Genomic DNA, 57,671 nt, shown 5'->3' with positions numbered 1-57,671 from the left:
CATCAAAGCCACATGTAAAGCATGTAGTGCCAATTGATGCATATTAATGAGGTGAGTCATACGTTGATAACAAGGTAAGTGACTAAATAAATGGCTTTTATCTTCCTTCAGCCATGTGAAAAAGGCTTTGAAATTATTGAAATGAGAACATTTGTACCAAATAGCAATAAAGCAGATTTCTGAGATCGACAGATGAGCAGGTCTGATTCTTACAGAATGATGGCATTGTTTGAGAAATTTCCAATAAGTTGCTTCAAATTTAAGAAAGAAATCATCAATGATGCAGAATAATTCGGTACTATTGAACATGAGGACTAGAGTTGTGAGTTTGGTGTGGTAACTCAACTGATGGCTCTAGTCTTCTTATTTTTCAAGTCAATTTCTTATCCGCGATTCGGGTTAAATAGGATAGCTCGCACTTTGGTGATTTAAAACTTACAAAGTAGAGGTGGCGAGTTTAAGACCAAAACCACAAAATAAAATACCCACAGCAGCTACACAGGATGCGGTCACTTTATAGCGCTGGGTAAAATAAGTTGCCAGTTTGGCGCCTGAAAAAATCAGCACAGTTAAATAACTCATACTAATAATTTGTAATACCAGTGCAAGTGCGGTAAAGGTAATTGCAGGATAGGGATAAGCAGGATCTACAAATTGTACAAAGAAGGACAAATAAAACAGAATCGCTTTAGGATTTAAAATACTAATGGTGAGTGCAGTTTTAAAGGGTTGCAGTTGCTCAATATTTTTTTCAACTGTTGCAATTTCTCTTTGTGAATGTGCTGAATTCCAAGTGTGATAAGCCGCAATCAGCAATTTTATCCCTAAATAACTTAAGTAAAGTGCACCAATAATTTTCAGTAAAATAAATAACCAGGGAAAAGCATGCAGTAATGAAGCAGCACCCAAAGCGGTGAGTAAAATCAAAACAATGTCACCGGTATAAACACCGAATGCACTTTTATACCCGGCTTTAATGCCAAAACGTGAAGCAATGGACATCACGTATAAAGAATTGGGTCCCGGCAACAGCACAATTAAGGTTGTACCAATAATATAGGTGGTGAGATCGGTGATGCCGAACACAATAAATACACTCTCAAACAATCAAAAAAGCCGACTTGTTTACTATAACAAAATCGGCTTTTTGATGGTGCAATAATGGTATTTTAAGCTTGTATTTCAGCATCTAAGCCAAAAGACTGGCGAAGTAATGTACTTAATTGATCACGGGCTTTAATAAAGCCGTCAATTCCACTCTGTAAAAGTTGTGAAGACATCAAGTCATGTTCAATTTGCTGCTTAAAGGTTTCTTTGGTTAAAGGCGTAACAATGTGCTGACAATGTGCTTGTGCATGATTGGTTGAAAGCTGGGGAACGACTTCACGTTGATCCTGTTCAAGCTCTGCCAAAAGGTTTGGTGAAACTGTAAGCAGGTCACAGCCCGCCAATCCGAGGACTTGATCGATGCTGCGAAAACTGGCACCCATAATTTCTGTTTTAATACAGTGCTGTTTATAGAAATGGTAAATCTGCTTCACTGAAAGCACACCTGGATCTTTATCAATCGGGTAATGATCTACATTTTCTGCTTTCTTGTACCAATCTAGAATACGACCGACAAAAGGCGAAATCAGCGTCACATTGGCTTCTGCACAGGCTTGAGCTTGATGTAAACCAAACAATAGAGTGAGATTACAGTGAATACCTTCGGCTTCTAAAATTTTAGCCGCCTGAATACCTTCCCAAGTCGAAGCGATTTTTATCAAGATACGGTTTTGGTCAATCCCATAGGCTTTATACAGCGCCAGCAGTTCCTTGGCTTTAGCAACTGTTTCATCAGTATCATAAGACAAAGATGCGTCAACTTCGGTTGAGACACGACCTTCAATCAGCTTAAGAATTTCAGCCCCAAACTTGACCGTGAGTATATCAATCGTACGCTCAACCAAAAGATCACTGCTATAACCTTCAGATCTTGCCTGTTCAAATGCAGCTTCAATCAGTTCTTTATTTTCAGGTTGATTTGCTGCAGCCGTGATCAGTGAAGGATTGGTTGTTGCGTCCAGTGGACGGAATTTTTCAATAGCGGAAAGGTCGCTACTATCGGCAACAAGGGTGGTTAAGCTTTTTAATTGGTTTAAGGCAGATTGAGTCATTAGTCTAGTTCTTAAAGTTATTTCCCGTATATTTGTTATATCACAATCTGCTTTTAACCCAAGTAAAAAGCATGTATAAGCCCTGTCTATTTTATGTTTTTGCGCGAATTTCGGATGTGATTAATCAAAAAATGAGCAGCTGCGCCGAGTTGGCTTTCCCGGCTCCAGACCAAATCGACAAAATATTCAAACTTGGGACTGAAATCTAAAAAGTTAAGAATTTTAAGCTGCTGCTTGATGTGTGGATTTTGATTGAGCATTTCCAAAGGTAATACGCCCCAGCCCAAACCCTGCATAATCATGGAACAGGCGGAATGATGGTTGTCCGTGCGCCAATATTTTTTAGAAAATAACAATTCAGGCTTAATGGTCCGGTCACGACTGGCCACTACGATTTGTCGGCTTTGCAAAATTTGCTCATAGCTGACCTGTTCAAATGCAGCGATAGGGGAACCAATTGCGGCTACTGGCACCAACGCTTCACGTTTAAGTTCGACAAACTGCTCACGACTTTCCAACTGTTCACGCTCAAACATCAGTGCCAGTTGAGCCGTCTGATTGAGCAGCATTTTTAAAGCATCTTCTTGCGGTGCTGAAAAAATATTGATTTGTAGTTCCGGAAATTGCTTTTCGATCAGTGAAATATAGTCCGTCCAATGTGTGTGTAACAGTTCGGAGACCACCACAATATTGAGAGCAGATTCCAAGCCTTCACTTAAAGCAAAAGCATGTTGTTTCCACTGATTGATTTCAATTAACAGTTGTTCGGTTTTTTCATATAAGGTCAGCGCCTGTGGTGTAGGAACAGGCTCACGTCCAACACGCTGGAATAGTGATAAATTCAGATCTATTTCTAGATTGGCAATCGACATGCTGACTGCGGAAGGGACTTTTCCCAACTTTCTTGCGGCAGCAGAAAATGAACCGCTTTCAATCACAGTCTTAAAAATAATCAGTTGTTCTTGGTTAATATTCATCTATCAAAACTTTTGAAAGAATCTAATTCGATTCATCAAGAATATCAAAATAAAATGCATCCACCCAAATGAATGAGAATTAAAATGTTGATTTCCAAAAGAAGGATTGTCCATGCGCTGAGCTATGAGATCATCCTGTTGGTCATCATTGCGATTGCTTTGAGCTTTATTTTTGATCTGCCGATGGAAGTCACTGGAACACTCGGTATTGTGATGGCGGTAACTTCAGTATTCTGGAATATGACCTTTAACCATTTCTTTGAAAAGTTTGAAGCCAAACGTCATTTAAAAAGAACGGTGGGTGTGCGTATTCTGCATGCGATCGGTTTTGAAGGTGGCCTGATGTTAGCCACAATTCCAATGGTGGCTTATGCGATGGATATGAGCATTGGGCAAGCCATTCTGCTCGATTTGAGTATGACCCTGTGCATTTTGGTATATACCTTTATTTTTCAATGGTGTTATGACGCTATTGAAGATCATTTAAGCATCAGTCCGGCTCATCAGCAATTAAAGGAAAATTAATTATTGCTATATAAGTAAATAATTTTGTTATTAACATACATTCAAAAAATAATTGTTGTCAGTCTGGGTGTGTATGGTGAAATCTTTTATATACATGTACATACCTTAACTTAAAACTGACAGTTTGAAGCATTTAAGCGATCTCATCTCCTCTATATTAAATCTTGCACTGCTTGAATATGAGAAAAGTGCATAATTTTTCTTAAAAGTTATTTTAAATCTAATTTTAAAAAGCATGATAAAAGGATAATACGAAAATGAATGATAATTTTGATCGTGACGTTGTAAAAGGCCTTCCTAAAGATGCTCGAGATGATTTGAATGCAGATCCTATTACAGGTGAGCCAGGCGCACATCCAGTTGGAACTGGCGTGGGTGCAGCCGGAGGTGCAGTAGCTGGAGCAGCAGTGGGAGCGATAGGTGGTCCAGTTGGCGCAATAGTCGGTGGCGCTGTAGGAGCAGTCGTGGGTGGTTTGGCAGGTAAAGGCGCCGCTGAAGCAGTCAATCCTACTGAAGAAGAAGCCTATTGGAGAGAGACGGCGCATACCACCCCATACTATACAGAAACGCTTACCACCTATTCGGACTTAGATTATGAGCGAGATTATGAAAATGCTTATCGCATTGGTTATGAAGCCCGTCCTCAATATGACTCAAGTACGCGTTTTGAAGATGTGGAAAGTGATTTGAAACTTAAATGGGATCATGCTAAAGGGTTGTCTCGTCTAACCTGGAATGAAGCAAGAATTGCAGTTAAGGAAGCTTGGGATCGTGCGACACGATAAGACTTCCGAAGTCTAGTAATCTTTAAAATTCAAAAGCCCTCGAAAGTTAAACTCTTGAGGGCTTTTTGTTTAGCAAGGCAAAGCAGCTGGATTATTTTTCAATAATTGCTGTTACACCTTGACCGCCAGCAGCACAGATTGAGACAAGCACTCGACCTGAACCTTTCTGATTGAGCAGTTTTGCTGCAGTGGCAATAATACGGCCACCTGTTGCTGCAAATGGATGACCTGCTGCTAAAGATGAACCTTTAACATTCAGTTTAGAGCGGTCAATCGAACCCAGTGGGGCATCTAGGCCTAAACGTTCTTTACAGAATTTTGGATCTTCCCAAGCCTTCAAGGTAGAAAGGACTTGTGATGCAAAAGCTTCATGAATTTCATAGTAGTCAAAGTCTTGTAAAGTGATACCGGCACGTTCAAGCATACGTGGAACGGCATAAGCAGGTGCCATCAATAGGCCTTCTTTTTTCTCGACAAAGTCTACTGCAGCAGTTTCCTGGAAGGTTAAGTAAGCCAGAACTTCATGACCATTGGCTTTCGCCCATTCTTCAGAAGCTAAAAGTACACATGATGCACCGTCAGTAAGCGGTGTTGAGTTACCTGCGGTCATGGTACGCGCATCGCCTTTACCAAATGCAGGCTTTAATTTTGCTAATTTTTCTGCAGTTGAATCAGGACGCAAGTTATTATCGCGCTCTAAACCCAGGAATGGGGTCATCAGGTCATCAAAGAAACCTTCTTCGTAGGCTGCTGCCATTTTTTGGTGTGAAGATGCAGCAAGTTCATCTTGCGCTTCACGAGAAATACCCCATTCAAGTGCGGTAATCGCTTGATGGTCACCCATAGAAAGACCTGTACGTGGTTCGCCGTTTTTAGGTGCATCCATTAAATCTTTTAGGTTGATTTTAGTTAAAGCTTTTAAACGGTCTTTAGCTGTTTTCGCAATGTTCAGTTCAAGTAACGCTTTACGTAAACCGTCACCGAATGCGATCGGCGCATCAGAAGTTGTATCTACACCACCAGCAACACCGACTTCAATTTGACCCAATGCAATTTTGTTGGCAACCAGGAAAGCTGCTTGCAGGCCTGTTCCACATGCTTGCTGAATATCGTAAGCAGGTGTTTCTGGAGCAAGTTCGGTGTTTAACACACATTCACGTGTCATGTTAAAGTCACGGCTGTGTTTTAAAACTGCGCCTGCAACTACTTCGCCTAAGCGTTGACCTTGCAGGTTAAAACGCTCAACCAGACCATTCAATACTGCGGTAAACATGTCTGAGTTGGAAGCTGTGAAATATGCGCCGTTTGAACGAGCGAACGGAATACGGTTACCACCGATAATAGCAACGCGGCGAACAGTGTTTTGACTCATGGATTTATCCTGTGGAACAGCGGTTTGAGTGGTAGATTCAGATTTTTCTGTAGTGGAAGCAGCACTTTTACTACGTGGTGACGTTGAACGAGTGCGAGTCGTTTTAGTCATATTGCTTGCTGACTTTGTGGCAGTGCCAGAACTTTTAGTTGTACGCGCGGTACTTTTTGATGTATTTGACACAGTTTCCGTAGCAGAATTTTCAACTGTTGGATTTTCTTGAGTTGTGTTGCTCATAAGGCTTTTCCAAGCATTTTACAGTATTCTTGGCGTGTACATTAACACAATCTAAAAACAGCTGAATTGACTACAATGACATTAGACAAAGCATTCAGGTCAAGACATCCATTGTTTAACTCAAGTATGATTCTATGGAAACTGATGGATGTATTGAAATATAAGACTCTAGACATCATATTGAAGTTAAAAGGATATCTTTAAATCCATCAAAAATTAATTTGTATGAGAGATAATAAACATGACTGACCAATACCAAACATTCGCAAAATCTCCTATTGGTAAATTTGTCATCAAAAATTTAGGTTTGCCATCACCGATTTCTTTAGATCGTTTTGAGTCGGCAACTCCGGTGGTGAAGGGGGCAGTTTTATTTGGTGCTGCAGCATCTTCAACTTTATCGGGTTCTATTGCGCAAGTTCTTGCAAACATTCATGCCAACAGCTATGCAGGTAACAATACTGAATTACAACAGGCCGCTGCTAAAACAGGTTTAAACCTGAGCGCATTCAATGAAGGCGACAAGGAATCTAAGTTTAAAGCCGTGATTTTTGATGCATCGGGTATTCAAAATTCTGAACAACTCAAAGAGCTATATAACTTCTTTAATCCGATTGCCCGTCAAATCCAGACTTCTGGTCGTGTTGTGGTGGTCGGTATTACACCTGAAACTGCGAAAACAGTAAAACAAGCTATTGCACAACGTGCACTTGAAGGTTTTGTGAAATCTGTTGCTAAAGAATTCAAGAAAGGTATTGCTGCTCAACTTGTCTATGTTGATGAAGGTGCTGAAGCAAACCTGGAATCTACAGTGCGTTTTGTATTGTCTCCACGTTCTGCTTATGTGTCAGGTCAGGTGATTCGTGTTTCTAAAGCTGAAACGGTAGATGTCGACTGGGCAAGACCACTGGCAGGGAAAACAGCTGTTGTTACAGGTGCGAGCCGTGGGATCGGTGAAGCAATTGCACATGTATTGTCACGTGATGGCGCGCATGTGATTTGCTTGGACGTTCCGCAACAACAGGCTGACCTTGACCGTGTTGCTGGTGAAATTGGTGGTTCGACCTTAGCGATTGACATTACCGCAAGCGACGCGGGTGAAAAAATCCAAGCTGCAGCAGCAGCTCAAGGCGGTCTGGATATTATCGTCCATAATGCCGGGATTACCCGTGACAAAACTTTGGCAAACATGAAGCCTGAGCTTTGGGATCTGGTAATTAACATTAACTTATCTGCAATTGAGCGTGTCAATGATTACCTTCTTGAAAATGATGGCTTCAATACAAATGGTCGTATTGTGTGTGTATCTTCTATCTCAGGTATCGCAGGTAATTTAGGTCAAACCAACTATGCAGCATCTAAAGCGGGTGTCATTGGGGTGGTTAAATTCACTGCGCCAATATTGAAAAACGGCGTAACCATTAACGCCGTTGCACCTGGTTTTATCGAAACGCAAATGACTGCTGCAATTCCATTCGCGATTCGTGAAGCAGGTCGCCGTATGAACTCGATGAGCCAAGGTGGTTTACCTGTCGATGTTGCTGAAACCATTGCATTATTTGCATCTTCTGCGTCTACAGGTTTAAATGGCAACGTGGTTCGTGTGTGTGGTCAAAGCTTGTTGGGTGCTTAATCCTCAAAATAATACTCCTTCTCCCTTTGGGAGAAGGTTGGGATGAGGGCTTAAAAAAGTTTTTTTATTTAATTAAAACCTCTCCCTTGCGAAGCAGTGCTTCTCATCTCCTAAGAAGAGAGGGAACTTCATAAAGATAAAACTTCCAAAGGTCCAGAATGAATACTCGCCATTTTAGTCAACTTCCAAAACCTTATTTAGCCTATCCAAAAGTGATTCAAGGCTTGATTTTTAAAAAGCCGAAGAGTGAAAAAGTGCTACCGCAAGTTGAATATGTGGTGGATTCATTCAAGGTCGATCAAAAACATTTGAAAGCTTATAACGAAATCTGCGGCTTTAAAAATAACGGTTATATTCCAGCTATTTATTTGGCGGTATTGTCTCAAAGCCTGCAAATGCACATGATGACACAAGAAGCGTTTCCATTTGCGATTTTAGGTTTGGTGCATATCCGTAACCAGATTAAGCAAACCCGTAAAGTTGGGGTAAATGAACAGCTGACGTTGTCGTGCAAGTTTGGCGAATTACAGCCACATGACAAAGGTGTTCAGTTTGACTTTGTTACCACTGCAAAAGTGGGTAATGACGTGGTGATGGAAGGGACAACAACTTATCTGGCGCGCCAGAAAACCAATGGCAAAGTTGCAGCTAAAGTGGTGGAATCAAAAGCACCTGCCTATGTCCTGCAAGCAGAGTGGAATGTATCGGAAAATACCGGTCGCCGTTATGCTTTAACTTCAGGGGACTTTAACCTGATTCACATTCATGCCATTACTGCAAAAGCCTTTGGATTTAAGCAAGCCATTGCCCATGGCATGTGGAGCAAAGCCAAAGCATTGGCAAGCTTAACGCTTCCAGACAGCTATGAAGCGGATGTATGGTTTAAGTTGCCGATGTACTTGCCATCTAAAGTGGAGTTTTTAACCGCAAATGAAGCGAAGGATATCGAATTCCTGATTCGAAATAGCAAGAATCAAAAACCGCATGTGTCGGGTAGTATTAAAGCGCTATAAGAGCAAAGCCTAAGTCACTTCTGATTTAGGCTTTTTTGTTTTAAGCTTGTGGTAAATAACGACTGGTTTAGGGAAAGCACAGTTTGATGAACAAAATAAAAGAATATATCTTCGCCAATCGCGATAATTATCAGGGACATGTCGATAAGCGTTTTAAAGACCTCGCCACACAATTTAGCCGTATGCAGGATGCACGTGCTGAACAAGGTGGGGCTGCCCTAGTTGTTTATTTCCAAGGACAAAAAGTCGTTGATATTTACACAGGTAAAAAATCAGAAACTGAAAACTGGCAATCCGATACTCTGTCCATGTGCTATTCCACCGGTAAAGGTGTACTTTCGACCCTGGCTCATATTTTAGTGAGTGAAGGTTTTTTGGATTACGACACGCCAGTTGCACAGTATTGGCCTGAATTTGCACAGCAGGGTAAAGCGCAAATCACTTTAAGGCATATACTCAGCCATCAAAGTGGCTTATATGACATTCGTAATCATATTGCTGATGCATCGGAGATGGCTGACTGGAATCATATGCTCGATGTCATTGCCAATGCCAAACCACGTTTTGAACTGGGCTTAGATGCAGCTTATCAGCCCTTAACTTTTGGCTGGCAAGTAGGTGGTGTGCTTGAAAAGGCAACCGGAAAATCTTTGTCCGCTTTAATGCAACAGTATTTAGTTGAACCTTTAGCCTTAGATGGTGCGTACTTTGGCATTGCTGAATTTGAGTTAGCTCGGGTTGCAATACCATTGGCAAAATCAAAAATAGATTCAAAGCCTTCATTACACACAAAACCGAAACCAAAGAAAGCTTCAGTCTTCGATAAGGCCGTTGCATGGTCAGGACAAAACCCTCAAGATTTCCAAGATGCCATGATTCCCAAAGGAATGAAAAAATTTAGTTTCTTTAGTGACGAAGGTTTAAAAGCAGTTATTCCTGCTGCAAATGGCGTTTTCACAGCACATAGTCTGGCGAAAATTTATGCCATGCTTGCCAATGCAGGAGAATGGAATGGTCAGCAATTGATTCGCCCGGATATTTTTAAAAATTTGAGTGCAGTTCAATATACCAGGCGTGACCGTATTATGCCCTTACCGATGCATTGGCGTTTGGGTTATCACCGGGTCTTAACTTTAGGGAAAAAATCAAAAGGGTTTGGACATATGGGTTTTAATGGCTCTGGCGCATGGTGTGACCCTGAGCGTCATTTAAGTTTCGCCTATACCCATAATTTTGCTACCGCTTCGATTACGGGTGATTATCGTCTATGGGGTTTAACCCAGGAAACCTTACGATGTGCAGATGCAGCATTACAAGGGTGGAAGGGCTGGTTTTAAACCATATATTATTTTAGAAATGTAAGCGCATATTCTGAAGGCGTAAATTGGGTAAAAGTGTGATATTTTTCTCACACCAAAATCTCTACATTGGGTTGTCCTGATGAAAAAGCCGCTCCTTATTCCCCTCATTGCTTCTTCTGTTTTGCTGGGTTGTCAGGATTCTAAGCAAACGAGTAGTGAAAGTAACCAGCAAGTCGATCAGGTTTCCGAGCAGAAAGTGACGGTTGCAAAATGGGTGGGTAAATATCAAGGAACGACATCATGCATGGGCTGTATTTCACGTTGTGAGGAATGTCCGGGCATGGCTGTAGATTTAGTGCTCGATCAGGACAAGACTTATACTTTAAAACGTGAAAGTTTAAGTGGGCATAACGAGATTGAGACCATTCAAGGCCATTTTCGGTTTAGTAATCCTGATCAGAGCAAAATTGAATTGATGCAGGTCAAGACTCGCAATTTAATTTATGTGGATCTAGATCAGCAACTGCTTGAAATTCTGGAAGATCAGACCGGTCATATCTATAATTCCGAAGATGATTTTATTTTAGAAAAGAATATCTAGTCCGTTTGTTTAAGTTATTGCAAAATCGAAAAAATAGTTCCACTTATCTCGCATTTGATTGAAAGCTTTTGCAGATTGTTCATTCACTCTTACTCAAAAAAACAGTATGCTTAGACCTGTAAAAAGGAGCATACATGTATCAAGTACTTGCGCGTAAATATCGTCCACGTAATTTTATTGAACTGGTTGGACAAAACCATGTGTCACGAGCACTCACCAGTGCCTTAGAACGTGGTCGTTTACACCATGCGTATTTATTTACTGGCACACGCGGGGTCGGTAAAACGACGATTGCGCGTATTTTGGCAAAGTGCTTGAACTGTGAAACGGGTGTAACCTCTACACCATGTGAAGTATGCGCAACCTGTAAAGCAGTCAATGAAGGTCGTTTTATCGATCTAATTGAAATTGATGCTGCGTCACGGACTAAAGTTGAAGATACACGTGAACTGCTCGATAACGTTCCGTATGCGCCAACACAAGGTCGCTTTAAGGTTTACTTAATTGATGAAGTGCATATGCTTTCTACGCATTCATTCAATGCCTTACTGAAAACATTAGAAGAACCGCCTGAACACGTCAAATTCCTTTTTGCGACCACCGATCCACAAAAGCTTCCGATTACCGTTATTTCTCGCTGTTTGCAATTTACTTTGCGTCCGCTGGCCGTGGATGAAATTACTGAACATCTCACGCATATTTTACACAAAGAAGAGATTCAGGCAGAACAGGACGCAATCTGGCAAATTGCTGAATCTGCACAAGGTTCACTCCGTGATGCACTGTCTTTAACTGACCAGGCGATTGCCTATGGTCAGGGTGCAATTCAGCATCAAGATGTTAAAGAGATGTTGGGCTTGATTGACCGAACCATTATTTATGATCTGGTTTCAGCCATTCATCAAAATCAAAAGCAACGTGTCAGTGAATTGTTGATGCAATTTAGACAACAGGCTTTAGATGTTTCACTGGTTTTAGACCAGTTGATTTCAACGCTGCATGAACTGGCTTTATTACAATATTTACCAGATTTAAGCCTGAAATATAGTGCTGAAATTAATAAAAAAATCATGCAATTATCGCAGCTAATTTCAGCTCAAGACTTACAGTTGTATTATCAGGTGGCGTGTAAAGGCCGTTCAGATTTGCAACTTGCGGTGACACAAGAGCAAGGTTTTGAAATGTGCGTGTTACGCTTGCTCGCGTTCCGCCCATTGCAACCGAATGAAGTTTTGGTATCAGCACCCCAGCAGGTTCAGCAACAAGCGCCCCAAATCGCCGTTCAAGCACCTGTACAAAATGAACAACAACAAATTGATGAATATCAAGAACCAGCAGCATCAGTTGCAGAAATTCAATCACAGTTAAGTTCACAGAATCCAGAACCATCTTCGGATGATTTCCTGGATGAACCGATGCTTGATGTTACAGCGCCAAATTCAACAGCAAGCTCAGATCAGATTGTATTTGATCCGGCTTCAGAAGATGCCCTGTTTGATTTAGATGAATCGAATGACGATTTTCAGACTGTATCTGATAACGTTAAGCAAGAAGAGGCAAGCAGTGATGATTTCTTATTTGATGAAATCGCCCCTTTAAATGATTTCAATGCTGAAATTGCAAAGTCTCAAGATGGTTCTCAAGACAACATTGCTGTAGCGGCTCAAGAAGAAGATTTGTTCTTAAGCCAAGAACAGATGCCAATAGAACCTGTACAAGCTGAAGTTGCGGCAGTCAAGGTGATCGATGAGCCTGTTGTTGCATTAGAACAACCGAGTCTTGAAAAAAAGCAGGTTGCAGTTGAAAGTGCATCGGCTCAAAATTCAGGCTTAATGCCACAAGATATTTTAAGACTCACTCCTCAACAGCTTGAAGGTGAATGGACTGTAGACAAGTGGGAATACTGGTTTAGAAATAGCACATTAACGCCTGCTGTGCAGGAACTGGCGCAACAAGGCGTGATGACCGGTCAGATTGATGGGGAATCATTATTCCATATTCCACCGCAATATGAACAGTTGTTAAATCAGTTACAGCACACTTTAGAGCAAGCATTAAAAAATGAGTGGCCGAATACGCATTTTCAGGTTAAATATGCTGAAGTTGAGGCAACCACGCCGTATAGCATGCAAAACCAACGTAAAGAAAAGGCCTATGCCCGTGCTTCAGAGCTGCTTCATGCAGAAGTTGCGGTGAAGGATATTCTGCAAAACTTTGATGGTGAAATACAGAATATCCAGCTTAAATAAGTTTATTTATTCACACAGTATTGAGATAAAGCATCCCGCATTTCAACTGGAATCGGGGTGCTTTTTCGTGTCTGGCGATCAACAAAGACATGTACGAAATGACCTTGTGCAGAGGCGACATCATGCAGCGGCTTAAAAATTGCCAAATCATATTGCATGGATGAATTGCCAAGTTTGGAAATGACTACGCCGACTTCAATAATTTCAGGATATGAAAGTTCTTGAAAAAAACTGCAGGCTGAATCGACAACCAGTCCAATCACTGGGGAAGATCGAATATCAAAGCCTGCTTTTTCAATCAATAAAGCATTGGCTGCAGTATCAAAATAACTGTAATAGGTGACATTATTGACGTGACCATAGATATCGTTATCTGACCAGCGCGTTTGAATAGGTAAGAAGTATGAGAAATCAGCGCGTTGTTTTGGTATTTGCTTCATTGTGATTTTATGTTCTACAGGTCATTTATATTCAGTTGTACTGTTAAAAATAAATGAATGCAAGCGGGTAAAAGCAAGGTTATTTACAGCAAAGTGATTCACCTTACGATACTGTTTTATATTAGATAACTTGCATAAATCAAACAATGTTCAATTCTTTAAAACCAGCACTGCCTCAATTTATTGATTCAATTTTTATGCTTTCGCATAGGCCTTACCTCTACTTTTGAAAGGTCAAAAGTAGACAAAAGCCTTTGTTTCCCATACACGACCTCCTTGTCGTGATGGGAAACGTGTGGCATCCATGCCACACTTATGAATCCAATACCTGCTAAAATTTATTTTTAATTTTGGCTTTACGAACGATTTATCGTAATTGAAAAAATGACTGATGAAAAAGGTTTATTGATACGAATTTTTGATGCCCATAAAAAAATGGTTAAAAATAATATCAAGATCAATAAAATTATGCATAAACAGCTTCATAAATTTGTCGGGCATCCTGCAACTGGAGTTCACGCGGATTATTTTGTAAAAGTCGGGTTTGCAACATGGCATCATTGGCCAATTGCTCAAGCTTGTTTTCTGGAACATTTAAATCTTTCAGTTTTAAAATCAAGCCACTTTTATCTAAATGATTTTGCATATGATCAATAAATAAATCGCATAAACCATCGGTACTGCCGGTACTTTTTGGATCTAGCCAACACATCAATTCAGCATAAAGTTGCTTTGTATTGGGTGCGTTAAACTTTAAAACTTCGGTCAAGACCAAGGCATTACTATGACCATGTGAAATATGGAAATGTCCACCTAGGGGATAAGCCAGTGCATGTACTGCAGCGACAGGCGCATTGGCAAAGGCTTGGCCAGCAAGCATCGAACCGACCAGCATATTCTGACGTGCTGCTAAATTTTGTCCATCTGCCAAGACCAGGCTTAAGTTGTGATTCAACAACCGTAGTGCCTGCTTGGCCAACATGTCTGCATAAGGATTCTTTTTTATTTTTGATGTGTAGGCTTCAATGGCATGCACCATCGCATCGATCCCTGTTGCAGCAGTAATATGAGCAGGCAGGTTTTGGGTAAATGTGGCATCTAAAATGGCGACATCAGCAAATAAAACCGGAGAGACAATCCCGGTTTTTGTGGTTTCACCCGTGGTGACAATCGAAATAGGGGTGACTTCAGAGCCGGTACCTGCTGTAGTAGGAACTAAAAATAACGGCAGTCGTGGGTTTTTAGCATTATTGATGCCATATAAATCTTGCAAGGTTTGTTGTTGCTGCGGATGTGCCAAAATAGCGATGATTTTGGCGACATCCAAAGAACTTCCGCCGCCAAAACCCAAGATGATATCGACTTTTTCATTCTTTGCGAATTGAACAGCATCTAGCACAATATGTTCCGGTGGGTCTGCCTGAACGCTAGAATAAATGACATAATCCAGTTGAATGGTTTCTAAAATTTCAATAATCGTTAAGTGTAATTGTTGCTTGATCATTCCTGCATCGGTGACGAGTAACAGTTTTTTAAAGGATTGCTGTTGCAATAATTGCTTTAACTCATAGATTGAGCCAAGCCCTGAAATAATATTCGAGACGGTCTGGAATTGAAAATGGCTCATCTATTGCATCCTTTTTGATATCAAATTCAAGATTATTGTTTTAGCGTTCTATAGGATTCATCCCATAAATAACTTAACATAAGACACCTGAAAATAAAGCAGTTATCGAGGTTGTTATGTCATCCAAAATGCCATATAAGGTGTTATGTGTGTGTTTAGGAAATATTTGTCGCTCTCCCACGGCAGAAGTTGTGCTTAGACATTTTTGTGATGAACATCAGCTCAATATGATGATTGATTCAGCGGGAACCAGTAATTACCATCCCGGAAAAGCGCCTGATGAGCGTAGCCAGAAACATGCTTTAAAGCGTGGCTATGATTTGTCAGCCTTGCGTGCGCGCCAGTTAAAGCCTCAAGACTTTATTGAATTTGATCTTATTCTGGCGATGGATCATGAAAATTTATTTAATATTCAAGCTCTTTCACAGAAAGCACATGCTGAGTATGGTACAAGTCAAATTCGGGCAAAAATTGCATTGATGAGTGAATACGATCAAACTTATCTCAAACAGGCTTTACCAGACCCATATTATGGCGGGGTAGAGGGTTTTGAGCGTGTACTCGATCAGTGTGAATCGAGTAGTTTGGCGTGGGTCACTATTTTTAAGCAACAGTTCAAACAACAGATCGATGTGAAATAAAGGTTTAAGCACATGAATATTCAAACTCAAATTCAACTTAAGCCTTTTAATACCTTAAGTCTGGATGCGACTGCATCGCATTACATTAAAGTCCAGTCCCAGCAAGAATTGGTCGATGCACTAAATTATGCCAAGCAAGAGCAGTTAAATGTTCTGATTCTGTCGGGTGGCAGTAATATGTTATTGCCTGAACATCTTCATGCACTTGTGCTGCATATGGATATTCAGGGGATTGAAGATCTTGCTGAAGATGAACACAGCAAGACCATTCGTGTGGGTGCAGGACAAGTCTGGCATGACTTCGTTTTGTGGACCACAGAACAACATCTGTATGGCTTACAAAATCTGGCCTTCATTCCAGGTTTAGTCGGTGCGTCACCAGTACAGAATATCGGTGCATATGGCGTTGAAGCAGGTGAATTTATTGAATCAGTTCAGGTTTATGACCGTGAATTAGAAAAATTTAGCATTATTGTTGCTGCAGACTGTGATTTTTCATATCGGCATAGTATTTTTAAAGATGATCCGAATCGTTTTGTGATTACTCATGTAACTTTTAAGTTGCTTAAGCATGCGAATTTAATGCTGAATTATGGTGATCTCAAGCAAGCGGTGGGTGATGAGAAAACTGCTGAAAACCTGCAAAAACAAGTGATTCAAATCCGTCAAAGCAAGTTGCCAGATCCAAAAGAATATCCCAATGTGGGAAGTTTCTTTAAAAATCCGATTATTTCAGAACAGCTTTATGACCATTTAGCACTAGCATTTCCGAATTTGCCCCATTACCCTCAAGCGAAAGGTGGCGTTAAAATTGCAGCAGGCTGGTTGATTGATCAGTCGGGTTGGAAAGGCAAGCAGTTGGGTATGGTGGGTATGTTTCATAAGCAAGCTTTGGTTTTGGTGAATTATGACCAGGCAACTTTGGCCGATGTGAAAGCCACTTATCATGCTGTGCAACATGAAGTTCAGCAAAAATTTAATATTTTATTAGAACCTGAACCGGTACTGTTTGATGAAGCCGGTTTAATTCGTTCACATTTGGAATAAAAATTTATGGCGAAATCGCATTGGATGGTTCGACTGGTACAAGTAGCATCCGTGTTATTTGTTCTGTTCGGCTGTTTCATGGTTTTGATTTATTCGCCATTTTATTCAGGCTGGGTGGTAAAGGCCCTGAATAGTTTAGTTCCTGTTGAAGTCAATCAAGTGGCTGCGAAAAGTCAACAAATGGCTGCATTGAGCGAGCATGAAAGTTTAGAGCCAGGCTCCAGATTATGGATTGCTCGCCAAGCCTATTTAAAGTTGATGGAAGAAGCAATCCAAAACCATAATTCAGAGAATTTGACTGTGATTCAGGCGCGATATAAAGCCTTGCAAAATATGATTGAGGACGCGCAACAGCAGGAAAGTGAACAAGAAGAAAAACCGCGTATTCCCTTGCTTGCAAAACGCGTAGATGACGAGATAGAACAAGAAGACCCGACTCAAGCGGTCAAAGATTTATTGGACTTGAACAGCACTGAAAATAAGGCGTTGATGGAAAAATACGTAGAATTTCTCCGTACCCATAAAATTGAACAGGAACAAGTCGCTGAAGAACCTGTTGATGAAACCATTTATCAAGATATTGCATTAATTCACGAACAGAATGAACAGCCAGCCCAGCAAAGTTCAAAACCTTATGCCATTGTGGTATTGGGTGGTGGACTGACTTTAGATAAAAACGGCAAAGATATTGTGGTTAATGAATACACACGCTTGCGTTTAGAGAAGACTTTAGCCATTGAAAAAGAATATAAACTGCCGATTGTACTGAGTGGCGTAGAAGCACCGTATATGCAGCGCTGGTTAAAAGAACATGAAGTCGATGCGAAATTACTGGAAGACCGAAGCATGAATACCTGCGAAAACTCGCGTTTTAGCTCGTTATTGTTGCAAAAAAAAGGTGGAGCGCCGCGGGTAATTTTAATTACCGATCGTTATCATATGCCACGTACGCGCCGTTTATTTGCATTAAATGGTATTGAAACGGTGCCTGTTGAAGCGCCCATACCAACACATCTGACACGCTGGCGTCCAAGTGAACGAAATTATGATCATAGCCGCCGTGCCAATTATGAAATGTTAGCCACGATTCGTGATGTCTGGTTTGGTTCCAGTGATTGTCGGGAGGTGCCTTAATGCCAGATATCCCATTTTTAAATCCAAGCATTTTAAAACAACTGGATTTGCCCGTTCCAAGTCGGGAAACCACACCGCAACTGCTTGAAGCCTTAAATCTGAATAAGCCTTATCAACCTTCAGTGGAGATTCAGGCTTATCGTAAGTTATACGGTATGCATTTACTGGATTGTGAGCATTGGCAAGGCTATGTGCAAATGCCTTTGTTTAAATTGCATGTACAGGTATTCCAGCCGAATTTAGCCAATATTGCTTTTAATAAAATACGCGGAACAGTATTTTTATTGCATGGCTATTTGGAACATAGCGGTATCTATCAGCCGATTATTCGTGAATTACTGGAACAGGGTTTTAGTGTTATCACCTATGATTTGCCCGGTCATGGTTTAAGTGATGGCTCACCTGCAAACATTAAGAACTTTGATCATTATCAGCAGGTCTTGCACGCCGTTTATCACTACGTTAAAAGTGCCAGTCAACTGCCTAAACCCTGGGTAGGGATTGGACAGAGTACCGGTGGGGCCATTTTGCTGCATCATTTGCTAGAGTTTGCAGAGCGCCGTGAAAATCCATACGTAGAGCGTGTTTTATTGCTTTCTCCACTGATTCGACCTGCAAAATCGGCATGGTGGCATAATTCTGTAGGATTGGGCATTATTCGACGGATCAAGCGTCAAGTGCCGCGTCATTTTAGACGCAATAACCACAATCCAGAGTTTCTACGCTTTGTGCGTTTAAAAGATCCTCTGCAACCCCGTATGATGGGCATGGACTGGATTTTGGCCATGTCCAAATGGATGCAGGAGATGGAAGCACGTCCGGCATGTCGTATTCCGGTGTGGCTGGCGCAAGGTGCGCAAGATCAGACGGTGGACTGGCGTTATAACATTGAGTTTATTCGTCGCAAGTTTCGGCTTCAGACCTTGTTGATGCTGGAAGAAGGGTCGCATCAGTTAATTAATGAACGTGCGGATATTCGTGCGGCATTGACCGGACTGATTCCGGCATTTTTACATGCCCAAAGTTCAGATGGCTATTATTAGCTATTAGCAATTTTGTATAAATCAGTACCCGAAAAAGAGGCCAATATGACCTCTTTTTTATTGAAAAAAAGTATATTTTTAGATTATGCAAAGTCTAAAATTTCTCGGCATGGGCCAAGTTCCACATCCGGAAGTAAAAATTTTCATCGTCTTTATCTTCACAGCTGAGCAATTCACCTTCTTTTAGCCAAAAGTGTAATTGCGCATAATTTTTGATTTCCCGGTCATTAATGCGCTGCGCTAAATGATGTGCCTTAATATCTGCAGGATGTTTCAATCCTGCCGCTGCAATCATTTCGGACAAGGCCAGCATGGTATTTTTATGGAAATTGAATACCCGCACAGCTTTGGTTGGAATATGCAAGGCGGTTTGGCGTTCTTTATCCTGTGTTGCAACCCCGACAGGACACTGGTTGGTATGACAGCTCTGTGCCTGAATACAACCGACAGCGAACATAAATCCACGTGCTGAATTCACCCAGTCGGCTCCAATCGCCATGCTGCTGGAAATATCAAAAGCACTGATAATCTTGCCGCTTGCACCCACTTTAATTTGCTTGCGCAAGCCTGCGCCAACTAGCGTGTTATGCACAAACAGCAAGCCTTCGCGTAAAGGCGTACCTACATGATCAATCAGTTCAATCGGGGCTGCACCTGTGCCACCTTCAGAACCATCGACCACAATAAAGTCTGGCACGATTTTAGTTTCCAATATGGCCTTAACAATACTCATAAATTGCCACGGCTGACCAATACACAACTTGAAGCCCACCGGTTTTCCGCCCGATAATTCACGCAATCGCTGAATGAAATGCATCATTTCAATAGGCGTATTAAAGGCTGTATGTTTTGAGGGAGATACACAATCATATTCACGACTGACCCCCCGAATTTCTGCAATTTCTTCTGAAATCTTGCTTTTAGGTAAGATACCGCCGTGTCCGGGTTTTGCCCCTTGCGATAACTTGATTTCAATCATTTTGACTTGCGGTAACAGGGCTTGCCGGGTAAATTTTTCCGGATCAAACTGGCCATCCAGCGTGCGACAGCCAAAGTAGGCACTGCCCAGTTCCCAGACAATATCACCCCCATTTTCCAGATGATAAGGACTAATACTGCCTTCACCGGTGTCATGGTAAAAATTGCCCATTTTCGCCCCTAAATTTAAAGCGCGTATCGCATTGGCACTTAAACTGCCAAAACTCATGGCAGAGATATTCATAATGGAAGCGCTATAGGGCTGCTGACATTGATGGTTACCAATTTGAATACGAAAACTTTCAATTTCGGCAGCTTTGCACGGCGTAATTGAATGGGTAATAAAGCGGTAATCTTGTTGATAGACGTTAATAATGGAACCAAAGGGTTTATCGGCATTTTGATTCTTTGCCCGCTGGTAAACCAGATTGCGTTGCATACGTGAAAATGGCAGGGCATCCTGATCGGCTTCAATAAAATATTGACGAATTTCAGGACGAAAATCTTCAAAGATAAAGCGGAAATGTCCCATGATCGGATAGTTTTTTAGAATGGAATGTTTGTTCTGTAAGATGTCATATAAGCCAACCAGGGTAAGGACTCCGGAAATTAACCATAAAGTATTCAGCAAGGTGTCGGAAAAAAAATAATAAATATAATGCGGAGCATAAATAATCCGGAACCAGCTAATGGTTAAGGCAATGAAAATAAAAGTGAACCAGACTGAGTAGCGGGAGAAAAAAGTATTTAAAAGTCTATGTCTGACGATTTGAGCTGGAACTGGCATTCTCAAGTTTTCCATCGAATGATACATAACCTGAATCTGCCCAGTTTATATCCAATTCACAAGTTCTGATTTGTAAAACCCAAGCTATTGCTTAAGAAAACAAGCAGTATGTCAGCAGGATTATTATTAATTCTTTTATTGAAGAATGGTTGGAATGAGGCCTTATTTCTAGCTCAATGAAAATTGAGTAAAGAAAAATCTGACCTTGTTGGATATGAACCGAATGGAATAGAAATCCAGAACAAATGCTTAATCAAAAATCAGCTTAAAACTTCTGATCTTATGATTTCTCAAGCGTTTGATTGGGCACTATATTGGTTTTACCTAATCAATAGAGGCAATATTATATGACGATGAAATCAATTCGATATAACAGTGGATATCTGGCGTGTTAAAGCGCAATGTTTTCTTCTGCATTGACAAAAACAGCCGCCATCAAGCTTTGTATCGGGGTGAAAAAATAAAGCCTGATGCTCTTTAAGCCCACAGTATGACAATAAAAATAGAGCCAAATAGAAATATTCTCCAGTCCCAATTGTTGGGACTTTTTTTATTTCAGTTATTTTATTTCAGTTATTTTGTTTCATCAGCAATTTGATGTACCGCATTTGAAACTTCAATGGGCTCAATACGCTGAATTTTGTTGCCAAAGCCTCTTAACCACCAGACCAGTTGTGAGGTAAAAGGTACGCTTGCAGTAATTTGGGCTAAACCATGGTCCAGTTTTTGGATGGTCTGGTCTTTGCTCAGCTGACTTTCATCAAAATAGTGAGCATCTTCTTCAGTCATGATCAGTTTCAAAGCGATATTTTCGGTCGGCTGGTTATAGTCGACTCTAAAACCTAGGGCGCCAGAATCGATATAAGCATCAATATCAAAGTTGACCGGATGCATTGCACGTGAGTTTAAAACAATGGCTGATTTAAAACGGTGCAAGGCAAAGGTCTGAATATCGGTTTTATCATGACGGGTACAGATTAAATAAATAATTGCACCTTTTTGTACCAAGGCCAAAGGATTTAAAATATAGGTTTTTTCTTCGCTTAAATGACTACGTCCCTGATAAACACATTCCAGTTGCTTGTCTTGCAGTAATCCTTCGTAAATGGCTTGCTGCGCCAGTTTATCGACTACAGGGGGAATGAGCGGTTGAGTCGCTGGAACAATGCGAACCCGGTTAATCCATTGCCGTACATTGTTTTGGGTGGATAGGCTGCGACGAGCCAGATCAAACCAAGGGTTCATTTCCTCAATCAGGCTAGGCGGCAGCAAATGTTTCAAATGTTCTTCGACCATCATAAACGTGACCGCTTGAGAACTGGTCATATGCGGCAGGCTTTGAATAGGTGCATCCGAGCGCCAACGCCAGCCTTGAGGCACAGTTTTACTGCTTTCTATGGGAAAGCGTAGCGAGATCTGATTTAAGTCACGTTGAATGGTGCGTAAGCTGATATCAATACCTTCACGTTGCAAAATTTCTTGTAACTCTCGGGTACCCATCCACTTCCCAGTAGAAAGACGAGATAAAATTTGCCATTGTCGGTACAGGCTGTTCGAGGTTTCTTTTTCTTGTGAGGACATAACTTAAATTAAAAAACGAGTAGCTTGTTTATATCTCCATTGAATGCTGAACACAATAAAAAACCTGAATATTTTTCGCCAGTCTTCCCATTGAGCTCATCTATATTTAGAAACATGTTTGATCGAAACGGCCATTGAATAACACATATCTTGATGAATAAATAGATAAAAGCGATAAAAGGATTTTTATTGGCATATTTGTTGCTTGATTGCATTCAAAATAAATAACAATTAAGAGGGTTGTATGCTTAAAGAAAAGGATCGAACAGATTTAACGTCTACGGCTGAAGGGTTTTCTCATCCGGTGGGAACTAATGTTAATCTATCAACAGGAGGATATAAGAATCATTCGAAAATAAGCGGTTTATTTCAGCAGTTCAAATCACATTTTTTTAATGAAATGGTGGATGATCAAACCATGTCAGGGGAGACCTGTAGCAAAATAGAACATTGGTTATCACAGCACACTATTGATGAATTAAAGTTGTTAAACCAGGCAGCGAAAGATCACTTTTTGTATGAGGGCATTACTTTTACTGTCTACGGGGAATCGGAAGGGATTGAACGAACCATTCCTTATGATTTAATTCCGCGGGTGATTGAGAAAAAGCAATGGAATAAAGTCGCACTCGGTTGTTCGCAACGGGTACGTGCGCTGAATTTGTTTTTACACGACATTTACCATCAACAAGATATTTTAAAAGCCAATATTGTGCCTGAACTGCAAGTGCTGACGCATGAAGCTTATCAACCGCATATGTATGCACACGACCTAAAAGGTAAAATTTACAGTCAGATTAGCGGGATTGATATTATTCGTGACCGTCATGGTGAATTTTATGTACTGGAAGATAATTTAAGAACGCCATCTGGTGTGTCTTATATGCTGGAAAGCCGCAAAATCAGTCAAAAATTAATGCTGGATTTATGTCAGCAAAACAATATTCTGGGCATTGAACAATATCCGCAATTACTTAAAGAAGTTTTGGCTGAAAATGCCTATGTCGATAAGCCTTTTATTGTTGTGTTAACGCCTGGACGTTATAACAGCGCCTATTATGAGCATTCTTTCCTGGCAAGGGAAATGGATGTGCCTTTAGTGACATCACGTGATCTTTTTGTAGAGAACGATAAGGTTTATGTCAAAACTATCTGTGGAAGACAGCAGGTTGATGTAATTTATCGTCGAGTGGACGATGCATATCTCGATCCATTATGTTTTATGCCGGACAGTACTTTAGGGGTGGCTGGCTTAATGTCAGCCTATCTACGTCACAATGTTGTGATTGCAAATGCACCCGGTACTGGTGTGGCGGATGATAAATCGATCTATCCATATGTCGATAAAATGATTCATTTTTACTTGGGTGAGCAAGCAATCTTAAAAAATGTGCCGACTTACCAATGCCGCGAAGCTCAAGACCTGGATTATGTCCTATCCAACTTAGAGCAATTGGTGGTGAAAGAAGCCCAAGGTTCGGGTGGTTATGGCATGTTGATTGGTCCACAAGCCTCTAAAAGTCAAATTGAATCATTTAGAGACAAAATTATTGCTACACCGAATCTGTATATTGCGCAGCCGACTTTGGATTTGTCGGTTTGTCCAACCCTGACCGATTTTGGAGTTGCAGAGCGTCATATCGATTTACGTCCCTTTGTACTCAGTTCACCCTATCGGACGGAAATCGTTCCTGGTGGTTTAACACGTGTAGCAATGCAGGCAGGATCTTTAGTAGTGAATTCTTCACAAGGTGGTGGAGTTAAAGACACATGGGTTGTCGATAATCTTCATTCTTAAACATCTAACCATGGGAAAGAAATCATGATTTTATTAAATAGTAATGCTCAACATATTTTTTGGTTAGGTCGCTACTTAACGCGTATTCAATATTTGTGTAGCCAATTTCCATTTCATAATAACCAGGACGCATTGGAATATGCGCATGCATTTTGCTTACCCGCTTTTGATGCAAGCTCGTTAAACACATTATTGCTTGATGCAGAACAACCTTCATCTTTTGGCCAGCAATTTCAACACGCCAAAGATAATGTACAGGATTTACGTGGGGTATTTTCCGCAAAAGCTTATGCGGAACTCAATCAGCTGATTAAAAATGCCACTGAAAATACAGCCTATATTTGTGATGTTGCGGGAGAATGTCAGGAGATATTGGAAGCCGAATCTGAATTTATCTTTCTATTTTTTACTTTGGGACAAAATATAGAACAGCTAGATCGACAGCTTCGTCTAAAACAAGATCGAACCATGACTCTGGAAAATATTGATAAAACAGTAGATTTATTGAACCAGATGGGTTGGGACCGACTGGATAGTGCATGGCAGCAACTTAAGTTAAAACCAGACAGTATGAATTTTTATCAGTTCAGTGACCATATTCAAAACCTATTTGAGGTGGATGTATGAAGCTGATGATTAATCACCAAACTCATTACCGATATACTGATCAAGCGCGTAACAGCATTCAATATATTAAGATGACGCCAACCTCGAATGTGCATCAGCAAGTGCATTCTTGGAATGTGAGTGTGCCGGGTGAGAAACAAATCAAATCTGATGCTTTTAATAATATCTGGATCACCAGTTCGCAGCGCCAGCCTTATCAACAGATGACCATTATGGCGCAAGGCATTGTGGAAATGAATCCGAATAGCCAATTTGGAATTGATATTGCCGTCAATCCCAAATTGTTTCTGCAGCCTACGCCAAGCACAATATGTAATGCAGAAATGAAAAGTTTTGCAGAATGTTATGTTCCTCAGCTGAATCGGGCCAACTTAATGGTTTTGTCGGAGGCAATACTCAATTATATTCCTTATGTGCCTGACCGGACATCTGTACAAACCTCTGCTATTGATGCCTTCCAATGTCGACAGGGTGTGTGTCAAGATCATAGCCATGTGTTTATTGCGATGTGTAAGCATTTAGGCTTACCTGCGCGCTATGTATCTGGTTATTTATTTGTACCGAATACATCTCACCTTGCAAGTCATGCTTGGGCAGAAGTATTTTTTGAAAATTCGTGGTATTGTTTTGATACCAGCAATCAGTTGTTTGTGCCTAATTCACATATCTATGTGGCAATCGGTCGAGATTATTGGGATGTTGCACCAGTAAGAGGCATAAGAGAGCGCGGTGGTATTGAGTCTATGAATTCTATTGTTCAAGTACTCGCTTGCTGAAAAATTTAAAGGTCATAAGGAGTTCTCATGACTTATTGTTGCGCGCTACGTTTAAAAGATGGCTTGGTCTTTGTTAGTGATACGCGCACTAATGCGGGTGTAGACCATATTTCGGTGTTTCGTAAACTTTATACCTTTGGTGTAGAGGGTGAACGATTCGCCACAATACAAACCTCTGGAAATTTAGCGACAACCCAAGCGGTTATTGGTCATTTGAACAATCATCTGGAACTCGGCCAAGAACCCAACTTGTATAGTGTCAATACCATGTTCGAAATGGCAGAGTTGGTGGGGCAGACATTAAGAAAAGTCATTGCAGATGTTACCCAAGAGACGCATGTTCACGAACAGAGCAATTATTATTGTAGTCTTCTGCTGGGTGGACAAATTAAAGGTTCAGAAATGGAACTTTATAATATTTATCCGCAAGGTAATTTTATTTGCGCAACCGAAGATACGCCTTATTTTCAAATTGGGGAAAGTAAATACGGCAAACCGATACTAGATCGGGCATTAATTTATGAAATGCCCTTAGATGAGGCGGTACGCTGTAGTTTGATCTCTTTTGATTCTACTTTACGTTCCAATGTTTCAGTAGGAATGCCATTAGATACCATTGTCTATAAAAAAGATTCATTGCATATTCCGAATGGCAAAAGAATCTATGAAGAAGATCCTTATTTTAGGCAATTGAGCAGACAATGGTCGGACACTTTACGCTGTGGTTTACTGAAATTACCTATTCCAACAGATGATTATCTAGATTAGACGCTTGCTATTCACAGCTAAAAACATTCGCTATATTTCATTCAATGGGAAAATTAATCATTTCCATTGAATTTTTTTCTTTTTGTAAATAATATTTCTTATTTAAAAACAATAATAAGGCAGGGGTCATGATCATTCAGCTGTGTTATACCAGTAAAAAAACCTCAAATGATGAAAGCATTTTAAAAGATCTTCGGGATATTTTAACTGAGGCTAGAGATTTTAATACCAGACATGAAATTCATGGGGTTTTGTATTATGCCGATGATTATTTTTTCAATGCCTGGAAGGTGAGGAAAAACATATTTTGATGCTTTTAGAAAAACTGAAAAAGGATCCGAGACATAATGAAATTGTTTTGCTTAAAACCGGTGCATTGAATGAAACCAATTTTAGTGATTGGTCGATGAAATATGTGGGACGAAATAGTAAGATACAAAACTATTTTAAATCTTTGGGCCATTATCGTTTTGCCCCAAATCAGTTGAATGAACAAAGCCTAGATGCTTTTTTGAGTTTTTTATATGATGTGCAGCCGAGTATGGCTTAACGATTGAATTAAAAAAACCCAAGTAAAAACTTGGGTTTTTTAGCAATTTAAAGATCTATTTTCTGATTGGGCGAGCGCTTAAGCGGCACAACAGTTCATACCCAATGGTACCATTGGCTTCTGCAACATCATCGACTAAGCGGTTTTTACCCCAAAGCTCAACTTCTGTACCAATTTTTGCATCTAAGTCTGTGACATCAATGGCAATCATATCCATGGCAACACGGCCAATCACACGAGTTGCCTGACCATTAATGGCCACATAGTTTTGTTTAGGAAAAGCACGTGGGTAGCCATCTCCATAACCAATCGAAACAATGGCTAAATCCATTTCTTTTTCTGCAGTAAAAGTTGAGCCATAACCCACAGATTCACCAGTCTGAATATTGTTTAAAGCAATGATTTCAGCAGTAAAAGTCATAACCGGTTTAAGGTCTAAATCATGTGCCGATTTATCTGCAAACGGTGATGCACCATACAGCATGATTCCGGGGCGAACAAAATCAAAATTCAACTCAGGCCATTTATAAATGGCTGCTGAATTACAGCAAGAACCCATGATCGGTGCACAAGCTTCTTTGACATGAAGGAATTGATTTTTTTGCTGTTCATTTAACGGGTGGTTTTCTGCATCCGCATTGGCAAAGTGCATCGCTAAAACACAAGTAAAGCCTTCAGCTTTAAGTGAATTAATTACCTCAATAATTTCTGGAACTTTAAAACCCAAACGGTTCATACCGCTATTGAGTTTGACCCAAACTTTTAAGTTTTTGCCAATATAGGCATTTTTATAGGTTCGTAACCAGTCGAGTTGTTGCTGGTGATGTACGACACATTCAATGTTATTTTCAACCACAATCCGCATTTCATCTTCAGAGAAAATACCTTCGATGAGGGTAATCGGTTGTTGATAGCCGAGCTCACGAATTTCAAGTGCTTCTTCAAGGCAGGCGACACCAAAGGCATCCGTTCCACTTAAGGCTGCTAAACAGTCTTTGACTCCATGTCCGTAAGCATTGGCTTTAACCATACTTACAATTTGAGCAGTTGGTGCAAGTTGTTTAACACGGTTTAAATTATATTGCAGCGCTTCTCTGTCAATATAAACTGTTGCTTGGCGCACCCTAGTTACTCCTTGGGGTTACAATGAAACATTATAGCAATTTGATAAAATCGCTTATAAGCTACGATCAGAATATTGTGGATATGCTTGTGATCTCGCTCAAAGTGGAGTGAGAAACTTAAGCAAAATAGAGTGCCATATTCTATTCCTATGGCTAAAAATAAACACTAACTTAAAGTATATTTCAATTAAATTTAATACAGCATCGTTTGATTCTATTACTAAAATATCAGTGTAGTGGTAGTAGTTGCTGTCTTTCTGATATTTAAGTGAAATGAGTGGTAGAAAAAATATGCTGGGTCTTAAATCAGGTTTTAATTAAAAAGATTTAAGACCCTGGCTGAGATAAAAATAGTCCGTTAAAAAACGAGGTCATCACCTCGTTTTTTTATTGCTTATTCTTCATCGTTATATTGAGCATAAAACTCGGGTGAAAGGTTACTAAAACGGGTGTATTGACCTTCAAAAGCCAGACGCACTGTACCAATAGGACCGTTACGCTGTTTACCAATAATAATTTCGGCAGTACCGGCTTCTTTAGTTTCTTTGTTATAAACCTCATCACGGTAAATAAACATAATCAAGTCAGCATCCTGCTCGATCGCACCGGATTCACGCAGGTCGGACATCACAGGGCGTTTGTTTGGTCGGTTTTCTAGTGAGCGGTTTAACTGTGAAAGGGCAATCACTGGACACATCATTTCTTTGGCCAAAGCTTTTAAACTTCGTGAAATTTCCGAGATCTCACCAACACGGTTGTCGCCCATGCCGGGTACTTTCATCAACTGCAAGTAATCCACCATAATACAGCCAATTTTACCACCATGCATTTTGGCAATACGACGTGCGCGCGCGCGTAATTCTGTGGGTGGAAGAGCGGATGAATCATCAATGTACAGGTTTTTTTCTTGCAGCTGTAAAATGGTACCGGTCACTTTGGACCATTCATCACCATCCAGTTTGCCTGAACGTAAATGACCTTGGTGAACTTTACCGTAAGCCGAGATTAAACGCATCGCAATTGAGTCTGCTGGCATCTCCATAGAGAACACTAGAGCAGGTAGATCACAGTTAAACAGCACACTTTCCACCAAGTTCATGGCAAAAGTGGTTTTACCCATCGATGGACGTGCAGCGACAATAATCAAGTCACCCGATTGCATGCCCGAGGTTTTGTTATCCAGCTCCATAAAGCCTGTCGTTAAACCGGTAATACTACCTTCCATTTGCGACAATTCATTTAACTTGTCAAATACGTCTGCCACCACGGCATTAATGGGTTTTGGCCCTTGCGCTTTGGCATTGTTATTATGTTGTTCGGCAATGGAAAAAATATTAGTTTCAGCCAAGTCCAAAATTTCACTAACACTCCGACCTTTGGTGTCATAAGCATTTTGTAAGATTTCCGAGCTGACTTTAATCATGCTGCGCAACGTTGCAAATTCTTTAATTTTATTGGCGTAGGTTTCCAGATTATAAAAACTGGAAGGGGAGTCTGCCATCAATTGCATTAAATATTCTTCACCACCGACAGCATCCAGCAAATTCTGTTTGATCAGCCAATCATTGACTAAGACTGCGTCGTAAGGTGAGTTTTCTTGGGTTAATTTTTCAATAGCGCGAAAAATATACTTATGACGCGTCGCATAAAAATCATTTTCACTGAGTACATCACCGACCTGTTCGAATGATTCGGCTACGGTCATCAGCGCTGCAAGTACAGCTTGCTCGATCGCCAAGTTATGTGGTGGAGTACGAAACTCTTTTAATTGGCCTGACTCATTCCCTTTATTATCTACTTTAGATGAGTTAAGCATAGCATTGGCATTCGCCTGTGACATATAAAACCCTGATTTTAAATGCGATAAAGAAGTAATTTGAAAATTGAGACGAATAGTGAATTTTCAACGATTTTCGTCTAGACAGATCATACCCGTTCTTAAAAAAAATGCGAATCGAAAATTTCATTGAGTTAAAAACAGTAAAAAATAATTTGTGTTTACTGGTTTTTAGTAAATCTGAATAAGCTATTTTGCCTATTTTTACAGATAAAAAAAAGAGCATACAAAAGCATGCTCTTTTTCTTGCAGAAAATTACTCAGATACGATAGTAACGAGAACTTCAGCAGTAACATCATGATGCAATTGGATTGCGATGTTAAATTCACCAGTGTTGCGAAGCGCACCATTTGGTAAACGAACTTCTGCACGGTCAACTTCAAGACCAGCATTAGTTAACGCGTCAGCGATGTCACGAGTACCGATTGAACCGAATAGTTTACCTTCGTCACCAGCTTTAGCAGTGATTACGATGTTAACTTCGTTCAATTGGTCAGCACGTGCTTGAGCAGCAGCTAAAACATCAGCTTCAGCTTTCTCAAGTTCAGCACGACGAGCTTCAAAAGCAGCAGTATTCGACTCAGTCGCTGCTACTGCTTGACCTTGAGGGATAAGGTAGTTGCGGCCGTAACCAGCTTTAACTGAAACTTTATCGCCTAATTTACCAAGGTTTTTAATGCGTTGTAATAAGATAATATCCACAGCTCAACCTCACTTATGATTGTCAGTGTAAGGGATCAAAGCCAAGTAACGAGCTTGTTTAATAGCAAGCGCTAATTGACGTTGGTAACGAGCTTTAGTACCTGTAATACGGCTAGGAACAATTTTGCCGTTTTCAGTGATGTACTGTTTTAAAGTATCGATATCTTTGTAGTCGATGTACGCAACTTTCTCAGCTGTAAAGCGGCAGAACTTGCGACGACGGTAAAAACGTGCCATTAATGTTCTCCTTATGCTTCAGCAGAGTCTTGAGATTGTTGTGCTTCTTCACGTTGTGCTTTACGCGCACGTTTTTCTTCAGCACTTTTAGCAAGCAATGATTCTTCAGTGATTGCGTTTTCACGACGAATAATAACATTACGAAGGATTGCGTCGTTATAACGGAACAATTCTTCTAATTCATTAAGCGTAGTTTGACCACATTCAACATTCATTAAAATGTAGTGAGCTTTATGAATTTTGTTAATTGGGTAAGCCAATTGACGACGGCCCCAATCTTCTAAACGGTGAATTTGACCTTCAGCTTCTTTGATGTGAGTTAGGTAACGTTCTACCATACCCACAACTTGATCGCTTTGGTCTGGATGTACCAAAAGTACGATTTCGTAGTGACGCATTGTCAGCTCCTTACGGTTTGTGCAGCCCCTAACTTTTGAAAAGTCAGAAGCAAGGAGTCACAACCAAAGTTGTGTCGCAAAAATTGCGAAGCGTGAATTTTAGTGGTTTTAGGGAGAAATTACAAGGGAATCTTTTGGTAATGATTGATTTATATATGAGCTTGGCAGGGGGAAAGCTGGAATAAATAAAAATAGAAAAAGATATTGAATAGATTTTTTAGAATGATGAAAAAAAAGATAGAGTAGAACTCTATCTTTTTTAGAAAAACACGATTTGTGTTGCTGGCGCTTGGGAGGTAAAACTAAAACATATACTGATGATCGTAATCAGAATAACCGAAAACAGGAAAAAGCGTTTTGCCCAGAGTTGGTCATTTTCAGCTTTAAAGCCCAGTACACCAATATAAAACCAATAAATGCATAACGCATTTAAAATCACCAGATATAGCCAGTTTGTATAACCATAAACAAACAGGGCATTCATGCTGATGGTAAATAAAATAACATAAATCAGTGATTCAATTTTAGTACGTAAAATAGAACGTGCTACAGGAAGAATCGGAATACCTGCATTTTTGTAGTCATCAAAACGATATACTGCAATCGCCCAGGAATGAGGCATTTGCCAAAGTGCATAACCAATAAAAATAAGCAGTGCAGCCAAGTCAAATTCATTACTGACAGCGGTATATCCAATTACTGGTGGGCTTGCACCAGAAATACTTCCAATAACGGTTTGGTGAATTGTTGTGCGTTTTGTCCAGAGGCTATAAAGCACCACATAGACTACAAAACCAATCACTGCAAATAAAAAAGCGTACGCATTTACCCAGAACCATAAAATGCTAAAACCAATCACGCCAAGTACTAAGGAATACACCAAAGCGACAGGAACGGAAATGGATTTTTTAACCATCGCACGATTTTGTGTGCGCTGCATTTTTTGGTCGATGTCTTGGTCAATAACGTTATTGACCACACAACCAGAGGCAACAACCAAAGTTGTACCCAGGAGGGTAATAAGCAATAAAAGGAAATCTACAGAACCTTGAGCGGCTAGGAAATAGCCGCCCAAAGTGGTAACAAAGTTACCAAAGAGAATTCCTGGTTTAGTCAGGAATAAATACTTTTTCAGCATGACGATCAGTTTAGATCATCATGTTGTAGTGAAGGTAGTTCATGATCCATACAGACCCAACCAATAAGATTGCAACTGTAAGAATTGTATAGATGAACGCAATAACATTCCAGCGTTGCTCTGAAGAAGAGTTCATGTGCAGGAAGTAAATTAACTGTACAAGAATCTGAGCAACAGCTGTGATCGCAATCGTTGCAATAACCAGGCCACGTCCAAAACCGCCTGCCATAACCATACCAAAAGGAATGATTGTCAGAACGATAGACAGGATAAAGCCAATTGTGTATTGCTTAGTATTGCCGTGCGCTGCACCAGCAGAGTTGTGGTCATGACTCATTATAGAACTCCCATCAAGTAAACTACGCTGAATACACAGATCCAAACGATGTCAAGGAAGTGCCAGAACAAGCTTAGGCAAGCAAGACGACGAGTGTTCGGAAGTGTCAAACCATTTTTCTTGATTTGATACATCAACACAAGCATCCATACCAAACCAGAAGTTACGTGAATACCGTGCGTACCAACTAAGGTAAAGAACGCAGATAAGAACGCACTTGTAGTCGGGCCATGGCCAGCGTGTACAAGGTGGTTAAACTCATAAAGTTCCATACCGATGAAGGCAGCACCAAATAGCCATGTAATTGCTAACCAAGTGAGAACTTGACCCACATTTTTCTTGTATGAAGCAAGTACGGCAAAACCGAAGGTCACAGAAGAGATCAAGAGGGCGAAAGTTTCAGTTAAAACGAAACCTAAAGAATCACCAAAAAGCTCTTTAGCACTTGGAGTACCAACAGGAATGTGACTGCTTAATACAGCGAACGCAATGAAGAGTGTCCCGAACAGGATCAAGTCACTCATCAAGTAAGTCCAGAAACCAAAGACTGTGATGTCAGTATCATCGTGATGATGATGCTCATCGTGTCCATGGTTGTCGTGATGAAGTACTTCAGCCATTGTCTTAGTCCTTCTTCAAGTGTTTTTCAAGAATCGCATAGCGTTCGTTTTCAATACGCTCAACTTCGGCAGCAGGTACATAGTAATCCACTTTCTTGGTGAAAGAAGACACGATGAAGCTAACGATAGTGGCAATGAACGTAACAACTACTAACCACCAGATATGCCAGATTAACGCGAAGCCCATAACAGTGATGAACATTGCGATAACGAAACCAGCAGCACGGTTGGTTGGCATATGAATGTCTTCATACTTGGTTGGTTTAGCATATGCGATGCCATTTTCTTTGTCAGTCCAGAAAGTATCAATACCATTGATCTTTGGAAGATGAGCAAAGTTATAGAACGGAGCAGGTGAAGAAGTTGCCCATTCTAAAGTACGGCCATCCCAGATGTCGCCAGTGTGATCGATATTGTTGTTGCGTTGTAAGAAGCCAACAATGATTTGCATTAAGAAACATGCAATACCAAGAGCAATCAGAACAGCACCAAACAATGCAATCGATACATACGGATCCCATTCTGGGTTGTCATATGTATTCAAGCGACGAGTCATACCCATGAAACCAAGGATATAAAGTGGCATGAATGCAAAGTAGAAACCGAAGAACCAGAACCAGAAAGCTGCCTTGCCCCAAGTTTCATTGAGTTTCCAGCCAAACATTTTTGGCCAGTAGAAAATGATACCTGCGAACATTGCAAATACTACACCACCAATAATTACGTTATGGAAGTGAGCAATCAAGAATAACGAGTTATGTACCAGGAAGTCCGCTGGTGGAACTGCCATTAATACACCTGTTAAACCACCGATACCAAAAGTCACAAGGAAGCCAAGTGTCCAAAGCATTGGTGTTGTAAAGGTAATGCGACCCTTGTACATGGTGAATAACCAAGAGAAGATTTTCACACCAGTAGGGATGGCAATAATCATGGTCATGATACCGAAGAACGCGTTAACGTTGGCACCAGCACCCATGGTAAAGAAGTGGTGAACCCATACAACGAAAGACAATACTGTGATTGCTACAGTTGCATACACCATTGATTTGTAACCAAACAATGCTTTACGAGAGAACGTTGCTACAACTTCTGAGTAAATACCAAATGCAGGTAATACCAAGATGTAAACTTCTGGGTGACCCCAAGTCCAAATCAAGTTTACATACATCATTGGGCTACCACCCAAGTCGTTTGTAAAGAAGTGGAAACCGAAGTAACGGTCAAGCGACAACATTGCAATCGTAGCAGTTAACACTGGGAACGCTGCAATGATCAATACTGCTGTACATAAAGATGTCCAGGTAAAGATCGGCATATCCATCAGTGTCATGCCAGGTGCGCGCATTTTAATGATGGTAACAAAGAAGTTAACACCGGTTAAAAGCGTACCTAAGCCTGAAATTTGCAGTGCCCAGATATAGTAGTCAACACCTACGCCTGGAGAATATTCAATGCCTGATAGTGGAGGGTAAGCCATCCAACCAGTTGCAGCGAATTCGCCCAGTGCAAGAGAAGCCATCATTAGACCCGCAGCACCAGCAAATAGCCAGAAACTGAGTGAGTTCAATAATGGGAAGGCAACGTCACGAGCACCAATCTGTAAAGGTACAGAGATGTTCATTAAGCCAACTACAAGACCCATCGCTACGAAGAAGATCATGATTACGCCATGGGCAGTAAAGATCTGATCGTAATGTTCAGGATGTAAATAGCCTTCACCACCACCTCGAGCGAGGAACTGTTGAAGACGCATCATGATCGCATCTGCGAAACCACGAACTAACATGATTACAGATACAAAGATATACATGATACCAATTTTTTTATGGTCTACAGATGTGAACCATTCAGTCCACAGGTAGTTCCATTTTTTAAAGTAGGTGATCCCTGCAACGACTGCAAGGCCACCAAGGATCATCATCGCAACAGTCACCAATACAATTGGATCGTGTGGAATTGAATCCGGACCTAACTTACCTAATAAGCTCATGTCTTATTCCTCTACAGAAGCTGCAGTCGCATGTTCAACATTTGCATGAGCATCAGAAGCAGCAGCTTCATGACCCGCAGTTGCTGAATGGTCAGCACCGTGGTAGTTGCTCATGTATCTGTTAATCACTGATTCGAACAATTTAGGCTCTACTGAAGAATAATAAGTCACTGGGTGTGGCTTAGTTGGATAAGGCTTCAATGCTTCAGCAGCAGCCTTCTCTTCAGGAGTTTGAGCATTCACAACCATTGCTTCGATTTGGTGCTTAGAACGGTTACCGTCACGTAAAGCAGCAAATTCAGTTTGATCTAAAACAGCCTTTTGAACTGCGTTAGGATTTACTGAAGTGCCGTTACCTGATTTAACTGCCGCTACCCATTCAGCAAACTGTGCATCTGTCACAGAATGAGCACGGAAGCGCATTTGTGAGAAGCCATAACCTGAATAGTTAGAAGAGAAACCGCGGTAGCCTTCGGCTGGGCTAGTTTCGTCTGCCAAGAAGTTCAAGTGAGTCTGCATACCCGCCATTGCATAAATCTGACCAGATAATGCAGGGATAAAGAACGAGTTCATTGTGAAGTTAGAAGTTAAACGAAGAGTAACCGGAGTTTTCTCTGGGAAGCGCATTTCGTTAACAGTCGCAATGTTTTGTTCTGGGTAGATGAAGATCCATTTGAATTGTTCAGCAATAACTTGAACAGTTAAAGGTGCTTTATCAGATTCTACCGGACGGTATGGGTCATACTTGTGGGAACCCCACCAAGTTAACCACGCTAGAATACCAATAATAATGACAGGTATGCCCCATACTACAATTTCAATTGCAGTTGAGTGTGCCCATGTAGGTTTATAGTCTGCATCTTTATTCGATGCGCGATATTTCCATCCAAACCACAATGCCATAATTGCTGATGGAATTACCACCAAAAGCATTAAATAGATCGCAGTCATCATCAGGTCAGATTGACCTTGAGCAACTGGACCTTTTGAGTTTAGAAGTACCATATCACCGCCACACCCAGTCAAGAGTGCAGCCATCGCAGATAAAGACAATACAGCTAAAATTGTTTGTCTCATTTTACAACCTCGGTGAAGAGTCCCATTCCCTAATTTAATATGGGATAGCGATTAAAGTGTCGCATGATTGGAAATGTTTTTATTTTCGCTTAGAAATTCTAAGTATAGAAAATCCTTCCCAATCATGAGACACCGCTACGTTGTGAGGCATTATGCCTCATATTGTTGAACTAAGCTATATGTAAAGGGGCTTTAAATGACTGTTATAAAAACCGATTTTTTTACTCGGAATTAAACTTTTCATGTAATAATTTTATTTTAATATCAACATTCTGGGGAAAAACAGGGCTATAAATAACCCTGTTTTTTTGTATGATTATTGTTTGATCACTTTAGTTTTTGCAAGCTTATCATGCAAAGTTTGGCGTTTTTCGCCAATCGCAAAAACATGGTCAACAATGGTGACAAATGGCATAAACAGCAAATTCAAAATGATGAAAATGAAACTACGTAAAGTAAATGCACGCATTAGGCTGACTTTCTCACCACTTTCTGCATCTACAATTTTAATTTTGGTCAGTTTCTTGCCAATGCTTTGACCCGATTTAGCCAACATAAATGCCTGAATTCCCAGCATAATAATGATATACACACACATCGCTTGCCAAGCTTCTGCGGGAATAAGGGTAAATAATTGCTGCTGTAATTGAACTGCCTGAGTCGATGTGTCAGCGGATTGCATCTTTTGCTGAATCTCGGACAACTGGTTAACCTGTTCGGGTTTTAGAAAAAAAGATGGAATGGCTGCTGCGGGTAACCAGAGCAACAAATCGATAATTTTTGCTAAGATTCGGGTAGTGATTGAAGCGAGTTCACTATTGGGTGCCGCTTTTTTTTCAATCTGAATTTTACTAAAGCTGGAATCCTGAACAGGGGTTTGCTCAGGAAAAGCTGTAGGAGCTACATAACCTTCAGGTTGATATACAAGTTTACCTTGGGTTAATTCACCTAAAGCTTTCCATTCGGTCATGCCTTGATGCCAAGCCAAATCTGTAAGCAGAACTTGCTGACTAGCGAGCATCTGGTTCAACTGCTCTAAGGTATATGGACCAGCTTGTTGATTATTACGAGCCAAGTAAATTTGCATAAATATTAAATCTCAAAACGTAAATAAGGTTTGTATAGCAAACCCTTAAATTATAGATGAAAAAAAAGACCCAAATGTGGGTCTTTTTTTAACATAGTTTCTTAAGCTTGTTGAGCTTTTTCTTCAGCAAGGAAGAACCAGGTGTCTAAAACCGAGTCTGGGTTTAGCGATACTGATTCAATACCTTGTTCCATCAACCATTGAGCAAGATCTGGGTGATCAGAAGGACCTTGACCACAAATACCGACATATTTGCCCGCTTTACGACATGCTTGAATTGCAAGTGAAAGCAATGCTTTTACCGCAGGATCACGTTCGTCGAACAGGTGAGAAACAATACCAGAGTCACGGTCAAGACCAAGTGTTAACTGAGTCAAGTCGTTAGAACCGATAGAGAAGCCATCGAAGTGTTCAAGGAATTGATCAGCCAGCAATGCATTGGTTGGCAATTCGCACATCATGATCACTTTAAGGCCATTTTCACCGCGTTTAAGACCATTCAGCCCCAATAATTCGATCACACGTTTCGCTTCAGCAACTGTACGTACGAAAGGAATCATGATTTGAATGTTGGTTAAGCCCATTTCGTCACGTGCTTTCTTCAATGCGCGGCATTCAAGCTCAAAACAGTCACGGAAGTTGTCAGACACGTAACGGCTAGCGCCACGGAAACCAAGCATTGGGTTTTCTTCTTCCGGTTCATATAACTTACCACCGATCAAGTTCGCATATTCGTTTGACTTGAAGTCAGACATACGAACGATCACTGGTTTGTCAGCGAATGCAGCAGCAAGGGTTGAAATACCTTCAACCAATTTTTCTACATAGAATTCGATTGGAGAAGAATAACCCGCAGTACGTGCCATTACAGCTGCACGAGTTTCGCGTGGAAGGCTGTCAATATTTAACAACGCTTTAGGATGCACACCAATCATACGGTTGATGATGAATTCTAAACGAGCTAAACCAATACCTTCGTTTGGAATTTGCGCGAAGTCAAATGCACGGTCAGGGTTACCGACGTTCATCATGACTTTGAACGGAAGTGCTGGCATAGATTCGATAGAGTTGCGTTGAACTTCGAAATCTAAAGAACCTTCGTAGATGAAGCCTGTATCGCCTTCAGCACAAGATACAGTTACTTCTTGACCGTCTACAAGGACTTCAGTTGCGTTACCACAACCTACGATTGCTGGAACGCCAAGTTCACGTGCAATGATTGCCGCGTGACAAGTACGACCACCACGATTGGTTACAATCGCAGCTGCACGTTTCATCACTGGTTCCCAGTCCGGGTCAGTCATGTCAGATACAAGAACATCACCGTCTTGCACTTTGTCCATTTCTTTGATTGAAGAAACGATACGTACTTTACCAGAACCGATACGTTGACCAATTGAACGACCTTCACAAATCACAGTACCTTTTTGTTTAAGCAGGTAGCGTTCCATTGTGCCGACATTTTCACGACTTTTTACTGTTTCAGGACGTGCTTGAACGATATAAATTTCACCGTCATCGCCATCTTTCGCCCATTCGATGTCCATTGGAGAACCATAATGGTTTTCAATGATCAAGGCTTGTTTGGCAAGTTCTTGGAGTTCGTGATCATTTAACGCGAATTGTTGACGATCTTGTTTTTCAACGTCTACAACCACCACAGATTTACCAGCAGAAGCTTCTTCGCCATAAATCATTTTTTGGTGTTTAGAGCCAAGATTACGACGCAGGATAGAATGTTTGCCAGCGTTTAATAATGGTTTAGATAGGTAGAATTCGTCAGGGTTTACTGCGCCCTGAACGACCATTTCACCCAAACCATAAGATGCAGTAATGAAGACAACATCACGGAAACCAGATTCTGTATCAAGTGTAAACATTACACCGGCAGCACCTGTTTCAGAACGCACCATGCGTTGAATACCCGCAGAAAGGGCAACAACTTCATGTTTAAAGTTTTGGTGTACGCGGTATGAAATTGCACGGTCATTATATAAAGATGCAAAAACTTCTTTAATCGCGATCAGTACATTATCGATCCCGCGAATGTTCAAGAAAGTTTCTTGCTGGCCAGCAAAAGAAGCGTCTGGTAAATCTTCTGCAGTCGCAGATGAGCGAACGGCAACCGCGATGTCAGGGTTGCCGTTAGATAGTTCAGCGAAAGCGTCGCGAACTTCTTTTTCAAGTCCTGCTGTAAGCGGAGTATCGACAATCCATTGGCGAATTTTAGCGCCAGATACTGCAAGAGCATTTACGTCATCAACATTTAAAGTTGATAGCTCTGCCTGAATTTTAGCGTTTAGGCCACTTTGCTCGAGAAATTCACGATAAGCAGCCGCAGTCGTTGCGAAACCACCTGGTACTGACACACCAGCATTAGATAAGTGGCTGATCATTTCACCCAGAGATGAGTTTTTCCCACCTACAAGTTCAACGTCGTGTTTCCCTAATTTTTCTAGACCAATTACGCGCGCTTCCAAAGTTGTTACTCCACTTTTGCAGTATTAATCATATCTTGGCATGAAATTATAACAAATCGCGAAGCTTTTTGATTGAACTCGGCGACAGTCATGTAAGATCGGTTTACTATAAAGATTTTACAGTACTTAGACAAATATTTAAGGAGAATTTTAATGTCAGAAGGTAAACAAATTAAGCGCAGTGTATTTTTTATCTCCGATGGTACGGCAATTACCGCTGAAACCCTTGGACACTCACTGTTAGCGCAGTTTCCTCATGTAGATTTTGACATTCATATTATTCCTTATATTAGTTCTGAAGAGGCTGCAATGACTGTAGTTGCAGAGATTAACCAGCGCGCGGAGCGTGATGGGCAGCAACCACTGGTGTTTGATACCCTTGTAGACCCCTATGTACGCGACATTATTAACACTGCAAATGCGGTAAATCTTGATGTATTTGAAGGTCTTATTGGTAAATTGTCTGAGGTTTTAGGTACTCCTCCTACAACTTTAGTCGGACAGACCCATGCAGTGACCGATTCCGAGTCATATAAAGCCCGTATTGATGCAGTTCATTTCGCTTTGGACAACGATGATGGGGCACGTACACGCCATTATGACAAAGCTGATTTGATTCTGATTGGTGTGTCACGTTCAGGCAAAACCCCAACCTCAATTTATTTGTCATTACAATTTGGTATTCGTGTGGCGAACTATCCGTTAACTGAAGAAGACTTGGACGACAACCGTTTGCCTGCAGTATTGCGTCCACATAAAAATAAACTGTTTGGTTTAATGATTGATGCGGAGCGTCTTGTGGCGATTCGTACTGAACGCAAGGCAAACAGCCGTTATGCAAGTTTCAGTCAATGCCAGATGGAACTTCGTGCGGTTGAAGGGATTTATATTTCTGAAGGCATTAAATATTTGAATGTTTCGGAAATGTCGATTGAAGAAATTTCAACCCGTGTTTTACAAATGACAGGACTTAAACGTCGTATTGGTTAAAGTAAAAGTAGAGTTAAATCAAAAGGTTTAACTCTACTTCTTATCATCGAAAAATAAGAGGACTGTTATATGTATAAAATATTAAAGCTCAAAACAATTGCTCTTTTTTTCGCGATGTTGAGCCTAGTGAATAGTCAGGCTTTTGCAGAATCTGTGGCTCAATTTGAAAGTAATATCATTAATAAATATTATAAAACCAGTCTGACTGATCGCTATGAAAATGACGGCGTCAATCAGGAAGTTGAATCAAAAGTAGCAGGCTTTATTGCAAAAAATCCGCAAAGTTTTAGCTATACATTTAAAAATCTGGCAAGCAAAAATATGATTTTTGTGAATTATAGTCCTGATCGAAAGCTTAAATTTTATACGTTTAATATTTCTGCTGGAGGCTCAATGCGGGAATTTGCGTCTTATGTTCAGTTTAAACAGGGCAACAAAGTCATTACCCAAGCATTAAATGATGGGGGATTGATTAAGGCAATCCGTCAAACTCAATTGAATAATATACCGACTTATCTTGTTTCCAGAACGTATATTGGCAGTGGTTGTGTTGGGGCATATGGCATTCAGGCGACTCAAATTAAAAATGCCCAATATAAAACTGTGAAGGTTTTTAAGACTAAAACAAAAGCATTGGACCAGATTGATGTCAGCTATGACTGCAATTTTTATCCAAAAAATATCCAGCCTTTTGATATGGACCGACACTATATTCGCGTATCTGAGAATCTTAAAAATATTGATATTTTATTGATTAAGCCATCAGGTGAGTTGACACAAAATTATTTGCGTTATCAAAAGAATAACAATAATTATCAATATATCGGTACAGCAAAATAAATTGGTCGATAAAAAAGAGGCATATTCGCCTCTTTTTTATGCTTGGAATTTAATAGGTCGTGATAATGACATCCACCAAGTGTTCAAGACCTTCCATACTTTGTACGGCTTGCTCTGTAATTTTAACCACCGGCCAGGTAATTAACTTGCAGTTTTCACGCTGTAATGCTGCATAGTAAGTATCTGATTTAAAGAAGACTTTATTTTCACTTGCCGAGTTGGGCATTAATTGCCGTTTTAACCAGTTGTCTTTTAGTTGTGATTCAAGATAGCGAATAGCCAACAATGATTTGACGCGATTGTTAAATAAGCGGCGATTTTTAATAATTAAAGGATGCGAAAGCAGTTTATGAATGCCTTTTTCTGTATGGGGCAAAATAAAATGCGGAGTAATTTGAAATATTTTAACTGATTTAGCCTGACTGCAAATTTGATCTAAATGCGTCACTGTTCTTTGATTTGCACCCACAATGGCAACATTTAAACTGGAAAAATCAAACTGTTTAATATCTTCTGATGAAACAATTTCCCCCTTAAATTTTTGAAAAAAATCGGGTGTATTCTGAAAGAAACCATCCAATGGATCTTTTTTCTTGTTAACCATTTACATATCCTTTCTTATTTTTACTTTGTCGCGATGAGTTCTACAGTTCATTGATATACCCAGATTGGAACTTTTGGTAAAGATTTTTCTGGAATCCGGTCAGTCATCGAAACGCCGGGATTAATTAGAATGTGGATTATTTTTTGCTTATGATTTAGGCTGTTATGTGCTCAGGATAAAATAATTTAATAGCAATCGTTGCGGTGACTCTGGTTTGATTTTCCTTATAATCCTGGAAAATTCACTGCGACCTAGTGATTCTCTTGTGCTTGATCTTCATATTTTTTTATTTGTGCTTTCATGAAAAATAAAGACTTGCCATGAAGGGACAAGTCTTGGTTTTTTTAGGATGCTTATAAAAGCTTAGTTTTTTTCCTCATCTTGTTCTATAGCTTGAAATGGTGTGTTGGCGTAATGAGGGATACTTGGTGGCTGGGTATGTGTTCTGAGATAGTCTAAATCGCGAATATTTTTCTGTACCGCAACTGCGCCAAATAAACTCAGTAAAAATGCCATGATATAAAATCCTTTTTCACTTAATTCAAGTGAAGCATTCCATAAGCCAATGGCAAGTAAAGCAATACAGATAATGATAGATGCCCAGCAAAGCCCAAAATAAATTGCAGTCACTTGAATGCCTTCGAGTTTGTCCCGGACAATTTTTTGCAAAGAAACTGCTGCAAATAAGCCATATAAAATCAGGATTAAATAATAGCCTTTTTCATTCAGTAACATGGACGCGTTAAATAAGCCGATGATATATGCTGCTGCACCTGTGATCAGTGCCACCCAACTTACAGCAATAAATGCAGAGCTAGGTTTATTGATATATTGATTCATTCTATTTTCCATTTTTTTGTATTTGATTGTTTTTTATACATCTATTATGTCTAAACTAAACAAGATCACATATGTTGTCCAATCGAATCAGCATAAAATCGATGAGATGATCCGCTGAATGGGCATTTGAGATAAAAAAATAGCACCTATACAGGTGCTATTGGGAATTTTAAAAGGATCAGGAGTTCTTGATATCCATTAATAATTCAAAGTTCTGAATACGTTTATCTGTATCGTAAATATCACAGGTGAAAATGAACTCATCAACATTGTATTTTTCCAGCAATTTTTCTAAACCGGCTTTAACGGTTTCTGCTGAACCAACTTGTCCCATCGCATAGAAGTTATCGACTGACATTTTTTCTGCAGGTGACCAAATGCCTTCCATGGTTTCAACAGGAGCTTTGAGTTTCAAGCTTTGTCCACGCATTAAGCCCAGTACGCGTTGATAGGCACTGGTCGCCAGATATTCAGCTTCTTCATCTGTCTGAGCGATTACAGTTGGTACACCCATAGAAACATAAGGGCGATCCAGATATTCAGAAGGTTCAAAGTTTTCTCTATACAGCTTGATCGCTTGATCCAGCATGCGCGGCGCAAAATGTGAAGCAAAGGAGTAGGGAAGTCCCAATTTAGCTGCCAGTTGCGCGCTAAATAAACTTGAACCTAAAAGCCAAACCGGAACATGCGTGTTTTGACCTGGAGTCGCGACAATACGTTGATGCGGTGCAGGTTCTTTGAAGTATTGCAGAATTTCCAGTACGTCTTGTGGGAACTGGTCTTCAGTTTCCTGGCGACCACGACGTAAAGCACGCATTGTGACCTGATCTGTTCCAGGTGCTCGGCCAAGACCCAATTCCACACGATTCGGATAAAGAGTGGCCAAAGTACCAAATTGTTCTGCAACGACCAGTGGTGCATGATTGGGCAGCATGATGCCACCGGAACCGACTTTTAAGGTATGCGTGTTGGCAAGAATATAACCCAGTAACACTGCAGTTGCTGAACTGGCAATGCCGTCCATATTGTGATGTTCTGCCAGCCATAGACGTTTGTAGCCTAATCGCTCGGCCTTTTGTGCCACTTCCAAAGCATGATGCAGTGAAAATTGAATGCTTTTATCATCACGGACGGGTGCAAGTTCAAGTATTGCAAATTGGATGTCTTTTAATGAACGCATTGGTTTTCTCAAATGTGGAATCTAAGAAAAGCATACGATGACTGATTGAATTTGTATATCGTTTTTTTTCGATATATTGAAATGATGAGTATGAATTAAGTAATTGCAGTACCTATATAAAATACATATATAAAAAAAGCACCCGAAGGTGCTTTAAATTAAATCTTTAGAATTAACGACGTTTGTTCCAGCCCACATGACGGCCATTGTCATGGCGGTCACTGTAACGATACTTACTGCTACGACGGTCATAGCGGTCATTATAGCGACGCTCATCACGATCAGAGTAGTCACGATCGTATCGGTCATCATCACGGCGGTCTTCACTTACTTTTTTGCCCAGCAATGCACCACCTGCAGAACCTAAGCCGGCACCAATATAACCACCATTAGTACCCCCCATGTTTTTACCTACGGTATAACCACCAGCACCACCTAAAGCACCGCCAATCACAGCGCCAGTACGATCACGTTTGTTTGCAGCAACACCAGCACCTGCACCGCCACCAATAGCGGAACCAATCATTGCACCTGTGGTGCCGCCCATTTGTTTACCGACTGCGGCGCCCACGACGCCCCCTAAGGCAGAGGTCAAGGCTGTATTTGTTGCATTACCTGCATTGGCTGTAGTCATTGTTAAAGCAGATGTCGCTACTACAGCAGCTAGAATGATTGAATTAAATTTCATGGTAAACTCCTTTTTGAAGCTTTTGTTATCTCTTGTGTCAAATGTAATAAAAGATGTAGCAATGAAAATGAATGAGTTGTTCATTATTTGTATTTTTTTTCTGCCAGATTTATTCATAATCAATCATCATGGTTAAAAAGAAAAAAGCACCCGAAGGTGCTTTAAAAATTAGAATCTGAATCTTAACGGCGGTTGTAGCGACGGTTGTTATAGCTATTATAACGGCGGTCTGTACGGTCATCATAACGGCGATCTTCGCTGACTTTTTTACCCAGTACTGAACCACCAGCAGCGCCTAAAGCCGAACCGATATAGCCGCCATTTGTACCGCCAATACTTTTACCCACAGTGTAACCACCAACACCACCTAAACCACCACCGATTGCAGCGCCAGTACGGTCACGCTTATTTGCTGAAACAGCAGCACCACCAGCACCACCAAGTGCAGAACCAATCATTGCGCCAGTGTTACCACCCATTTGTTTACCCACTGCTGTACCTACAACACTACCAAGCGCAGAAGTTAAAGCGACATTGGTGGTATTGCCTGCATGAGTTGCTGTGGTTGCAATGGCAGAAGTTGTAATGACTGTAGCAAATAAAATTGAATTAAATTTCATGGTGAACTCCAGTTGGAATCTATTTGTTATCTCTTGAGTTAAATGTAATAAAAAATATGGAAATGAAGATGGATGAGTTGTTAAAGCTTTGTAGTTTTTATCTGCCGAATTTATCCATAATTAACAAGTCTTAAAGAGGGTGCAAAAAAAAGCACCCGAAGGTGCTTTTAATGTTCAGCCGAACGGTGGTGAATTAACGATGGCTACGACGGTATTTTTTAGAATGTTTTTTGTAAGAACGTTGGTCGGCACGACGGTCTTCTGATACTTTTTTACCCAGAACTGAACCACCGGCAGCACCTAAAGCTGAACCAACATAACCGCCAGTTGTTCCGCCCATGCTTTTACCTACAGTATAACCACCTACGCCGCCTAGACCACCACCGATGGCAGCACCGGTACGATTACGTCGATCAGCAGAAACAGCGGCACCGCCAGCGCCACCAATTGCAGAACCGATCATTGCGCCAGTATTACCACCCATTTGCTTACCAAGGGCAGTACCCGCCACACTACCTAAAGCAGAAGTTGCAGCAATACGAGTTGAATTGTCGGCATGAGCATTGACTGCCATCATTGATGATGCAGCTAATGTTGCACTTAATAATAATGTATTCAGTTTCATAGTGAACTCCATGTCCCAAAAAGCGGACGTTCTAATTAAGTTATTTCGATGGAGCAAATGTAACAAAAATAATTTAGATAAATATGGAGAGGAGTAAACAGAGTTGTGGCGTTTAGTGTCTACTTTGTAAAGTTATATTAACAATGTGGAGAAATCACCCTGAAATATGTATTTATGACTGAAATGAGAATAAAACCAAAAGTCATTTCAATCCTATTTTTAGAAAATCCTTGTGGATAAGCTGGCTTGTCTCAACAATATCTATGTCATTTAAACCTTAGAATCGTTACACTAGGCTCAATTTTTTTGAGCTGATCTATGTCATATAAGGCATGGAGATAGCCGTTGTATTGAGATATTTTGCAAAATGAAAGAATCGTTACGTTTACGATTAGATCAACTTTCTGACCGTCATGAAGAATTAAACGCATTACTTGCGGATATAGAAGTCATTTCTGACAACAAACGCTTTCGTCAACTTTCGCGTGAACATAGTGACTTAAGCGAAATCACTGAAGTTTGGAAAAAGTACACCCAAGCTGAAAAAGATATTGAGACTGCTGAAGCCATGTTGTCCGATCCTGACTTTAAGGAAATGGCGCAGGAAGAAATTCAAGAAAATAAGGCGCTGATTGCATCTCTTGAAGCAGACTTAAATATTCTGATGATTCCGAAAGATCCGAATGATGCTAACTCTGCCTATCTGGAGATTCGTGCCGGAACCGGAGGGGATGAAGCTGCGATTTTCTCGGGTGATTTATATCGCATGTACAGTAAGTTCGCTGAAACTCAAGGCTGGAAACTCGAAATCCTGTCCGAGAATGAAGGCGAGCATGGCGGCTATAAAGAAGTCATTTGCCTGATTAATGGTGAAGGGGTGTATGGTCGCCTGAAATTTGAAAGTGGTGCGCACCGTGTGCAACGTGTACCCGCAACCGAATCTCAAGGCCGCGTACATACCTCTGCATGTACGGTAGCGATTCTTCCAGAAGTGGATGTCGATACTTCAGTTGAAATCAATTCATCTGAACTGCGTATTGATACTTACCGTGCATCGGGTGCGGGTGGTCAGCACATTAATAAAACTGATTCTGCGGTACGTATTACCCATCTTCCAACTGGAACAGTGGTGGAATGTCAGGACGAACGTTCACAGCATAAAAACAAAGCCAAAGCCATGGCTTTACTGGTTTCACGTCTGGAAAATGCCAAACGTGCCGCTGCCGATGCTGCAACTTCGGAAATGCGCCGTGACTTGGTCGGTTCAGGTGACCGTTCGGAACGTATTCGTACCTATAACTATCCGCAAGGCCGGATGACCGATCACCGTATTAACTTAACTTTATATAAGTTAGATGCCGTGATGGAAGGTGATTTAACCGAATTGCTCGACAGCTTACATCGTGAATATCAGGCAGATCAGCTGGCAATGCTTGCACAACAGAATGGTGGTTAATTGAATATTGCACAGGCTTTGGCCTTACGTGGTGAAGCAGAAAGTTATGAGCGCCAAGAAAATGCTTGGTTACTCGAACATATTACCAAAATTGATTCTTTTGATTTGGTGATGAAAAAGGATCAGCAACTGACCGCTGAGCAAGAAGATGCCTATATCGATGGTTTAAATCGAATAGAAGATGGCGAACCTTTGGCCTATGTCACAGGTTCACAGCCATTTTGGACGCTAGATTTAAAAGTCACCAAAGATACTTTGGTGCCGCGTCCAGATACTGAAGTTCTGGTAGAGTCGGTTTTACATTTGGACTTGCCTGAAGATGCGCGTGTCGTTGATTTGGGTACGGGAACGGGTGCAATTGCTTTATCACTTGCCAGTGAACGTCCTGAATGGCAAGTCACTGCAACGGATATTTATGCGCCAACCTTAGAAGTTGCGAAATTTAATGCGGATAAGCATGATTTGAATCATGTGAAATTTTCATGTGGCAGTTGGTTTAAAGCGCTAGAAAAAAATCAGTTCTTTGATGTGATTGTATCGAACCCGCCCTATATTGATCCTCAGGATAAACACATTAAAGGTTTGGCGGCAGAGCCTAGACGTGCTTTGGTTGCGGGCAATAATGGTCTGGCTGATATTGAATTTATTATTCAAAATGGTAAAAAGTGGTTAACCGCCAATGGCTGGATTGCACTTGAGCATGGCTATGATCAAGCCGGTGTGGTGTATCAGCTGTTTAAAAAATATGGTTATAAAGATATTCAAACTATCAAGGATTACGGTGGCAATAACCGTGTAACGATCGGTTGTTCCAAATAACTGGAAGTAATTGGTTTAAAAATAAAGCGCTTTTTAGCGCTTTATTTTTTGACTACATCTCGCCAGCGTAACAGCCAGTTTCATTAAACTATCGGTTATTTTTCCTAAAATCGCCAATAATATAATTGCAATAATCACAATGTCAGGTCGAGATGTTTCCCGTCCATCACTGAGTAAATAGCCAATTCCTTGGGTTGCGGCAATCAGTTCGGCGGCAATCATAAACATTCAGGCCAAGCTTAAACTGTTGCGTAAACCGGTTAAAATACCGGGTGAAGCGGCAGGCAACGAGATATGTTGATTTTTATGTTTTAAGCTTTTGAATTCTATTGATTTTAATTTATGTTCTTCTATATTTATAAGTATCTATTAAAAACTTGCATCGGCATGAATAAAAGTAAAATAAAAGATACTTTAGAATGATGGTTATACAATGAAATTTCATTGTAATTATTATGTAATTACGAGTATATGAAGTGATAAAAAATGCCGACTTTTGCCGGCATTTTTATTGCACATTTAAATAGGGTGTGTTGACATTTGTAGTGCATAAATTGTTCTAAAGTGGCAACCATATAAAAATACAAGCAAGAGCAACAGCACTTTGATAATTACGCTTTAACTTGTCATATCGGGTAGCAATTCCTCTAAATTGCTTGAGCCTACAAAATGCATTTTCAACTAAATGCCTGATTTTATAAAGATACCAGTCCATGTGCTCATTGGTAGACTTAGTGTTCGATTTTCTTGGAATATTGGGCTTTGTTTTTGTTGATTCAATTTGATTCCTGAAATTGTCTGAATCATATCCTTTATCAGCACATAATATTTCTGATTCAGTTAAATCCAGTTTAGATAAAAGAGCTGGTGCAATTTTAATATCGTGAGAAGTTCCATCAGAAATAATAAATTCAATGGGATTGCCATCAGAATCAATAGCTAAATGAATTTTGGAGCTATTGCCACCAATACTTTTAGTTATCTCTTGATTCTTAATTCCAGCAGCATGTTGATGAGCTCTTACGTGACTACCATCAATAAAAATCCATTCTTTATCAGCATGTTTGCTAAATAATTTAAATATATTCATGAATTTACTGTTTTTAGACCATCGATTATATTTTTTAAAAATGGAGTTTGGTTTGCCAAATTGCAAAGGTAGATCTCGCCAAGGGCAGCCAGTTCTAATACGAAATAAAATAGCTTCAATGAAATTTCTTAAATTTGATTTGAGATAAATATTAAAGTGACGGAAAATGGAAAGTAACTTAGACCAGTGTTGATCCTTCAGCATTGTACGAGGCATAGCGAGAGTAGAATTAGGTTTGGCGATTTGATTTTACTATCTCGCTATTTTTTATACAGTAAATGTCAACAGACCCTAGTCATTTCTTTAAGCAAAACACGATTTAAATCATAGACAATTTAAATAAAAGACTATTTAAATGAAGGCTGCTGTAAATCTGCATCTTGTTTTTCAAATAAGGTATTGCACATCAGTGCTGAAACCAGTGCACAGACAAAAATAACCAGAATCAGCCCTAAACCACCCCAAACGGCTAAAGCTCCAGTGATTGCAGAAACAACCGCACCTGTACCGAACTGCATCGAACCAAGGAGCGCAGAAGCTGTTCCTGTATGTTCATGCTGATGCATTAACGCAAGCTGGCTGCCTGTAGGCATAATAAAGCCAAGTAAGGTCACGGCAATAAACAGTCCAGCGCATACAATATACAAATTGTGATAGCCCATGCAAAGCAAGCTAAACAGTAAACCAATCACAATGAAGTAAGCCGTATTGACTAGACGATATGTTTTTAACGCGCCAAATTTTTGATGCAATTTAGGATTGAAAATGGCTGCGGCAACCAATCCTAAAGCATTGATGGCAAATAACACACTAAATTGTGTTGCAGTGAGTTTGTATTCAGTAATGAAAACGCTTGCAGAACCTGCTAAATATGCAAAGAAACCGGCTTGTGCAATGCACAGAGTCAGTGCATAAACGATAAATTTTCGATCAAAATAAATTTTAAAATAATGATGGAAAGTTTTAGAAAGTTTGAATGAAGCACTGTGTTGTTTAGAACGCGTTTCTGGCAATAAGCTGGCACATGCAATGAAAACAATTGCAGCATAAACCGCTAAAAAGATGAAAATAGCACGCCATGATTCTAAATGCTGCAAGCCATTACCAATCAGTGGAGCCAGTACTGGAGAGAGGCCTAGAATCGCCAAAACCATTGACATCATTTTGCCCATCATCGGACCTTGATACAGGTCTTTAATTATGGCAAAGGCAATCACCATCCCAATTGAACCACCCAGACCCTGGATCAAGCGTAAAAAGTGTAATTGCATGACTGATTCTGCAAATGCACAACCGATCGAGCCTAAAACAAAGATACTTAGACCCAGATAAATCATCGGTTTACGACCAAATTTATCTGACAATGGGCCATAAAATAGCTGACCAAACATCAAGCCCAAGAAAAAAGTCATTAAACTGAGCTGAATCGCACCTTCTGTACAATTCAACGATGCGGCCATAGCAGGAATACTGGGTAAATACATATCAATCCCGAGCGGACCAATAGTACTGAGTGCCGCAATGAGCAGCGGTGTGGTACGATTTGTAGAAGAAGTCATGAGTGCCTAAGATGCGATCTTTTTTGCAAGGCATATATTAGAAACCAATGAGTTTCCTAAGTCAAGAAAACCTGATGAGTGAGTCAAATGACGAAAATTGGTCGGCCATTGGTGATGCCAGTAGAAGATCGGTGTAAAGAAATTTATGCTGCTGCAGAAAAACTCTTTGGTGAAAAGGGTTTTGCAAATGTGACGATGGCTGAAATTGCGACTGCAACAGGAATGTCAAAAAAGACCTTATATGTGCATTTTGCCGATAAAAGAGAATTACTCAATTCACTGATCTCATCTTCATATCTGTGGTCGGAACAGACTGTTGATTTTAAAAATGAAGATAATCATATTCATGCCTTGAAACAGCATCTCAACATGATTGCTGAATATGTGTTGTCTGAACGGCATTTGAAATTATGCCGTTTAGCGATTGCCGAAAACTATGGTTTGGAGGGGATGGCTGAAACATTTTATCAAATGGGTATTGCAAATAGCCGGCAAAGTTTGATTGACTCGATTCAGCGTATTCCAGATGCACAGCATAAAGTGCAACTAGAAGCGGGTTTGCTGGCAGATATGCTCTTTGGGGCAGTGATTGGCAAGTTATTGATTGATGCCTTGATGGGCGCTCAAAATACCCTGATTGATTTAGTACCGATTCAGCAAAAAATAGAGCTGGTAGTCAATGCCATGTTTCAAGCGAATGAATAAAAAAGAAATATTGTGTTGATGTGTATTAAAAATAGATCAAATTTACCCAAAGAAAAAGCGACTCATTGGAGTCGCTTTTTTTAATTTGTTTCAGATTTATACCGGGAAATCTTGTAAACAATCTGATATTTCTAGTTGTGTGAGTGCATCAGTTTCAAGAGCTAAACAAAGCGCCACAATTTTTGCAGTATCTGCAAGATATTGATCGTCTTTTAAAGCTGTGCCTGTTTGTAAGGCTTGAATACGGTCAGCGCTGATATCCAGTGCCTGAGCTGACTCAATGGCATCTGCACGATTGAAAAAGCTGACGACAGCCTTTTGAAGTGCTGAATCAGAAGCATTTAAAATACCTTGATTGAATAACTCGTCAAATTGAGACGTGTGAGTGTTGAGAGAATGAGTAAAATTTTGCACTAAACTTTGCTCTAGTACATCAATCATCTTAAGCATGTCAGAACCTTTAATTTAAGGTGATTCCACGGGGAGGAGAACAGCAGGTTAAGCATAAAACTATGCTTTTAAATTGAGTGAAAAATAACCTATTTTGGAACTTTATGCAAACATCTTTCGATGAATGAAACATCAATTTTTTAAGCCAATGAAAATCCTAAACATTATTAAATAATATTTTTAGTCTGCTCAAATATAAGTCACTTACTGCTCTTTAAGCTGACGATAAGCACCCGGACTGACACCTGTCCATTTCTTGAAAGCACGATGAAATGCACTGGGATCATGAAAGCTCAATTCATCACTAATGTCTTGCAGGGTCTTGTCTGTTTTGGTGAGAAATTCAATCGCGGTATCACGTCGGATATCATTTTTTAATTGCTGATAGCTGACACCTTCACTTTTTAAGCGTCTTTGAATGGTGGCATCCGACATATTTAAACGCTGGGCAATTTCATTCAGTTCCAGCCATTCAGCAGGGGGAACATTCATTAAATGTTTGCGTATTTGAGAGCTAATGGCATTTGGATTTTTAAAGCGCACCAATAGATTGTGTGGCGTTTGCTGAATAAACCGATACCAAGATTGCTGATCTTGCTTGATCTGGATTTTTAAATAATTGGCATCGAACTGGATATAGTTTTCACTACTATTGTATTGAATGTTTTCACAAAACCGGACTTTATAGTCCTGATCATCCAGCGGAGCATCGCATTTGAGCTGAATCTGCTTGAGTAGAACTCTTTGCCCGCTTAACCAGCACATCAAGCCATGAATCAGCATTAAGTAGGTGGCATAGCTAAACATTCTTTTGGTCTGCTTTTGCTCGTAAATCACGATATAAGCGTAGTTTTCCTGCACAAATAACTGGCTCACAAAATCATCCAGAACCAGATTCAAAAACTGCAAAATCTGCTGAACTGCTTTCTCCAGTGTTTCTGCATGCATGACGGATTTTGATAGCAGTTTAAAACTGCCACGACGCATTGGATGGCTGTCCATACCAAAGAATTCGTCATTCATGGCATCTGCCAGGTCAGTCCAAAGCTGAGCGTATTGTGAAACGGAAACACGTGCTTTACCGGATTGCATTAACTCAACAGGAATGCCGGATTTAAGCAGGATATTCTGTGTGTTCAATCCTTGATGCTGCGCAGACAGCAGTGCTTCATGCACCAGACTGATCGAGATGGTTCCTTTGCTATAGTTTAAATCTGGTTCATTCATGTACTGATGTCCATGTTCAGTTCATTTGTGCGATAGATTGGACTGTCCGAATCCATCATTCAGGATGCATTATTTGGAAATTGTACTCTAGCTTAACTGCATTTACTCTGCATCTTAAGTCGAGTGTTCATGCAAAGAATTGACAGGAAAATAAAATGAAAGTTCAAGGAAAAGTGTTTGTTGTAACAGGTGGTGCATCAGGATTAGGTGCAGCAACAGCAACTTATTTGATCGGTCAAGGCGCAAAAGTGCTCATGGTCGATATGAATCAAGAGCTAGGCCAGGAAATGCAGCAGCGTTTAGGCGAGCAGTCAGTATTTGTAAAACTGGACGTGACAGATGAGCACGCAGTAAAAGTATTTTTTGACAATATCGAGCAAGAGTATGGCCAGTTAAATGGTTTGGTCAATTGTGCAGGTATTGCACCTTCTGCCAAAGTGCTTGGACGTGATGGCATGCATGATTTTGCCATGTTCCAGAAAGTGTTGAATATTAATGTCAACGGTACATTCAACATGATTCGTTTTGCCGCAAATTTGATAGCGAAATATCAATTACAAGCAGGTGAAGAAGAGCGCGGTGTAATTGTGAATACTGCTTCTGTTGCTGCCTTTGATGGCCAGATTGGTCAGTCCGCTTATGCAGCATCAAAAGGTGCCGTGGTTGCCATGACTTTACCTTTGGCACGTGAACTTGCACGTGAAGCTATTCGTGTGATGACCATCGCACCCGGCATTATGGAAACACCTATGCTTAAAGGCATGCCACAAAATGTACAGGATGCGTTAGGGCAAATGGTACCGTTTCCACCACGTTTAGCCAAACCGGAAGAGTTTGCACAGTTGGTGGGGCATATTTTTGAAAATGCTTATTTGAATGGTGAAGTGATTCGTTTGGATGGTGCAATTCGTATGGCACCTAGATAAAACAGCAAATATGAAAACAAAATGGAAGCACTACCTTGCTCATAACCTCAAATTTTGATCTTCATTTAATTGTGGTTGCGTAGGTATTGCCTTCCTTTTGAAGGATCAAAAGGAACAAAAATCCTTTGCTGGACTGAAGATACATCCGTATATCTCAGTCCAGCGGGCGACATCCATGTCGCCCTGCGCGATAGCAATGACTTATTAATATTCTCGTATTCAAACCGCAATTTATAAATTTAAAGAAAAGGGAAGTTCAATGATTCTAAATGATGAACAAAAAATGGTTCAGGACATGTTGCGCAACTATTCACAAAACAAGCTGAAACCAACCGCAGCAGAACGGGACAAGACTGCCAGATTTCCTGCACAAGAATTAAAAGAACTCGGTGAGCTTGGCGCTTTAGGTATGACCGTGTCAGAACAATGGGGCGGAGCAGGTCTGGATTATGTATCCCTCGTGGCAGCTTTAGAGGAAATTGCTGCAGGTGATGGTGCGATTTCTACTATAGTGAGTGTTCAAAACTCGTTGCCGTGTGGAATTACCCAACGCTACGGAACAGAAGAACAAAAACAAAAATATTTAACCAAACTAGCCACAGGTGAATGGTTAGGATGTTTCTGCTTAACCGAGCCACAAGCGGGTTCAGATGCAGGCGCACTTGAATGCAAGGCAGAACGTGATGGTGACTCTTGGGTATTGAATGGCACCAAACAATTCATTACCACCGGTAAACATGCCCAAGTGGCGATTGTCTTTGCCGTGACGGATAAAGCTGCAGGGAAAAAAGGCATTTCCTGTTTCATCGTACCAACAGAAACAGAAGGTTATATTGTTTCGCGTCTAGAAGAAAAAATGGGACAACATTGTTCAGACACTGCAACCATCATATTTGAAAATTGCCGCATTCCTGCCGAAAATTTATTAGGCAAGGAAGGTGAAGGCTACAAAATTGCATTATCCAACCTGGAATCTGGTCGAATTGGCATTGCTGCACAATCTGTAGGGATGGCTCGAGCTGCTTTGGATGCTGCGGTGGAATATGCCAACGAACGTAAAGCTTTTGGCGTAGAGATTGTTCAACATCAGGCAGTGGCATTCCGTCTGGCGGATATGGCCACCCAGATTGAAGCTGCGCGTCAGCTGATTTTCCACGCGGCAACTTTAAAAGATGCAGGATTACCGTGTTTAAAAGAAGCCTCAATGGCAAAACTGTTTGCATCCACTATGGCAGAACGCGTCTGTTCAGATGCCATTCAGATTCATGGCGGTTATGGCTATGTGTCTGATTTCCCGGTAGAGCGAATTTACCGCGATGTACGGGTCAGCCAGATTTATGAAGGTGCATCAGACATTCAGCGTTTAGTCATTGCCCGGGAAGTGACTAAAATCTAAATCACGATTGATTGGTGATTAAATTTTAGACTTTAGTCGTTGCTCAAATCCTGCACATTTTTTGATGGATTCGGAAATTGCAGGATGCTCCCATTCATGATTATCTAAAGTAAGTTATTTAAGTAAATAGTGAAGTAAAAAGCTTAAAAATGTTGAATGAGTTTTGGCATTTTTAGGGTGAGAACAATAAGCAAAATGGATTAAACAAGGCAGGAGCTTTGTTCATAAAATAACGGATGAGAGGTTGTCGCTATGAAGACATTAGAACAAGCATATCAAGAGTTTAATTACGATCATTATCTTGCGGAACAACTGGTCGGTACATCTCAGGCAGTCAATGCCTATGTCGAATGTTGCGAGCGTTATCTCGGTTTAAATAAAACAGCATTAATCTGGGAAGGCAAAAATGGCGAATCTGCACAGTGGACATTTGAACAACTGGCAGACGCTTCTGGAAAATTGGCAAATTACTTTACTTCGCGTGGCTTAAAAGCGGGTGACTGTGTAGCCGGTTTATTGCCACGTACGCCTGAATTGCTGATTACCATTTTAGCGACATGGCGTATGGGCGCAATTTATCAGCCTTTATTTACCGCATTTGAGTCGAAAGCGATTGAACATCGTGTGAATACAGCCAAAACCCAATTTATTGTGACCAATGAAGAACAGCGTCCAAAACTGAATGGTGTAGCTGTACCGCATATTTTAACCGTGCATCAAACCACTACATTGAGTCATCAAGATGATGATTTCTGGACAGAACTGAGCCAGCAGTCAGAATCTTTTGAACCGGTAATGCAAACTTTTGAAGATGATTTCCTGATGATGTTTACCTCAGGAACAACAGGTTTGGCAAAATCAGTTCCTGTGCCTTTAAAGGCGGTGTTGGCATTTAAAGGTTATATGACCCATGCCGTAGATTTGCGTGAAGAAGATTCTTTCTGGAATCTGGCCGATCCGGGTTGGGCATATGGTTTGTATTACGGTATTACCGGACCTTTAAGTTTAGGTCATAGCATCATTATGGATGAGCGTGCATTTAGTGTTGATAACGCCGTGCAAGTGATCCAGAAATATAAAGTCAGCAATTTAACCGGTTCACCGACAGCATTCCGTATGTTCTTTGGATTTAAAGAAAAATTTGATCCATCCATTAAAGCGCATTTGCGAGCAGTAAGTAGTGCGGGTGAGCCTTTAACCCCAGAAGTGATTCACTGGTTTAACCATGATTTAAATGTGAATATTTATGATCAATATGGACAAACTGAACTGGGGATGGTGATTGCCAATCATCATGCTTTGGAACATGAAAAGAAAGTTGGTTCAGCCGGTTTTGCCAACCCAGGCCATCGTTTTGCGGTATTGAATCACAACAATGAAGAAGTCGAAAAAGGCGGCATTGGAACACTTGCCATCGACTTTTCTCAGTCACCTTTAAGCTGGTTTAAAGGTTATGGCGGGAATAACCTTAAATCTTTCGTTGGCAAATACTATCTAACCGGTGATACGGTTAAGTTAAATGAATTTGGTGGGGTAGATTTCATTGGACGTGCTGACGATGTCATTACAACGTCAGGCTATCGTGTGGGTCCTTTCGATGTTGAAAGCACGTTGCTTGAATGTGAAGAAGTTTTGGAGTCGGCAGTGATTGGTAAGCCAGATCCAGAGCGCACTGAAGTAGTCAAAGCTTTTGTGGTCTTAAAACCGAAATTTTCAGCTTCAGATGAGTTAAATCGTAAGCTTCAGGAATATGTGCGTTCACGTTTGTCTAAACATGCATATCCGAAGGAGATTGAATTTGTAGAAGGTTTACCTAAAACCTCCAGCGGCAAAATTCAGCGCAATTTACTCAAGCAACAGGAAATTGCCAAAATGCAGGGAATTCAAAAAGCAGTCTAGTTGTACTTTGCCTATTTTGACTGAGAGTCTAGATCCTGTAGAAGTAAAAAAACCGCCATTAATGGCGGTTTTTTTTT

54 protein-coding genes and 2 pseudogenes (1 of these 56 running past the window's edge) are annotated in these 57,671 nt (G+C 40.5%); 24 read left to right on the top strand and 32 right to left on the bottom strand.

Annotated elements, in window-relative coordinates:
* The 4 genes from E0H81_RS03625 to aceR form a co-directional block, all read right to left on the bottom strand.
* On the bottom strand, positions 1–309 hold the start of the coding sequence (locus E0H81_RS03625; RefSeq protein ID WP_131316595.1) for an IS982 family transposase. 561 nt of this gene lie to the left of the window's left edge; only the first 309 of its 870 coding nucleotides appear in the window; its start codon is at positions 307–309; its stop codon lies beyond the left edge, outside the window.
* A gap of 126 nt (positions 310–435) precedes the next feature.
* Positions 436–1,086: a leucine efflux protein LeuE gene (leuE, locus tag E0H81_RS03620; RefSeq protein ID WP_131267465.1), complete on the bottom strand. Its 651-nt coding sequence runs from the start codon at positions 1,084–1,086 to the stop codon at positions 436–438.
* An 83-nt stretch (positions 1,087–1,169) separates the two neighbouring features.
* Positions 1,170–2,159: a transaldolase gene (tal, locus tag E0H81_RS03615; protein WP_131316593.1), complete on the bottom strand. Its 990-nt coding sequence runs from the start codon at positions 2,157–2,159 to the stop codon at positions 1,170–1,172.
* Between the two features lie 86 nt (positions 2,160–2,245).
* Complete coding sequence (gene aceR, locus E0H81_RS03610; RefSeq protein ID WP_131316591.1) at positions 2,246–3,136, bottom strand: HTH-type transcriptional regulator AceR; 891 nt, start codon at positions 3,134–3,136, stop codon at positions 2,246–2,248.
* An 84-nt stretch (positions 3,137–3,220) separates the two neighbouring features.
* On the opposite strand from aceR, the gene aceI reads away from it, so the two are divergent.
* Both aceI and E0H81_RS03600 read left to right on the top strand, forming a co-directional pair.
* Entirely contained in the window at positions 3,221–3,661 is a 441-nt protein-coding gene (gene aceI, locus E0H81_RS03605; protein WP_131316589.1) for a chlorhexidine efflux PACE transporter AceI, read from the top strand.
* A 257-nt stretch (positions 3,662–3,918) separates the two neighbouring features.
* Positions 3,919–4,446, top strand: coding sequence for a hypothetical protein (locus E0H81_RS03600; RefSeq protein WP_131267257.1), 528 nt, complete (start codon positions 3,919–3,921; stop codon positions 4,444–4,446).
* Between the two features lie 91 nt (positions 4,447–4,537).
* Here E0H81_RS03600 and E0H81_RS03595 read toward each other — a convergent pair whose 3' ends face one another.
* Positions 4,538–6,055, bottom strand: coding sequence for an acetyl-CoA C-acetyltransferase (locus E0H81_RS03595; protein WP_131267256.1), 1,518 nt, complete (start codon positions 6,053–6,055; stop codon positions 4,538–4,540).
* Between the two features lie 241 nt (positions 6,056–6,296).
* On the opposite strand from E0H81_RS03595, the gene E0H81_RS03590 reads away from it, so the two are divergent.
* From E0H81_RS03590 to dnaX, 5 genes are all read left to right on the top strand, one after another.
* Positions 6,297–7,688 carry a 3-oxoacyl-ACP reductase gene (locus E0H81_RS03590; protein ID WP_131316587.1) on the top strand — a complete coding sequence of 464 codons (1,392 nt, stop codon included), beginning with the start codon at positions 6,297–6,299 and terminating at the stop codon, positions 7,686–7,688.
* A 158-nt stretch (positions 7,689–7,846) separates the two neighbouring features.
* Positions 7,847–8,701, top strand: a complete 855-nt coding sequence (locus E0H81_RS03585; protein ID WP_131316585.1) for a MaoC family dehydratase — start codon at positions 7,847–7,849, stop codon at positions 8,699–8,701.
* Between the two features lie 86 nt (positions 8,702–8,787).
* On the top strand, positions 8,788–10,038 hold the full coding sequence (locus E0H81_RS03580; RefSeq protein WP_131316583.1) for a serine hydrolase domain-containing protein: 1,251 nt from the start codon (positions 8,788–8,790) through the stop codon (positions 10,036–10,038).
* Between the two features lie 103 nt (positions 10,039–10,141).
* The gene (locus tag E0H81_RS03575; protein ID WP_131316581.1) at positions 10,142–10,603 is read left to right on the top strand and encodes a copper resistance protein NlpE N-terminal domain-containing protein; all 462 of its coding nucleotides are present in this window, start codon (positions 10,142–10,144) and stop codon (positions 10,601–10,603) included.
* Between the two features lie 134 nt (positions 10,604–10,737).
* Complete coding sequence (gene dnaX, locus E0H81_RS03570) at positions 10,738–12,852, top strand: DNA polymerase III subunit gamma/tau (RefSeq protein ID WP_131316580.1); 2,115 nt, start codon at positions 10,738–10,740, stop codon at positions 12,850–12,852.
* Positions 12,853–12,854: 2 nt separating this feature from the next.
* Here the strand turns inward: dnaX and E0H81_RS03565 are convergent, their stop codons facing one another.
* Complete coding sequence (locus E0H81_RS03565; protein ID WP_131316578.1) at positions 12,855–13,292, bottom strand: acyl-CoA thioesterase; 438 nt, start codon at positions 13,290–13,292, stop codon at positions 12,855–12,857.
* Between the two features lie 466 nt (positions 13,293–13,758).
* Complete coding sequence (locus tag E0H81_RS03560; protein WP_131316575.1) at positions 13,759–14,919, bottom strand: iron-containing alcohol dehydrogenase; 1,161 nt, start codon at positions 14,917–14,919, stop codon at positions 13,759–13,761.
* A gap of 116 nt (positions 14,920–15,035) precedes the next feature.
* Between E0H81_RS03560 and E0H81_RS03555 the strand changes: the two genes are divergently transcribed.
* The 4 genes from E0H81_RS03555 to E0H81_RS03540 are packed head-to-tail and all read left to right on the top strand — an operon-like array spanning position 15,036 to position 18,784.
* On the top strand, positions 15,036–15,560 hold the full coding sequence (locus E0H81_RS03555) for a low molecular weight protein-tyrosine-phosphatase (RefSeq protein ID WP_131316573.1): 525 nt from the start codon (positions 15,036–15,038) through the stop codon (positions 15,558–15,560).
* A gap of 12 nt (positions 15,561–15,572) precedes the next feature.
* Positions 15,573–16,607, top strand: a complete 1,035-nt coding sequence (murB, locus tag E0H81_RS03550; RefSeq protein WP_131316571.1) for a UDP-N-acetylmuramate dehydrogenase — start codon at positions 15,573–15,575, stop codon at positions 16,605–16,607.
* Between the two features lie 6 nt (positions 16,608–16,613).
* Positions 16,614–17,741 carry a YdcF family protein gene (locus tag E0H81_RS03545; RefSeq protein ID WP_131316569.1) on the top strand — a complete coding sequence of 376 codons (1,128 nt, stop codon included), beginning with the start codon at positions 16,614–16,616 and terminating at the stop codon, positions 17,739–17,741.
* The gene (locus tag E0H81_RS03540) at positions 17,741–18,784 is read left to right on the top strand and encodes an alpha/beta hydrolase (protein WP_131316567.1); all 1,044 of its coding nucleotides are present in this window, start codon (positions 17,741–17,743) and stop codon (positions 18,782–18,784) included. The genes E0H81_RS03545 and E0H81_RS03540 overlap by 1 nt, the downstream gene beginning before the upstream one ends.
* Before the next feature lie 94 nt (positions 18,785–18,878).
* On the opposite strand, the gene E0H81_RS03535 is transcribed toward E0H81_RS03540, so the two are convergent.
* The gene (locus E0H81_RS03535) at positions 18,879–20,549 is read right to left on the bottom strand and encodes an FMN-binding glutamate synthase family protein (RefSeq protein ID WP_131316565.1); all 1,671 of its coding nucleotides are present in this window, start codon (positions 20,547–20,549) and stop codon (positions 18,879–18,881) included.
* 573 nt (positions 20,550–21,122) lie between these two features.
* Entirely contained in the window at positions 21,123–22,130 is a 1,008-nt protein-coding gene (locus tag E0H81_RS03530) for a helix-turn-helix transcriptional regulator (protein WP_131316563.1), read from the bottom strand.
* A gap of 244 nt (positions 22,131–22,374) precedes the next feature.
* On the opposite strand from E0H81_RS03530, the gene E0H81_RS03525 reads away from it, so the two are divergent.
* From E0H81_RS03525 to E0H81_RS16380, 5 genes and pseudogenes are all read left to right on the top strand, one after another.
* Entirely contained in the window at positions 22,375–23,928 is a 1,554-nt protein-coding gene (locus E0H81_RS03525) for a circularly permuted type 2 ATP-grasp protein (protein WP_131316561.1), read from the top strand.
* Between the two features lie 24 nt (positions 23,929–23,952).
* Positions 23,953–24,555, top strand: a complete 603-nt coding sequence (locus E0H81_RS03520; protein ID WP_131316559.1) for an alpha-E domain-containing protein — start codon at positions 23,953–23,955, stop codon at positions 24,553–24,555.
* Entirely contained in the window at positions 24,552–25,331 is a 780-nt protein-coding gene (locus E0H81_RS03515) for a transglutaminase family protein (protein ID WP_131316557.1), read from the top strand. Before E0H81_RS03520 ends, E0H81_RS03515 begins: the two co-directional genes overlap by 4 nt.
* A 27-nt stretch (positions 25,332–25,358) precedes the next feature.
* Positions 25,359–26,099: a proteasome-type protease gene (locus E0H81_RS03510; protein ID WP_131269375.1), complete on the top strand. Its 741-nt coding sequence runs from the start codon at positions 25,359–25,361 to the stop codon at positions 26,097–26,099.
* A 128-nt stretch (positions 26,100–26,227) separates the two neighbouring features.
* Positions 26,228–26,649, top strand: a pseudogene (locus tag E0H81_RS16380) (BLUF domain-containing protein).
* A gap of 55 nt (positions 26,650–26,704) precedes the next feature.
* Here E0H81_RS16380 and alr read toward each other — a convergent pair.
* The 12 genes from alr to ppsA all read right to left on the bottom strand — a co-directional run bounded on the left by alr (position 26,705) and on the right by ppsA (position 39,680).
* Entirely contained in the window at positions 26,705–27,772 is a 1,068-nt protein-coding gene (gene alr / locus E0H81_RS03500; protein WP_131316555.1) for an alanine racemase, read from the bottom strand.
* Between the two features lie 395 nt (positions 27,773–28,167).
* Complete coding sequence (dnaB, locus tag E0H81_RS03495) at positions 28,168–29,613, bottom strand: replicative DNA helicase (RefSeq protein ID WP_131316553.1); 1,446 nt, start codon at positions 29,611–29,613, stop codon at positions 28,168–28,170.
* A 253-nt stretch (positions 29,614–29,866) separates the two neighbouring features.
* Positions 29,867–30,313, bottom strand: coding sequence for a 50S ribosomal protein L9 (rplI, locus tag E0H81_RS03490; protein WP_131216159.1), 447 nt, complete (start codon positions 30,311–30,313; stop codon positions 29,867–29,869).
* Positions 30,314–30,322: 9 nt separating this feature from the next.
* Positions 30,323–30,550, bottom strand: a complete 228-nt coding sequence (gene rpsR, locus E0H81_RS03485; RefSeq protein WP_004676982.1) for a 30S ribosomal protein S18 — start codon at positions 30,548–30,550, stop codon at positions 30,323–30,325.
* Positions 30,551–30,561: 11 nt separating this feature from the next.
* Positions 30,562–30,948, bottom strand: coding sequence for a 30S ribosomal protein S6 (rpsF, locus tag E0H81_RS03480; RefSeq protein ID WP_053578020.1), 387 nt, complete (start codon positions 30,946–30,948; stop codon positions 30,562–30,564).
* A gap of 259 nt (positions 30,949–31,207) precedes the next feature.
* Positions 31,208–32,086, bottom strand: a complete 879-nt coding sequence (gene cyoE / locus E0H81_RS03475) for a heme o synthase (RefSeq protein ID WP_131316551.1) — start codon at positions 32,084–32,086, stop codon at positions 31,208–31,210.
* Between the two features lie 10 nt (positions 32,087–32,096).
* Positions 32,097–32,426, bottom strand: a complete 330-nt coding sequence (locus E0H81_RS03470; RefSeq protein WP_171458468.1) for a cytochrome o ubiquinol oxidase subunit IV — start codon at positions 32,424–32,426, stop codon at positions 32,097–32,099.
* Positions 32,423–33,043, bottom strand: a complete 621-nt coding sequence (gene cyoC / locus E0H81_RS03465) for a cytochrome o ubiquinol oxidase subunit III (RefSeq protein ID WP_131316549.1) — start codon at positions 33,041–33,043, stop codon at positions 32,423–32,425. Before cyoC ends, E0H81_RS03470 begins: the two co-directional genes overlap by 4 nt.
* Before the next feature lie 4 nt (positions 33,044–33,047).
* Positions 33,048–35,036, bottom strand: a complete 1,989-nt coding sequence (gene cyoB / locus E0H81_RS03460) for a cytochrome o ubiquinol oxidase subunit I (RefSeq protein ID WP_131269368.1) — start codon at positions 35,034–35,036, stop codon at positions 33,048–33,050.
* Positions 35,037–35,039: 3 nt separating this feature from the next.
* Positions 35,040–36,113 carry a ubiquinol oxidase subunit II gene (cyoA, locus tag E0H81_RS03455; RefSeq protein ID WP_131316547.1) on the bottom strand — a complete coding sequence of 358 codons (1,074 nt, stop codon included), beginning with the start codon at positions 36,111–36,113 and terminating at the stop codon, positions 35,040–35,042.
* 316 nt (positions 36,114–36,429) lie between these two features.
* Entirely contained in the window at positions 36,430–37,200 is a 771-nt protein-coding gene (locus E0H81_RS03450; protein ID WP_131316545.1) for an RDD family protein, read from the bottom strand.
* A gap of 101 nt (positions 37,201–37,301) precedes the next feature.
* On the bottom strand, positions 37,302–39,680 hold the full coding sequence (gene ppsA, locus E0H81_RS03445) for a phosphoenolpyruvate synthase (RefSeq protein WP_131316543.1): 2,379 nt from the start codon (positions 39,678–39,680) through the stop codon (positions 37,302–37,304).
* 153 nt (positions 39,681–39,833) lie between these two features.
* Here ppsA and ppsR point away from each other — a divergent pair, with 153 nt between their 5' ends.
* The gene (gene ppsR, locus E0H81_RS03440) at positions 39,834–40,670 is read left to right on the top strand and encodes a posphoenolpyruvate synthetase regulatory kinase/phosphorylase PpsR (RefSeq protein ID WP_131316541.1); all 837 of its coding nucleotides are present in this window, start codon (positions 39,834–39,836) and stop codon (positions 40,668–40,670) included.
* 69 nt (positions 40,671–40,739) lie between these two features.
* Entirely contained in the window at positions 40,740–41,510 is a 771-nt protein-coding gene (locus E0H81_RS03435) for a hypothetical protein (RefSeq protein ID WP_131316539.1), read from the top strand.
* 49 nt (positions 41,511–41,559) lie between these two features.
* On the opposite strand, the gene E0H81_RS03430 is transcribed toward E0H81_RS03435, so the two are convergent.
* The 6 genes from E0H81_RS03430 to E0H81_RS03405 form a co-directional block, all read right to left on the bottom strand.
* Positions 41,560–42,114 carry an NAD(P)/FAD-dependent oxidoreductase gene (locus E0H81_RS03430; RefSeq protein ID WP_131316536.1) on the bottom strand — a complete coding sequence of 185 codons (555 nt, stop codon included), beginning with the start codon at positions 42,112–42,114 and terminating at the stop codon, positions 41,560–41,562.
* Positions 42,115–42,477: 363 nt separating this feature from the next.
* Positions 42,478–42,954: an inner membrane protein YiaA gene (gene yiaA, locus E0H81_RS03425; RefSeq protein WP_131316534.1), complete on the bottom strand. Its 477-nt coding sequence runs from the start codon at positions 42,952–42,954 to the stop codon at positions 42,478–42,480.
* Between the two features lie 178 nt (positions 42,955–43,132).
* Positions 43,133–44,134: an LLM class flavin-dependent oxidoreductase gene (locus E0H81_RS03420; RefSeq protein ID WP_131316532.1), complete on the bottom strand. Its 1,002-nt coding sequence runs from the start codon at positions 44,132–44,134 to the stop codon at positions 43,133–43,135.
* Positions 44,135–44,306: 172 nt separating this feature from the next.
* A complete protein-coding gene (locus E0H81_RS03415; RefSeq protein WP_131316530.1) occupies positions 44,307–44,822 on the bottom strand; it encodes a hypothetical protein in 516 nt (171 codons plus the stop codon).
* 182 nt (positions 44,823–45,004) lie between these two features.
* A complete protein-coding gene (locus E0H81_RS03410; protein ID WP_131316528.1) occupies positions 45,005–45,442 on the bottom strand; it encodes a hypothetical protein in 438 nt (145 codons plus the stop codon).
* Positions 45,443–45,635: 193 nt separating this feature from the next.
* Complete coding sequence (locus E0H81_RS03405) at positions 45,636–46,067, bottom strand: hypothetical protein (protein WP_067866936.1); 432 nt, start codon at positions 46,065–46,067, stop codon at positions 45,636–45,638.
* Between the two features lie 367 nt (positions 46,068–46,434).
* On the opposite strand from E0H81_RS03405, the gene prfA reads away from it, so the two are divergent.
* Both prfA and prmC read left to right on the top strand, forming a co-directional pair.
* The gene (prfA, locus tag E0H81_RS03400) at positions 46,435–47,523 is read left to right on the top strand and encodes a peptide chain release factor 1 (protein ID WP_131316526.1); all 1,089 of its coding nucleotides are present in this window, start codon (positions 46,435–46,437) and stop codon (positions 47,521–47,523) included.
* Positions 47,524–48,342 (top strand): peptide chain release factor N(5)-glutamine methyltransferase, encoded by an 819-nt coding sequence (prmC, locus tag E0H81_RS03395; RefSeq protein WP_131316524.1) that lies wholly within the window; start codon positions 47,524–47,526, stop codon positions 48,340–48,342.
* Between the two features lie 41 nt (positions 48,343–48,383).
* On the opposite strand, the pseudogene E0H81_RS03390 reads toward prmC, so the two are convergent.
* The 3 genes and pseudogenes from E0H81_RS03390 to E0H81_RS03380 form a co-directional block, all read right to left on the bottom strand.
* Positions 48,384–48,636: pseudogene (locus tag E0H81_RS03390) on the bottom strand (ABC transporter permease subunit); the annotation flags it as partial.
* Between the two features lie 265 nt (positions 48,637–48,901).
* Complete coding sequence (locus E0H81_RS03385) at positions 48,902–49,648, bottom strand: IS5 family transposase (protein ID WP_131316522.1); 747 nt, start codon at positions 49,646–49,648, stop codon at positions 48,902–48,904.
* A gap of 131 nt (positions 49,649–49,779) precedes the next feature.
* Positions 49,780–50,991 (bottom strand): multidrug effflux MFS transporter, encoded by a 1,212-nt coding sequence (locus tag E0H81_RS03380; RefSeq protein WP_131316520.1) that lies wholly within the window; start codon positions 50,989–50,991, stop codon positions 49,780–49,782.
* 87 nt (positions 50,992–51,078) lie between these two features.
* Between E0H81_RS03380 and E0H81_RS03375 the strand changes: the two genes are divergently transcribed.
* Positions 51,079–51,696 carry a TetR/AcrR family transcriptional regulator gene (locus E0H81_RS03375; protein ID WP_131316518.1) on the top strand — a complete coding sequence of 206 codons (618 nt, stop codon included), beginning with the start codon at positions 51,079–51,081 and terminating at the stop codon, positions 51,694–51,696.
* 96 nt (positions 51,697–51,792) lie between these two features.
* Here E0H81_RS03375 and E0H81_RS03370 read toward each other — a convergent pair whose 3' ends face one another.
* Positions 51,793–52,146: a hypothetical protein gene (locus tag E0H81_RS03370; RefSeq protein ID WP_131316516.1), complete on the bottom strand. Its 354-nt coding sequence runs from the start codon at positions 52,144–52,146 to the stop codon at positions 51,793–51,795.
* Between the two features lie 204 nt (positions 52,147–52,350).
* Entirely contained in the window at positions 52,351–53,373 is a 1,023-nt protein-coding gene (locus E0H81_RS03365) for an AraC family transcriptional regulator (RefSeq protein WP_131316514.1), read from the bottom strand.
* Between the two features lie 155 nt (positions 53,374–53,528).
* Between E0H81_RS03365 and E0H81_RS03360 the strand changes: the two genes are divergently transcribed.
* The 3 genes from E0H81_RS03360 (at position 53,529) to E0H81_RS03350 (ending at position 57,594) form a co-directional block, all read left to right on the top strand.
* Positions 53,529–54,299: a 3-hydroxyacyl-CoA dehydrogenase gene (locus E0H81_RS03360; RefSeq protein WP_131316512.1), complete on the top strand. Its 771-nt coding sequence runs from the start codon at positions 53,529–53,531 to the stop codon at positions 54,297–54,299.
* A 259-nt stretch (positions 54,300–54,558) separates the two neighbouring features.
* Positions 54,559–55,695 carry an acyl-CoA dehydrogenase family protein gene (locus E0H81_RS03355; RefSeq protein WP_131316510.1) on the top strand — a complete coding sequence of 379 codons (1,137 nt, stop codon included), beginning with the start codon at positions 54,559–54,561 and terminating at the stop codon, positions 55,693–55,695.
* A gap of 252 nt (positions 55,696–55,947) precedes the next feature.
* Positions 55,948–57,594: an AMP-binding protein gene (locus E0H81_RS03350; protein WP_131316508.1), complete on the top strand. Its 1,647-nt coding sequence runs from the start codon at positions 55,948–55,950 to the stop codon at positions 57,592–57,594.
* Positions 57,595–57,671: the final 77 nt, after the last annotated feature.

This window comes from Acinetobacter terrestris, from assembly GCF_004331155.1.
GTDB lineage: Bacteria > Pseudomonadota > Gammaproteobacteria > Pseudomonadales > Moraxellaceae > Acinetobacter > Acinetobacter terrestris.
This window is presented reverse-complemented; position numbering and strand designations above follow the sequence as displayed.

What these genes read in the sequence shown, in the direction of transcription:
- E0H81_RS03525 (WP_131316561.1), top strand. Translation starts at nt 22,375, where the DNA reads ATGCTTAAAGAAAAGGATCGAACAGATTTAACGTCTACGGCTGAAGGG.
- E0H81_RS03560 (WP_131316575.1), bottom strand. Translation starts at nt 14,919, where the DNA reads ATGAGCCATTTTCAATTCCAGACCGTCTCGAATATTATTTCAGGGCTT.
- cyoA (WP_131316547.1), bottom strand. Translation starts at nt 36,113, where the DNA reads ATGAGACAAACAATTTTAGCTGTATTGTCTTTATCTGCGATGGCTGCA.
- E0H81_RS03435 (WP_131316539.1), top strand. Translation starts at nt 40,740, where the DNA reads ATGTATAAAATATTAAAGCTCAAAACAATTGCTCTTTTTTTCGCGATG.
- E0H81_RS03540 (WP_131316567.1), top strand. Translation starts at nt 17,741, where the DNA reads ATGCCAGATATCCCATTTTTAAATCCAAGCATTTTAAAACAACTGGAT.
- cyoB (WP_131269368.1), bottom strand. Translation starts at nt 35,036, where the DNA reads ATGAGCTTATTAGGTAAGTTAGGTCCGGATTCAATTCCACACGATCCA.
- E0H81_RS03555 (WP_131316573.1), top strand. Translation starts at nt 15,036, where the DNA reads ATGTCATCCAAAATGCCATATAAGGTGTTATGTGTGTGTTTAGGAAAT.
- cyoE (WP_131316551.1), bottom strand. Translation starts at nt 32,086, where the DNA reads ATGCTGAAAAAGTATTTATTCCTGACTAAACCAGGAATTCTCTTTGGT.
- E0H81_RS03360 (WP_131316512.1), top strand. Translation starts at nt 53,529, where the DNA reads ATGAAAGTTCAAGGAAAAGTGTTTGTTGTAACAGGTGGTGCATCAGGA.
- E0H81_RS03535 (WP_131316565.1), bottom strand. Translation starts at nt 20,549, where the DNA reads ATGCCAGTTCCAGCTCAAATCGTCAGACATAGACTTTTAAATACTTTT.
- E0H81_RS03510 (WP_131269375.1), top strand. Translation starts at nt 25,359, where the DNA reads ATGACTTATTGTTGCGCGCTACGTTTAAAAGATGGCTTGGTCTTTGTT.
- dnaB (WP_131316553.1), bottom strand. Translation starts at nt 29,613, where the DNA reads ATGTCACAGGCGAATGCCAATGCTATGCTTAACTCATCTAAAGTAGAT.
- E0H81_RS03410 (WP_131316528.1), bottom strand. Translation starts at nt 45,442, where the DNA reads ATGAAATTTAATTCAATTTTATTTGCTACAGTCATTACAACTTCTGCC.
- E0H81_RS03545 (WP_131316569.1), top strand. Translation starts at nt 16,614, where the DNA reads ATGGCGAAATCGCATTGGATGGTTCGACTGGTACAAGTAGCATCCGTG.
- E0H81_RS03355 (WP_131316510.1), top strand. Translation starts at nt 54,559, where the DNA reads ATGATTCTAAATGATGAACAAAAAATGGTTCAGGACATGTTGCGCAAC.
- E0H81_RS03575 (WP_131316581.1), top strand. Translation starts at nt 10,142, where the DNA reads ATGAAAAAGCCGCTCCTTATTCCCCTCATTGCTTCTTCTGTTTTGCTG.
- E0H81_RS03565 (WP_131316578.1), bottom strand. Translation starts at nt 13,292, where the DNA reads ATGAAGCAAATACCAAAACAACGCGCTGATTTCTCATACTTCTTACCT.
- E0H81_RS03420 (WP_131316532.1), bottom strand. Translation starts at nt 44,134, where the DNA reads ATGCGTTCATTAAAAGACATCCAATTTGCAATACTTGAACTTGCACCC.
- tal (WP_131316593.1), bottom strand. Translation starts at nt 2,159, where the DNA reads ATGACTCAATCTGCCTTAAACCAATTAAAAAGCTTAACCACCCTTGTT.
- aceI (WP_131316589.1), top strand. Translation starts at nt 3,221, where the DNA reads ATGTTGATTTCCAAAAGAAGGATTGTCCATGCGCTGAGCTATGAGATC.
- prfA (WP_131316526.1), top strand. Translation starts at nt 46,435, where the DNA reads ATGAAAGAATCGTTACGTTTACGATTAGATCAACTTTCTGACCGTCAT.
- E0H81_RS03515 (WP_131316557.1), top strand. Translation starts at nt 24,552, where the DNA reads ATGAAGCTGATGATTAATCACCAAACTCATTACCGATATACTGATCAA.
- E0H81_RS03520 (WP_131316559.1), top strand. Translation starts at nt 23,953, where the DNA reads ATGATTTTATTAAATAGTAATGCTCAACATATTTTTTGGTTAGGTCGC.
- aceR (WP_131316591.1), bottom strand. Translation starts at nt 3,136, where the DNA reads ATGAATATTAACCAAGAACAACTGATTATTTTTAAGACTGTGATTGAA.
- E0H81_RS03375 (WP_131316518.1), top strand. Translation starts at nt 51,079, where the DNA reads ATGACGAAAATTGGTCGGCCATTGGTGATGCCAGTAGAAGATCGGTGT.
- E0H81_RS03365 (WP_131316514.1), bottom strand. Translation starts at nt 53,373, where the DNA reads ATGAATGAACCAGATTTAAACTATAGCAAAGGAACCATCTCGATCAGT.
- E0H81_RS03350 (WP_131316508.1), top strand. Translation starts at nt 55,948, where the DNA reads ATGAAGACATTAGAACAAGCATATCAAGAGTTTAATTACGATCATTAT.
- E0H81_RS03585 (WP_131316585.1), top strand. Translation starts at nt 7,847, where the DNA reads ATGAATACTCGCCATTTTAGTCAACTTCCAAAACCTTATTTAGCCTAT.
- E0H81_RS03405 (WP_067866936.1), bottom strand. Translation starts at nt 46,067, where the DNA reads ATGAAACTGAATACATTATTATTAAGTGCAACATTAGCTGCATCATCA.
- E0H81_RS03380 (WP_131316520.1), bottom strand. Translation starts at nt 50,991, where the DNA reads ATGACTTCTTCTACAAATCGTACCACACCGCTGCTCATTGCGGCACTC.
- E0H81_RS03600 (WP_131267257.1), top strand. Translation starts at nt 3,919, where the DNA reads ATGAATGATAATTTTGATCGTGACGTTGTAAAAGGCCTTCCTAAAGAT.
- yiaA (WP_131316534.1), bottom strand. Translation starts at nt 42,954, where the DNA reads ATGAATCAATATATCAATAAACCTAGCTCTGCATTTATTGCTGTAAGT.
- rpsR (WP_004676982.1), bottom strand. Translation starts at nt 30,550, where the DNA reads ATGGCACGTTTTTACCGTCGTCGCAAGTTCTGCCGCTTTACAGCTGAG.
- ppsR (WP_131316541.1), top strand. Translation starts at nt 39,834, where the DNA reads ATGTCAGAAGGTAAACAAATTAAGCGCAGTGTATTTTTTATCTCCGAT.
- E0H81_RS03415 (WP_131316530.1), bottom strand. Translation starts at nt 44,822, where the DNA reads ATGAAATTTAATTCAATCATTCTAGCTGCTGTAGTAGCGACATCTGCT.
- E0H81_RS03530 (WP_131316563.1), bottom strand. Translation starts at nt 22,130, where the DNA reads ATGTCCTCACAAGAAAAAGAAACCTCGAACAGCCTGTACCGACAATGG.
- E0H81_RS03385 (WP_131316522.1), bottom strand. Translation starts at nt 49,648, where the DNA reads ATGCCTCGTACAATGCTGAAGGATCAACACTGGTCTAAGTTACTTTCC.
- E0H81_RS03595 (WP_131267256.1), bottom strand. Translation starts at nt 6,055, where the DNA reads ATGAGCAACACAACTCAAGAAAATCCAACAGTTGAAAATTCTGCTACG.
- E0H81_RS03580 (WP_131316583.1), top strand. Translation starts at nt 8,788, where the DNA reads ATGAACAAAATAAAAGAATATATCTTCGCCAATCGCGATAATTATCAG.
- dnaX (WP_131316580.1), top strand. Translation starts at nt 10,738, where the DNA reads ATGTATCAAGTACTTGCGCGTAAATATCGTCCACGTAATTTTATTGAA.
- E0H81_RS03430 (WP_131316536.1), bottom strand. Translation starts at nt 42,114, where the DNA reads ATGGTTAACAAGAAAAAAGATCCATTGGATGGTTTCTTTCAGAATACA.
- murB (WP_131316571.1), top strand. Translation starts at nt 15,573, where the DNA reads ATGAATATTCAAACTCAAATTCAACTTAAGCCTTTTAATACCTTAAGT.
- E0H81_RS03370 (WP_131316516.1), bottom strand. Translation starts at nt 52,146, where the DNA reads ATGCTTAAGATGATTGATGTACTAGAGCAAAGTTTAGTGCAAAATTTT.
- E0H81_RS03590 (WP_131316587.1), top strand. Translation starts at nt 6,297, where the DNA reads ATGACTGACCAATACCAAACATTCGCAAAATCTCCTATTGGTAAATTT.
- cyoC (WP_131316549.1), bottom strand. Translation starts at nt 33,043, where the DNA reads ATGGCTGAAGTACTTCATCACGACAACCATGGACACGATGAGCATCAT.
- rpsF (WP_053578020.1), bottom strand. Translation starts at nt 30,948, where the DNA reads ATGCGTCACTACGAAATCGTACTTTTGGTACATCCAGACCAAAGCGAT.
- E0H81_RS03450 (WP_131316545.1), bottom strand. Translation starts at nt 37,200, where the DNA reads ATGCAAATTTACTTGGCTCGTAATAATCAACAAGCTGGTCCATATACC.